General features: G+C 56.5%; 63 protein-coding genes, 1 tRNA gene and 1 pseudogene (2 of these 65 only partly in view). 32 read left to right on the plus strand and 33 right to left on the minus strand.

Annotated features, from left to right (window positions below; translation table 11 throughout):
- Positions 1–526: the 5' portion of an AraC family transcriptional regulator gene (locus tag GOW09_RS15640; RefSeq protein WP_171119527.1), read on the minus strand. It extends 515 nt beyond the left edge of the window; the window shows 526 of its 1041 coding nt (coding positions 1–526); the start codon lies at positions 524–526; its stop codon lies off the left edge, out of view.
- A 459-nt stretch (positions 527–985) separates the two neighbouring features.
- On the opposite strand from GOW09_RS15640, the gene GOW09_RS15645 reads away from it, so the two are divergent.
- The 4 genes from GOW09_RS15645 to ribD all read left to right on the plus strand — a co-directional run bounded on the left by GOW09_RS15645 (position 986) and on the right by ribD (position 3513).
- Positions 986–1390, plus strand: coding sequence for a hypothetical protein (locus GOW09_RS15645; RefSeq protein WP_152457548.1), 405 nt, complete (start codon positions 986–988; stop codon positions 1388–1390).
- A 21-nt stretch (positions 1391–1411) separates the two neighbouring features.
- Positions 1412–1825 carry a secondary thiamine-phosphate synthase enzyme YjbQ gene (locus GOW09_RS15650; protein WP_171119528.1) on the plus strand — a complete coding sequence of 138 codons (414 nt, stop codon included), beginning with the start codon at positions 1412–1414 and terminating at the stop codon, positions 1823–1825.
- A 120-nt stretch (positions 1826–1945) separates the two neighbouring features.
- A complete protein-coding gene (gene nrdR, locus GOW09_RS15655) occupies positions 1946–2416 on the plus strand; it encodes a transcriptional regulator NrdR (protein WP_117869416.1) in 471 nt (156 codons plus the stop codon).
- Positions 2413–3513, plus strand: coding sequence for a bifunctional diaminohydroxyphosphoribosylaminopyrimidine deaminase/5-amino-6-(5-phosphoribosylamino)uracil reductase RibD (ribD, locus tag GOW09_RS15660; RefSeq protein ID WP_171119529.1), 1101 nt, complete (start codon positions 2413–2415; stop codon positions 3511–3513). The genes nrdR and ribD overlap by 4 nt, the downstream gene beginning before the upstream one ends.
- Positions 3514–3515: 2 nt before the next feature.
- On the opposite strand, the gene GOW09_RS15665 is transcribed toward ribD, so the two are convergent.
- The 3 genes from GOW09_RS15665 to GOW09_RS15675 all read right to left on the minus strand — a co-directional run bounded on the left by GOW09_RS15665 (position 3516) and on the right by GOW09_RS15675 (position 8023).
- Positions 3516–5516 carry a capsular polysaccharide biosynthesis protein gene (locus GOW09_RS15665; protein WP_171119530.1) on the minus strand — a complete coding sequence of 667 codons (2001 nt, stop codon included), beginning with the start codon at positions 5514–5516 and terminating at the stop codon, positions 3516–3518.
- Positions 5517–5519: 3 nt separating this feature from the next.
- A complete protein-coding gene (locus tag GOW09_RS15670) occupies positions 5520–6629 on the minus strand; it encodes a polysaccharide biosynthesis/export family protein (protein ID WP_171119619.1) in 1110 nt (369 codons plus the stop codon).
- A gap of 104 nt (positions 6630–6733) precedes the next feature.
- On the minus strand, positions 6734–8023 hold the full coding sequence (locus GOW09_RS15675) for a capsule biosynthesis protein (RefSeq protein WP_371808056.1): 1290 nt from the start codon (positions 8021–8023) through the stop codon (positions 6734–6736).
- On the opposite strand from GOW09_RS15675, the gene GOW09_RS22370 reads away from it, so the two are divergent.
- From GOW09_RS22370 to GOW09_RS15700, 6 genes are all read left to right on the plus strand, one after another.
- Positions 8004–8141 carry a hypothetical protein gene (locus GOW09_RS22370; protein WP_217360287.1) on the plus strand — a complete coding sequence of 46 codons (138 nt, stop codon included), beginning with the start codon at positions 8004–8006 and terminating at the stop codon, positions 8139–8141. The genes GOW09_RS15675 and GOW09_RS22370 overlap by 20 nt on opposite strands.
- Before the next feature lie 32 nt (positions 8142–8173).
- Entirely contained in the window at positions 8174–8761 is a 588-nt protein-coding gene (locus tag GOW09_RS15680; protein ID WP_171119532.1) for a riboflavin synthase, read from the plus strand.
- A gap of 99 nt (positions 8762–8860) precedes the next feature.
- Positions 8861–9982 (plus strand): 3,4-dihydroxy-2-butanone-4-phosphate synthase, encoded by a 1122-nt coding sequence (ribB, locus tag GOW09_RS15685; RefSeq protein WP_171119533.1) that lies wholly within the window; start codon positions 8861–8863, stop codon positions 9980–9982.
- Between the two features lie 2 nt (positions 9983–9984).
- The gene (locus tag GOW09_RS15690; RefSeq protein ID WP_171119534.1) at positions 9985–10536 is read left to right on the plus strand and encodes a 6,7-dimethyl-8-ribityllumazine synthase; all 552 of its coding nucleotides are present in this window, start codon (positions 9985–9987) and stop codon (positions 10534–10536) included.
- A complete protein-coding gene (nusB, locus tag GOW09_RS15695) occupies positions 10533–11015 on the plus strand; it encodes a transcription antitermination factor NusB (RefSeq protein WP_171119535.1) in 483 nt (160 codons plus the stop codon). Before GOW09_RS15690 ends, nusB begins: the two co-directional genes overlap by 4 nt.
- A gap of 59 nt (positions 11016–11074) precedes the next feature.
- The gene (locus GOW09_RS15700) at positions 11075–11380 is read left to right on the plus strand and encodes a hypothetical protein (RefSeq protein ID WP_170346546.1); all 306 of its coding nucleotides are present in this window, start codon (positions 11075–11077) and stop codon (positions 11378–11380) included.
- A gap of 214 nt (positions 11381–11594) precedes the next feature.
- Here the strand turns inward: GOW09_RS15700 and GOW09_RS15705 are convergent, their stop codons facing one another.
- Complete coding sequence (locus GOW09_RS15705) at positions 11595–12020, minus strand: SRPBCC domain-containing protein (protein WP_171119536.1); 426 nt, start codon at positions 12018–12020, stop codon at positions 11595–11597.
- Positions 12013–12336, minus strand: coding sequence for a helix-turn-helix transcriptional regulator (locus tag GOW09_RS15710; RefSeq protein ID WP_170346548.1), 324 nt, complete (start codon positions 12334–12336; stop codon positions 12013–12015). The genes GOW09_RS15705 and GOW09_RS15710 overlap by 8 nt, the downstream gene beginning before the upstream one ends.
- Positions 12337–12450: 114 nt before the next feature.
- On the opposite strand from GOW09_RS15710, the gene GOW09_RS15715 reads away from it, so the two are divergent.
- On the plus strand, positions 12451–12882 hold the full coding sequence (locus GOW09_RS15715) for an MmcB family DNA repair protein (RefSeq protein WP_152457561.1): 432 nt from the start codon (positions 12451–12453) through the stop codon (positions 12880–12882).
- A gap of 2 nt (positions 12883–12884) precedes the next feature.
- Here the strand turns inward: GOW09_RS15715 and GOW09_RS15720 are convergent, their stop codons facing one another.
- On the minus strand, positions 12885–13073 hold the full coding sequence (locus GOW09_RS15720; RefSeq protein ID WP_152457562.1) for a DUF6324 family protein: 189 nt from the start codon (positions 13071–13073) through the stop codon (positions 12885–12887).
- Between the two features lie 77 nt (positions 13074–13150).
- On the opposite strand from GOW09_RS15720, the gene GOW09_RS15725 reads away from it, so the two are divergent.
- The 4 genes from GOW09_RS15725 to GOW09_RS15740 all read left to right on the plus strand — a co-directional run bounded on the left by GOW09_RS15725 (position 13151) and on the right by GOW09_RS15740 (position 16952).
- A complete protein-coding gene (locus GOW09_RS15725) occupies positions 13151–13633 on the plus strand; it encodes a GNAT family N-acetyltransferase (RefSeq protein ID WP_171119537.1) in 483 nt (160 codons plus the stop codon).
- 47 nt (positions 13634–13680) lie between these two features.
- A tRNA-His gene (locus GOW09_RS15730) sits at positions 13681–13757 on the plus strand.
- Between the two features lie 460 nt (positions 13758–14217).
- On the plus strand, positions 14218–15318 hold the full coding sequence (locus GOW09_RS15735) for a serine/threonine-protein kinase (RefSeq protein ID WP_171119538.1): 1101 nt from the start codon (positions 14218–14220) through the stop codon (positions 15316–15318).
- Positions 15319–15395: 77 nt separating this feature from the next.
- Positions 15396–16952: a lipopolysaccharide assembly protein LapB gene (locus tag GOW09_RS15740; protein ID WP_171119539.1), complete on the plus strand. Its 1557-nt coding sequence runs from the start codon at positions 15396–15398 to the stop codon at positions 16950–16952.
- 61 nt (positions 16953–17013) lie between these two features.
- Here GOW09_RS15740 and GOW09_RS15745 read toward each other — a convergent pair whose 3' ends face one another.
- Positions 17014–18228 (minus strand): site-specific integrase, encoded by a 1215-nt coding sequence (locus GOW09_RS15745; protein WP_171119540.1) that lies wholly within the window; start codon positions 18226–18228, stop codon positions 17014–17016.
- A gap of 24 nt (positions 18229–18252) precedes the next feature.
- Between GOW09_RS15745 and GOW09_RS22375 the strand changes: the two genes are divergently transcribed.
- Together GOW09_RS22375 and GOW09_RS15750 are read left to right on the plus strand one after the other, a co-directional pair.
- Positions 18253–18462, plus strand: coding sequence for a hypothetical protein (locus tag GOW09_RS22375; RefSeq protein WP_217360283.1), 210 nt, complete (start codon positions 18253–18255; stop codon positions 18460–18462).
- A 355-nt stretch (positions 18463–18817) separates the two neighbouring features.
- Entirely contained in the window at positions 18818–20062 is a 1245-nt protein-coding gene (locus GOW09_RS15750) for a hypothetical protein (RefSeq protein ID WP_217360284.1), read from the plus strand.
- A 108-nt stretch (positions 20063–20170) separates the two neighbouring features.
- Here the strand turns inward: GOW09_RS15750 and GOW09_RS22380 are convergent, their stop codons facing one another.
- A complete protein-coding gene (locus tag GOW09_RS22380) occupies positions 20171–20470 on the minus strand; it encodes a hypothetical protein (protein ID WP_217360285.1) in 300 nt (99 codons plus the stop codon).
- Positions 20471–20491: 21 nt separating this feature from the next.
- Here GOW09_RS22380 and GOW09_RS15755 point away from each other — a divergent pair, with 21 nt between their 5' ends.
- Complete coding sequence (locus GOW09_RS15755; RefSeq protein ID WP_171119542.1) at positions 20492–21820, plus strand: SIR2 family protein; 1329 nt, start codon at positions 20492–20494, stop codon at positions 21818–21820.
- A 2-nt stretch (positions 21821–21822) separates the two neighbouring features.
- Entirely contained in the window at positions 21823–23610 is a 1788-nt protein-coding gene (locus GOW09_RS15760) for an ATP-binding protein (protein WP_171119543.1), read from the plus strand.
- A gap of 425 nt (positions 23611–24035) precedes the next feature.
- Here GOW09_RS15760 and GOW09_RS15765 read toward each other — a convergent pair whose 3' ends face one another.
- From GOW09_RS15765 to secG, 12 genes are all read right to left on the minus strand, one after another.
- Positions 24036–24842 carry an ABC transporter permease gene (locus GOW09_RS15765; RefSeq protein ID WP_152457564.1) on the minus strand — a complete coding sequence of 269 codons (807 nt, stop codon included), beginning with the start codon at positions 24840–24842 and terminating at the stop codon, positions 24036–24038.
- Positions 24839–25726, minus strand: coding sequence for an ABC transporter permease (locus GOW09_RS15770; protein ID WP_171119544.1), 888 nt, complete (start codon positions 25724–25726; stop codon positions 24839–24841). The genes GOW09_RS15765 and GOW09_RS15770 overlap by 4 nt, the downstream gene beginning before the upstream one ends.
- Positions 25727–25808: 82 nt before the next feature.
- Positions 25809–26558 carry a transporter substrate-binding domain-containing protein gene (locus GOW09_RS15775; protein ID WP_152457566.1) on the minus strand — a complete coding sequence of 250 codons (750 nt, stop codon included), beginning with the start codon at positions 26556–26558 and terminating at the stop codon, positions 25809–25811.
- 33 nt (positions 26559–26591) lie between these two features.
- Positions 26592–27368 (minus strand): ABC transporter ATP-binding protein, encoded by a 777-nt coding sequence (locus tag GOW09_RS15780; RefSeq protein WP_152457567.1) that lies wholly within the window; start codon positions 27366–27368, stop codon positions 26592–26594.
- Positions 27369–27477: 109 nt separating this feature from the next.
- Positions 27478–28236, minus strand: coding sequence for a phosphate/phosphite/phosphonate ABC transporter substrate-binding protein (locus tag GOW09_RS15785; protein ID WP_174829443.1), 759 nt, complete (start codon positions 28234–28236; stop codon positions 27478–27480).
- 5 nt (positions 28237–28241) lie between these two features.
- Positions 28242–28679, minus strand: a complete 438-nt coding sequence (locus GOW09_RS15790; protein ID WP_171119546.1) for a TerB family tellurite resistance protein — start codon at positions 28677–28679, stop codon at positions 28242–28244.
- A gap of 20 nt (positions 28680–28699) precedes the next feature.
- Positions 28700–29149 carry a TerB family tellurite resistance protein gene (locus tag GOW09_RS15795; RefSeq protein ID WP_152457570.1) on the minus strand — a complete coding sequence of 150 codons (450 nt, stop codon included), beginning with the start codon at positions 29147–29149 and terminating at the stop codon, positions 28700–28702.
- Positions 29150–29191: 42 nt separating this feature from the next.
- A complete protein-coding gene (locus GOW09_RS15800; RefSeq protein WP_152457571.1) occupies positions 29192–29485 on the minus strand; it encodes a DUF1330 domain-containing protein in 294 nt (97 codons plus the stop codon).
- A gap of 75 nt (positions 29486–29560) precedes the next feature.
- Complete coding sequence (locus tag GOW09_RS15805; RefSeq protein ID WP_171119547.1) at positions 29561–30337, minus strand: isocitrate lyase/phosphoenolpyruvate mutase family protein; 777 nt, start codon at positions 30335–30337, stop codon at positions 29561–29563.
- Between the two features lie 167 nt (positions 30338–30504).
- On the minus strand, positions 30505–30987 hold the full coding sequence (locus tag GOW09_RS15810) for a bacterioferritin (RefSeq protein ID WP_171119548.1): 483 nt from the start codon (positions 30985–30987) through the stop codon (positions 30505–30507).
- A gap of 122 nt (positions 30988–31109) precedes the next feature.
- Positions 31110–32753, minus strand: a complete 1644-nt coding sequence (locus tag GOW09_RS15815) for a CTP synthase (RefSeq protein ID WP_152457574.1) — start codon at positions 32751–32753, stop codon at positions 31110–31112.
- A 160-nt stretch (positions 32754–32913) separates the two neighbouring features.
- A complete protein-coding gene (gene secG / locus GOW09_RS15820) occupies positions 32914–33279 on the minus strand; it encodes a preprotein translocase subunit SecG (RefSeq protein WP_171119549.1) in 366 nt (121 codons plus the stop codon).
- A gap of 151 nt (positions 33280–33430) precedes the next feature.
- Here secG and nthA point away from each other — a divergent pair, with 151 nt between their 5' ends.
- The 5 genes from nthA (at position 33431) to GOW09_RS15845 (ending at position 36801) form a co-directional block, all read left to right on the plus strand.
- Positions 33431–34045 carry a nitrile hydratase subunit alpha gene (gene nthA / locus GOW09_RS15825; protein WP_171119550.1) on the plus strand — a complete coding sequence of 205 codons (615 nt, stop codon included), beginning with the start codon at positions 33431–33433 and terminating at the stop codon, positions 34043–34045.
- Positions 34042–34719, plus strand: coding sequence for a nitrile hydratase subunit beta (gene nthB / locus GOW09_RS15830; protein WP_171119551.1), 678 nt, complete (start codon positions 34042–34044; stop codon positions 34717–34719). Before nthA ends, nthB begins: the two co-directional genes overlap by 4 nt.
- Positions 34716–35045, plus strand: a complete 330-nt coding sequence (locus tag GOW09_RS15835; RefSeq protein WP_171119552.1) for a nitrile hydratase accessory protein — start codon at positions 34716–34718, stop codon at positions 35043–35045. Before nthB ends, GOW09_RS15835 begins: the two co-directional genes overlap by 4 nt.
- A gap of 224 nt (positions 35046–35269) precedes the next feature.
- On the plus strand, positions 35270–36565 hold the full coding sequence (locus GOW09_RS15840; RefSeq protein ID WP_171119553.1) for an adenylosuccinate synthase: 1296 nt from the start codon (positions 35270–35272) through the stop codon (positions 36563–36565).
- Entirely contained in the window at positions 36565–36801 is a 237-nt protein-coding gene (locus GOW09_RS15845; RefSeq protein WP_152457580.1) for a DUF2842 domain-containing protein, read from the plus strand. The genes GOW09_RS15840 and GOW09_RS15845 overlap by 1 nt, the downstream gene beginning before the upstream one ends.
- Before the next feature lie 150 nt (positions 36802–36951).
- Here the strand turns inward: GOW09_RS15845 and GOW09_RS15850 are convergent, their stop codons facing one another.
- Positions 36952–38652, minus strand: coding sequence for a hypothetical protein (locus GOW09_RS15850; RefSeq protein ID WP_171119554.1), 1701 nt, complete (start codon positions 38650–38652; stop codon positions 36952–36954).
- Positions 38653–38775: 123 nt separating this feature from the next.
- On the opposite strand from GOW09_RS15850, the gene GOW09_RS15855 reads away from it, so the two are divergent.
- Positions 38776–39483: a thiamine diphosphokinase gene (locus tag GOW09_RS15855; RefSeq protein WP_171119555.1), complete on the plus strand. Its 708-nt coding sequence runs from the start codon at positions 38776–38778 to the stop codon at positions 39481–39483.
- Here the strand turns inward: GOW09_RS15855 and GOW09_RS15860 are convergent.
- Genes GOW09_RS15860 through GOW09_RS15875 form a run of 4 tightly spaced genes read right to left on the minus strand, consistent with a single transcriptional unit; the run spans position 39428 to position 42904 of the window.
- On the minus strand, positions 39428–40342 hold the full coding sequence (locus GOW09_RS15860; RefSeq protein WP_171119556.1) for a DMT family transporter: 915 nt from the start codon (positions 40340–40342) through the stop codon (positions 39428–39430). The two genes, GOW09_RS15855 and GOW09_RS15860, sit on opposite strands and share 56 nt — an antisense overlap.
- Before the next feature lie 45 nt (positions 40343–40387).
- Positions 40388–40804: a GFA family protein gene (locus GOW09_RS15865; RefSeq protein ID WP_171119557.1), complete on the minus strand. Its 417-nt coding sequence runs from the start codon at positions 40802–40804 to the stop codon at positions 40388–40390.
- Between the two features lie 23 nt (positions 40805–40827).
- On the minus strand, positions 40828–42201 hold the full coding sequence (locus GOW09_RS15870; protein ID WP_171119558.1) for an L-serine ammonia-lyase: 1374 nt from the start codon (positions 42199–42201) through the stop codon (positions 40828–40830).
- Position 42202: 1 nt separating this feature from the next.
- Positions 42203–42904 (minus strand): glutathione S-transferase family protein, encoded by a 702-nt coding sequence (locus tag GOW09_RS15875; protein WP_171119559.1) that lies wholly within the window; start codon positions 42902–42904, stop codon positions 42203–42205.
- Positions 42905–43071: 167 nt separating this feature from the next.
- Here GOW09_RS15875 and rpiA point away from each other — a divergent pair, with 167 nt between their 5' ends.
- From rpiA to GOW09_RS15905, 6 genes are all read left to right on the plus strand, one after another.
- Positions 43072–43860 carry a ribose-5-phosphate isomerase RpiA gene (gene rpiA, locus GOW09_RS15880; RefSeq protein ID WP_171119560.1) on the plus strand — a complete coding sequence of 263 codons (789 nt, stop codon included), beginning with the start codon at positions 43072–43074 and terminating at the stop codon, positions 43858–43860.
- A gap of 126 nt (positions 43861–43986) precedes the next feature.
- A complete protein-coding gene (gor, locus tag GOW09_RS15885; protein WP_171119561.1) occupies positions 43987–45345 on the plus strand; it encodes a glutathione-disulfide reductase in 1359 nt (452 codons plus the stop codon).
- 72 nt (positions 45346–45417) lie between these two features.
- Positions 45418–46560 (plus strand): FtsH protease activity modulator HflK, encoded by a 1143-nt coding sequence (gene hflK / locus GOW09_RS15890; protein WP_152457589.1) that lies wholly within the window; start codon positions 45418–45420, stop codon positions 46558–46560.
- On the plus strand, positions 46560–47456 hold the full coding sequence (gene hflC, locus GOW09_RS15895) for a protease modulator HflC (RefSeq protein ID WP_171119562.1): 897 nt from the start codon (positions 46560–46562) through the stop codon (positions 47454–47456). The genes hflK and hflC overlap by 1 nt, the downstream gene beginning before the upstream one ends.
- On the plus strand, positions 47456–47650 hold the full coding sequence (locus GOW09_RS15900; protein ID WP_152457591.1) for a DUF2065 domain-containing protein: 195 nt from the start codon (positions 47456–47458) through the stop codon (positions 47648–47650). The genes hflC and GOW09_RS15900 overlap by 1 nt, the downstream gene beginning before the upstream one ends.
- 110 nt (positions 47651–47760) lie before the next feature.
- The gene (locus GOW09_RS15905) at positions 47761–49275 is read left to right on the plus strand and encodes a Do family serine endopeptidase (protein ID WP_152457592.1); all 1515 of its coding nucleotides are present in this window, start codon (positions 47761–47763) and stop codon (positions 49273–49275) included.
- Positions 49276–49498: 223 nt separating this feature from the next.
- On the opposite strand, the gene GOW09_RS15910 is transcribed toward GOW09_RS15905, so the two are convergent.
- The 5 genes from GOW09_RS15910 to GOW09_RS15930 all read right to left on the minus strand — a co-directional run bounded on the left by GOW09_RS15910 (position 49499) and on the right by GOW09_RS15930 (position 53735).
- Entirely contained in the window at positions 49499–50167 is a 669-nt protein-coding gene (locus GOW09_RS15910; protein ID WP_152457593.1) for a Crp/Fnr family transcriptional regulator, read from the minus strand.
- A gap of 115 nt (positions 50168–50282) precedes the next feature.
- On the minus strand, positions 50283–50888 hold the full coding sequence (locus GOW09_RS15915) for an inner membrane-spanning protein YciB (RefSeq protein ID WP_171119563.1): 606 nt from the start codon (positions 50886–50888) through the stop codon (positions 50283–50285).
- A gap of 16 nt (positions 50889–50904) precedes the next feature.
- On the minus strand, positions 50905–51807 hold the full coding sequence (locus GOW09_RS15920; RefSeq protein ID WP_171119564.1) for an EamA family transporter: 903 nt from the start codon (positions 51805–51807) through the stop codon (positions 50905–50907).
- Between the two features lie 91 nt (positions 51808–51898).
- On the minus strand, positions 51899–53038 hold the full coding sequence (gene ftsY / locus GOW09_RS15925; RefSeq protein WP_171119565.1) for a signal recognition particle-docking protein FtsY: 1140 nt from the start codon (positions 53036–53038) through the stop codon (positions 51899–51901).
- A gap of 58 nt (positions 53039–53096) precedes the next feature.
- Positions 53097–53735 carry a lysoplasmalogenase gene (locus GOW09_RS15930; RefSeq protein ID WP_171119566.1) on the minus strand — a complete coding sequence of 213 codons (639 nt, stop codon included), beginning with the start codon at positions 53733–53735 and terminating at the stop codon, positions 53097–53099.
- A 155-nt stretch (positions 53736–53890) separates the two neighbouring features.
- Here GOW09_RS15930 and GOW09_RS15935 point away from each other — a divergent pair, with 155 nt between their 5' ends.
- Positions 53891–54271 (plus strand): hypothetical protein, encoded by a 381-nt coding sequence (locus GOW09_RS15935; RefSeq protein ID WP_171119567.1) that lies wholly within the window; start codon positions 53891–53893, stop codon positions 54269–54271.
- A 73-nt stretch (positions 54272–54344) separates the two neighbouring features.
- On the opposite strand, the pseudogene GOW09_RS22805 reads toward GOW09_RS15935, so the two are convergent.
- Both GOW09_RS22805 and xseA read right to left on the minus strand, forming a co-directional pair.
- Positions 54345–54491: pseudogene (locus tag GOW09_RS22805) on the minus strand (glutathione binding-like protein); the annotation flags it as partial.
- A gap of 22 nt (positions 54492–54513) precedes the next feature.
- On the minus strand, positions 54514–54731 hold the end of the coding sequence (gene xseA, locus GOW09_RS15940; RefSeq protein WP_171119568.1) for an exodeoxyribonuclease VII large subunit. The gene runs 1267 nt beyond the window's last position; the window shows 218 of its 1485 coding nt (coding positions 1268–1485); the start codon falls outside the window, past its right edge; the stop codon is at positions 54514–54516.

A 54731-nucleotide genomic window follows, 5' to 3' on the forward strand; every position in this document is an offset into this window, starting at 1 on the left:
AGGTTTTGGCGTAGCTTCCAACTTTGTGCTGAAAGCGCATCTCGATCGGGTGCAACTTCACCTGCGTGAGGTTTCTCATCCTGGCCAGCGCAGCGAACAACAGGAATTCCGTGCGCCGATGATAGCGGGCAAAGCTGGCGTCTTTCCAATCGGCCTCAAGGGCCGCGAAGTTACCGGCAACACGGAAGCTGAGCCCGATGGCCGGATCGATGATGCCGTGAAAACGGGACAGGTTTTCCATCACCTGCCTCAAATCGCGGGAGTATTTACTGATATACCCCGTCACGGTCGAGGCCGACGTGACCTCGAGCCCAGTGCGTGCCGCAAATGTGATGTCACCAACGGCGTCACAGGCGTGCCGGATGAACAGAGCCTCTTTATGTGCGCTGTAGACTGCGGCAGGGGGCGCGATATCCTGCTGACGCAGCCCGGCCTGTTTCAATACCCGCTGGGATACTTTGCTGTTGCCGGCGTGGCGATCCAGTGCCTGGATCAAAAAATGTAGTCGGTCGATATCTACATCCATCGTGGTACAACACCTTACATTCTCAAATACACTAACAGTTTATCAGGGAAATCCCTTTGTTGACTTTGGCTTTTGGCAGAAAGGATTTTGCACTTGAGTACTACTTGTTGGCAAGTTCTCGAAAGGTTTTGACCGGAACGCGCATGAAGTGTAGAGCGGGGCTGTCCAAATCAGCTTTGTTGCCGGGTCGGGACCTTTATGGGGATGAGGTCAGAGCCTCGGAGAAATCACCAATCTCTGCTCAGGGCTCCCCGGCACGCTCTTTTTCCCGCAAGTGGCGCGTTGTTCTACGACGCCGGGCTTGGGCCTGCTGATCCGCTGTCAAGGCTGGCTCACACCGGATAACGCTATGTACCTGGCGGGCTGAATTGATTGTGAGGTACCCTGTGCACGCGGTGAAGTTCGACTAACCTATTTAGGGGTCGCTATTTGGAACAAGCAATCAGGGAAGAAATTACCATGAAACAGTCATACACTTTCGCCGCGTTGGCAGCCTTGGCCTTCAGTGTTCCATTGACAGCAGATGCTGCACGGAACGGATTTCGAACGGAACCCATAAACGCCACTGATTTTGAGGTCATCCCCCGCGGCGACATGCGTACCGAAGGCTATTGGTGCGCGGCCGCAGATTATGCGCGCCGAACCTTGGGATTGGGTTGGACGGACCGGATTTACGTGCTGCGGGGGTACGGGCCCAGTGTCACAACCGGTCGCAGAACAGCGGTTCAGTTTTCGATCAAGCAACCTCAAACGGTTGATGTGCAACCAAGCAGCTTTGTCTCGTTCGGGTTTCAGCCTGGCAACAGTGAATCTGTACAAGGTGCGAATGCACGGTGTAATTATCGACCGTTCTTCAACGACTGACAAACGCGCAGGATAGACACGATGCAGACCGAGTTCGTTTTGCACACCCAAGGACCGGGGCTGTACGAATTCACGTCCGACGTTCTGCAATGGCTTGAACGGGTGGCGAAAGATGGGGTCTTGACCCTTTTCGTTCGCCACACTTCCTGCTCATTGCTGATTCAGGAAAACGCGGACCCCGAAGTTCAAAAAGATCTTCAGGCGTTCTTCGAACAGCTGGTTCCACCGTCAGACAACCCTGCCATGTCGTATCTGCGGCACACCTATGAAGGCCCGGACGATATGCCTGCGCATATCAAGGCCGCGCTCTTGCCGGTTTCGTTGACGATCCCGGTGTCGCAGGGACGGCCTGTTCTTGGAACTTGGCAAGGGATTTACCTGTTTGAACACCGCACCGCGCCGCATCAAAGGAAGGTCGCGGCGTATCTGGCCTGACCCACTATTTAGCGGTTTGAATTTCCGACTACCCAAATCCTAGCGGCTGCCCTATAGTTGTGGATAAGTAAGCCGCAGCGCTTACAAAAAGAGGCCGAACATGGGACGAGGAGACGGCGGATGCGCTGCCCGTTTTGCGGAAATATCGACACTCAGGTGAAAGATTCACGCCCGGCAGAGGACCACGTGGCAATCCGCCGACGCCGGTTCTGTCCGGCCTGTGGCGGACGGTTCACGACCTACGAACGTGTGCAACTGCGTGATCTGGTTGTCATAAAAACCAATGGTAAACGCGAAGATTTCGATCGCGACAAGCTGGAGCGTTCGATCCGTATCTCGATGCAGAAACGCCCCGTTGATCCCGAACGGATCGATCAGATGATTTCGGGCATCGTGCGCCGTCTGGAAAGCATGGGCGATACGGATATCCCGTCCAACAAGATCGGTGAGATCGTTATGGAAGCTCTGGCGCGGATCGACACTGTCGCCTATGTTCGCTTTGCGAGTGTGTACAAGAATTTCCAGGCGGCCGATGATTTCGAGGAGTTCGTCCACGAACTGCGCCCGCCGCAGCCTTCGACTGACGAGTGAACGAAACAGATAAGCGATTCATGGCGCTTGCCCTGTCTTTGGGGCGGCGCGGTCAGGGGACGTGCTGGCCGAACCCCGCCGTGGGGTGTGTCATTGTTCGTGATGACCGGATCATTGGGCGGGGCTGGACGCAACCGGGTGGCCGCCCTCATGCCGAGACCGAAGCGTTGGCTCAGGCCGGGCAGGGCGCACGTGGTGCGACCGCCTATGTAACGTTGGAACCCTGTGCCCATCACGGCAAGACGCCGCCCTGTGCCCAGGCCTTGATTGCGGCAGGGGTATCCCGCGTTGTAGCCGCTGTGGAAGATAGCGATCCGCGCGTGGCCGGGCAGGGTTTTGCCATGTTGCGCGAGGCGGGGATTGAAGTCATAACCGGCGTTCTTGCGGAACAGGCAGAACGGGATCTGGAAGGCTTCTTCCTCAAGACTGAACAAGGCCGACCTTTTGTGACGCTGAAGATGGCCAGCAGTTTCGACGGGCGCATCGCAACCTCGACAGGGCACAGCCAATGGATCACCGGACCGCAGGCACGTCGTGTGGTCCATGCCATGCGTGCACGTCACGATGCAGTGATGGTCGGGGCAGGGACGGCGCGCGCCGACGACCCCTCGCTGACCGTTCGGGATATTGGCGTTGAGCATCAGCCTGTCCGCGTCGTGGTGTCCCGCCATATGGACATATCCCTGATGGGTCAGCTGGCTCGCACGGCCTCAAGGATACCTGTCTGGCTCTGCCATGCGCATCACCCGGATGCCGAGCGTGCACAGACGTGGGAGGGATTGGGGGCAAAGCTGATCCCCTGTGCATTGAAAGACCATCATATCGATGCAGTGGATCTGCTTCAGCAACTGGGTCAGGCCGGTTTGACCAGTGTCTTCTGCGAAGGCGGGGCCGCGCTTGCGGCCTCGCTGCTGGCCGAGGATCTGGTGGACGAGCTGGTCGGGTTCACTGCCGGTTTAACCATCGGGGCCGAAGGACTGGCCGCGGTCGGGACACTTGGTCTGGAAACGCTGGAGGCCGCGCCGAGGTTCGAATTGATCGAAACGCAGGCGGTCGGCGGGGATGTATTGCACCGTTGGCGCAGAGCGTCGGAATAACGTCAACGCCAAAGATGAGCGTGCGTTGCGAACGCGCCCTGAAGCTTTGACAGAAATCGATTGAACGGACCGGACGGTGCCGAATACCCCAGCGCCAAGCGTTCAACAGCCACTTCGACAGGGCAGGGTTGTCTGGTGATCGGATCGAAATAGCGTGGATAGTCAATCAAGGTGGCGTGCACCAAACCCATCAGCGACGGCCGTGCACCTCGCCTGACGGGGACGGCATCCAGATCGGTGGTCAGGCCCCATCCCGCATAGAAGGGCGCGCCCAGGGTCGTGACCCTCACCCCGCGCAACAATGCCTCGAACCCCAATAGCGATGTCATCGTCCACACCTCGTCCACCTGCGTCAGCAGCGAGGCAGGGTCAGTTCGGGTCACGACAAGGTCCGCAAGTGACTCTGCGTCTATCTGGCCATCCCGCAAACCGGCTTCGACATCGGGGTGCGGTTTGTAGATCAGGATTGCATCGGGGTTGGCTTCGCGCGCCGATTTCAGCAAGTCCAGATTGCTGCGCACCGTGTTGGTGCCCAGCAGGATCGAGGCGTCATCTTCAACCTGTCCGGGCACCAGAATTCGGTGCCCATGGGGTAGAACCGGCGCGGATTGGCCCGTGTTGTATTTGCTCAAACCATCGGCCAGCAATCTCTCAACAAGCCGTTCAGCGCGCAATTCCTGATCCGGGCGCAATGTTGCACGCTCGCTGATCAGGTTTTCCAACTGGCTGGGCTTTGTGGGGTCATAGTAGATGCCGATTTCGTCGGTTACCAGGGATAGGGGCGGAACAAGCGCCGCCCCAAGTCCGCGGGAACGCAAAAAACCGTCTTCCACACGAACGGCCCCTTCGCTGTCGCGCGCCTGACTGGCCCAGACCATGTGCGGGCGATCCGAGGCATCAGGCTGTGTGGCCGTAAAGCGCAACTTGCCATGCCGCCCGAAAATCTGTTGCATGTGCCTGCGTTTCCACAGACGCATACCGGCGGCCGTCCAACCGTGCCTGTCCTGCTGCCATGCGCGGGTCTGCGCCTCCAAAATGTCCAGAACCGTTTCCAGTTCGCAGAGCTGATCGCGAAAGGGGTCGTACCAGGTCGGGTAAAGCAGCATCGCGGCCGCGAACAGTTGCGCGCGGGTCAGGTTGCGCTGTCGGCGTTGGACTGGGAATTCATCCTGAGTCAGGCCCCAGCCGGCATAGAACGGTTGGCCGAAAACGCGCGGTTTGTGACCGGCCAGGATTGCTTCAAAGCCCAGCTGCGAGGAAACGGTATAAACCGCAACGGCACCCTCAAGCAGGGGCCAGGGGCTGATGGGCTTGTCAAACCACGTGACCCGGTCTGACAGGTTCTGATCGGTGAAATATCCCTGACGATGACCTGCCATCGTTTCTGGATGTGTCTTGATCAGAATGCGCGCGCCTGGGTTTTCCTCCTGCGCGACCACAAGCATTTCAAGAAAACGGGCACGATCGGCACCGCTTGCCGAGACGGCGGCATCGCCAACCGTCTGGTCGATGATCAGTACATAACCGGGGTCAGGTGCGGCAAGATCGGGGTCAAACGCGGAATACTTGCTGAGGTGCAATTCCCTGACCCGCTCCATCGCCGCGCGTGCGCGGTTCAGCAGCGCGGTGTCGTCCAAGGGATCAGTGTTCAGCAGCTTCTCAAGGTCGGAAGGTTCTGCCGCATCGAAATGCGGGCCTGAACGGTCCAGCAAAAGACCCAAGGGCGGTTCACCGGCGCGCCCCGGGTGCAGAGACCTGAGAAAGGCATCCTCGACCCGCAGAACGGGTGCACGGTGTTTTTCGGCGATGCGCAGGCCCCGATACGCGGTCGGGCTGTTGCCCCATATGCCCACGCAATCGCCATCCTTGGGAAGACCCAGACGAATGTCATATCCGGCAAGCGTTAGAATCCGTCTCAGGCGTTTTTGCGTAAGAAACCCGCCGTTGTAGACGAACAGCCGGGTGCGCTCGGCCCCGGCTGCGCTGTCCGGATCGGGTACCATGCATCAGTTGCCGGTCAGCGTGGCGACGTTTGCGATGGGGGTCAGGCCACCAGCGATCAGCGAGATCGATTTGCTCCACTGTGCATAGGGCGCTTCGGTCACATAAATCGTATCATCGTCGCGGATCACGAAATCCCGCGCGATGAACAGGCCGTTGGGGGCCGTCAGGTTCAGCAGGTAGATCATGCGTTGATACCCCTTCAGGTCGGCGCGTCCCGTGATGCTGCGCGCGATGTCCTGACGCTCTTTTCGCAGAATGAAAATGCCGGTTGGATCAGAGGACAGTGTTAGCAGACCACCGACCTGAGCCAGTGCTTCCAAGGCGGTAAGGTCCTGACTGTCAAAGGCCACACGAGACTGACCCCCGGTCGCGCCGAGAGCTATGTATGATCTGCTGTCTTCTTCCACCAAAATGCGGTCGCCGCCACGCAAAGCGACGTCCAGTTTCGGGTTGCGGAACAGATCTTCGTACCAGACGGTGCCCTTTTGATCCCCTCGGATCAGCGTCACCAACGCGATATCCGACGCTACTGAGACCCCGCCCGCCTTGGACAGCATGCCAAGCAGGGAACGGGTTGGGCGTTCGATCGGATAGATGCCGGGGGTTGCGACTGTACCCGTCAGCGAGACGGTGGAACCGTCACCCGCAACACGCCGCACTTCGATCTGTGGGTCGGGTGTCTGTTCCCGCAGCTTGTTCGTGATCAAAACGCGAAGCTGTTCGGGGGTGTTGCCCGCGGCCCGAATCCGACCCGCATAGGGGACGAAAATGAAACCATCGCTGTCGACCTGAACTTCGTCCAGAATGGTCGCCGCACCGGTTTCGCCGGACAGCAACCCATCGTCCACGTTTTCCCATATGGTCAGGCCGAGCACGTCACCAGGGCGGACAGTGTCGGCGGTCAAGGCCTGGGCGCTGCTGAACGAGGACGAAAAGCCGAACTGAGGCACGGCGGATGTAAGGCGTGTCACGCGGTCATCGACTTCGACGACAAACGCGTTGCCGCCATTCTGGACTGCGCCCGCCAGAATTTCGGTCTTGTTAGGCCCGGATTTCGGAAGTTGGCAGGCCGCCATCAAGCCGATTGCGGCTACAAGGGAAACCCCCCGCATCCATCGCTTAGGAGAGAATTGCACTGCCGGATATCCTCAGTCTTTTGTTGTTGCGGGAAGATTAGCCGGTAAGCAGCACAACTTCCAGTCACAGAGCGCCCGAATTACTCGACGATTTTCAACTGTGGCGTCGGTGCCTCGTTCTTGTTCAGAAGGGCCTGATAAGGGTCACTGCTGCTGAGCATCATGTCCACGGCGCGGCGCAGCAACTGCCGCCTGCCGCGCCGGGAATAAAACCCGCCCGGAACCTGGCTGGTTTCCAGCAGGAATTGCCGGTAACAGCGATAGGCGTCGACATCCGGCGCGTCTGGTTCAGCAAAAAATGCGGCGATCGACTGCTGTGATACGAAGTCGGTCTTGTCATAAACCGAACGTCCGAAAATACGCAGCGGAATACCCCGCCACAAGACCTGCTGCCCCGCAGTGGAATTCACGGTGACGGCCGAGTTCGCCTCATCCAGCAAACCTGCCAGTTTTCCGCCGGGGACATAGTGAACACGGTTCTGCACCCCGTGTTTCCTGGCAATCTCCATGGCGCGAAGGTGCAATGGTTCACGGTGGTTTTCCAAAGGGTGCTCTTTTACAACCAGCCTGTGATGCGCCGGTGCGCCTTGCGCGAATCCTGCGATGACCAGTTCCAGAAAATCGGACATGCAAGAGAATTCGGAATGGGCCTGAACCGAACTGTCATGCCCGAGTTGCAGCAGCACGAGGTGATAGGGGAAGCCCCCCCATCTGACGCGCGCCGTGGCAACGCTGCGTTGCAGGCGATGAACAGGCATCAGCATCAGGCGTTTGAAATACAAACGGAATTCCTGTGAAACCGACAGATCACGATGAGGCTGGAAATTGCGGTATCTCTTGTTCAGGAACATGACGAACCAATGATAGAGGGCACCGTAGAATATGTGTTGCCGCATATCCCCCCAATGCGACGGTGGCGGGGGCGTTTTACTGTCCGAGCGGGCCAGAGCCTGCTGCATCTGGTCGACATCCAGTGACATCAGGCGCGAATGCCCGTTTGACCCGTCCCGCTCGTACGTGACCCACCAGGGCCGCAGGTAGCCTTCTTCGAAAACATGAATTGTCAGCCCTTGAGACTTCGCAATCTCAACCGCGCGGGCGTGGACCGGTCTCGTGTCGCCATAAAGAACGATATCCGTGACGCCCTTGTTGGCAATCAACCCGTTCAATGTCTCGGGCCAATCGTCGGGCTTGTTCCGGAATGCGATGAAACTTGCCTTGTCGAACCAGAACGCCTGATCCCCCGCATTGAACCCAACCCGCCAGACCTGTGCCCCCGTGGCACGCAACATCCGCCCGAGTGTTGAGAAAAACGGCCCGTGAGGTCCCTGAAGAAACAGGAAGACCCGTTTGTCTGAGCCTGAACGCATTTGCGGCATCTGGACTGCTCTTTTGGTATTTGTTGCGGAAACTATGCCCGTTTGGGCCTTGTACGGCAAGGCGGGGCTTGCCCGCGCGGCCCATTGGGCTTACCTCGACGGTGAATAGCAGGCACAGGTTAGGAACTGAGGGTTAACGGAATGTTCACAGGGATCGTCACCGACATCGGCACCGTCACCGAGCTGGAACAGCAGGGGGATCTGCGCGCCCGGATCAAGACGGCCTATGACACGGCCGGTATCGATATCGGAGCCTCGATTGCCAGTGATGGTGTGTGCCTGACGGTGATCGCGCTGGGCGATGATTGGTATGACGTTCAGATCAGCGCCGAGACGGTTTCGAAGACCAATCTTGATACCTGGGCCGTCGGCAAACGCGTCAATCTGGAGCGAGCGCTAAAAGTCGGTGATGAACTGGGCGGTCACATCGTTTCGGGTCATGTGGATGGTGTGGCCGAAGTGGTCGCGGTCGAGGATGAAGGCGACAGCACGCGTGTCACCTTGCGCGCACCGAAGGAACTGGCCCGGTTCATAGCGCCCAAAGGGTCGGTTGCGCTGAACGGGACATCGCTGACGGTCAATGACGTGAATGATTGCGAGTTTGGCATCAATTTCATCCCTCACACCAAGGAAGTCACGACCTGGGGCGATGTCAGTGTGGACGATCGCGTCAATCTTGAGATCGATACGCTGGCCCGGTACGTCGCGCGCCTGTCCGAGATGTCCTGATACGTCGCGTCGGAAAACCCCAGCGCCGTTTGTGGACTGGTCTTTGCGCCCTCAGTGGTCTATTCCGCCGAGCAAACCCGCCATGTGAAAGGCTGCCCCATGAGCTTTGAAACCCCCGGACCGGTCGAGGCCCAGTTGCGTGACGCGATCAGCCCGATCGAAGAAATCATCGAAGAGGCGCGCGCCGGCCGGATGTACATTCTGGTCGATCACGAAGATCGCGAGAACGAAGGCGATTTGGTGATCCCGGCCGAGTTTGCGGATGCCGAGGCGATCAACTTCATGGCCACCCACGGGCGCGGTCTGATCTGTTTGCCGATGACGGCGGAACGGATAGATGCGCTGGGGCTGCCGATGATGGCCGTGAACAACTCGTCCCGGCACGAGACGGCTTTCACCGTATCGATTGAGGCGCGCGAAGGTGTCAGCACCGGGATTTCAGCCGCCGACCGGGCGCTGACCGTGGCGACCGCGATCAACGAACAGAACACGATGGCGCATATCGCCACCCCGGGCCATGTCTTCCCGTTGCGGGCAAAGCGGGGCGGGGTGCTGGTGCGCGCAGGCCATACCGAGGCCGCCGTGGATATCTCGCGTCTTGCCGGGCTGAACCCGTCAGGCGTGATCTGCGAGATCATGAATGAAGACGGAACCATGGCGCGCCTGCCGGATCTGGTCGAGTTCGCCAAAAAGCACAACATGAAAATCGGCACGATCAGCGACCTGATCAGCTATCGGGCGCGCAATGACAATCTGGTTGTCGAGACTTCTCGTCAAACAGTCACCTCGGAATATGGCGGTGAGTGGGAAATGCGGATTTTCACCGATCAGACCCACGGCATTGAACATGTTGTCATGATCAAAGGTGACATCACCACGCCCGAGCCCGTTCTGACGCGCACGCACGCCCTGCACGAAGCGCCGGATATCCTGGGGCTTGGTCCGAAATCATCCCGCGAACTGCCGCGCGCAATGGAAAAGATCGCCGAAGAGGGCCGTGGAGTGGTCTGCCTGTTCCGCCAGCCGCGCAACTCGTTGTATGCGGTCGAGGATGAAGGCCCGCGCACCATCAAGCAAACCGGTCTGGGGGCGCAGATCCTGTCCAAGATGGGGATTCAGGAACTGGTGCTTCTGACCGACTCTCCTGAAACGGTGTATCTTGGGCTGGACGCGTTTGGCCTGTCCATCGTCGGCACCCGCTCGATTCTGAAGGAAGACTGAACATGGCTGAACAAGACAAACACGGAATTCTGCCGACACCCAGCTTCGACAAGCCGGTGAAACTGCTGATCGTGGCGGCTCCGTTCTACCGCTCGATCGCCGACAACCTGATTGCGGGTGCCACGGCCGAGATCGAAGCGGCTGGCGGCACCTGCGAAGTGGTCGAAGTGCCCGGCGCGCTGGAAATTCCCACGGCCATCGCCATGGCCGACCGACAGTGCAACTTCGACGGCTATGTCGCGCTTGGCTGCGTCATCCGCGGTGAGACCACGCATTACGAAACCGTCTGCAACGACTCCAGCCGCGCGATCCAGCTGCTGGGCCTACAGGGGCTGTGCATCGGCAACGGCATCCTGACGGTCGAGAATGACGAGCAGGCCGAAATCCGCGCCAACCCCGAAAAGATGAATAAAGGGGGTGGCGCGGCCGCTGCGGCCTTGCATCTGATCGCGCTCAGCCGTAAGTGGGGCGCTTCGAAAAAGGGCGTCGGATTCAAGCCGCCGTCCGAGTCCATCCTGGTGGCGGGCGACAGCAACGGATCAACGACAGCATGACCCAGACAGACACGCCGAAACCGGCAAACAGGAAACGCCTGATGAAATCCGCCGCGCGGCTTTATGCCGTGCAGGCGCTGTTCCAGATGGAGCAGTCGGGCCAGACGACCGAGCAGGTGGTCAACGAGTTTCTGGACCATCGGTTCGGCGCGGTCTACGAGGGTGACGAGATGCTTGAGGGCGACAGCACGCTGTTCCGCAAGCTGGTGGATGACGCGGTGAACTATCAGGCGCCGATTGACCAGATGACCGACCGCGCGCTGGTGGCGAAATGGCCGATCGCGCGCATCGACCCGACCCTGCGCGCGCTGTTTCGCGCGGCGGGTGCGGAACTGACCCAAAGCGGCACACCGCCCAAGGTGGTGATCACCGAGTTTGTCGATGTGGCACGTGCCTTTTTCCCTGAGGGTAAAGAACCAAAATTCGTCAATGCCGTGCTGGATCACATGGCGCGCGAGGCCCAGCCCGAGGCGTTCTGACACGTTTACCTGAACCAGACATGCGCTAGCATAGGCAACGAAGCGCAAGGAGGTTCGCCATGCCCAAACTGATCCGCCTGTATATCACGCAAGTCGCCTGGGGTTTTGTCATTTCGGCCGTGTTTGTCGGGGTGCTCTTGGCGCTGAATGTCGCGAATCTTCGGCACCTGATCACCGGGTCGGAAATCGGCCTGATCGCGTTGGTGATGATCTGGTTCATGAACGGTATCGTCTTTGCCGGCGTTCAGTTCGCGTACAAGATCATGAGCATGGCGGAAAAGCCGCAGGGGCCACGTCGGGGAACACCGGTCGCACACAGTTTCGAGCCGGCAGCCGTGAAACAGGAAGCCCACGCAGGGCGCTGATATTTCAGGGAAAGTGCGGCGGGACCACCAGTCAACCGTGCGGTTTGATTCCCGAGGACCTGTATGTACAGGTGGGCGCCGGGTAATCAGGCCAGGACCTGAACAGAGCCAGCCCCCTCGGAATTGCTTAAGGCCACCAGAATGCTACCTGTCACAAGAAGGGCAGAACCCGCCACGCGCTTAAGTAGGGTGTCTGACGGGTTCGCGCAAGAGGTCAGGCGTCAACAGTTTCGTGCAATGCCACACGCAACTTGCCGAAATGTTCGTCCCATCCTTTGTCCAGGGCCAGGATCAGATCAAACGCTGTGACGCCTTGCGGTAATCCTTCGTGCACAAGCTCAAGACGTGTGCCGCCCAAGACCGGCTCCAATGTCCATTTGACCACGCTTACAGCGTCTCCCATCGGTTTGACGGTAAAGGTGTGTTCAAGGTATTTCGGGGGGCGGGCGACAAGGACCTCTCCCCAGATCAACAAGTCGCCGCTTGTTGTGCCGAACATCTCAAGCTTCTGACCTTCTGCCAGTGTTCTTTCAGGTTTGTGGAACCATTCCGCCAGATGCTCAGGTTCCGTCAGATAGGCCCAAACGGTTTCCGGTTCCGCCCTGAGGAAAATCGATTTCTTCAATACGGCATCAGTCATTTTGTTTCCTTTCAATGGCTTCCTTGAGAGAGTTGAGGCGGTCGTCCCAGAACTGGTCAAAATAGCTGAGCCAATCGAGCACCGGGGCCATACCCTGTGGTTCAAGTCGATTGATGCGTTCCCGGCCGCGCGCTTCGACTGTGATCAATCCACCGTCGGACAGAACCGTCAGGTGCTTTTTGACCGCAGCCCGGGTCATGTCGAACCGGTCGGTCAACTGCCCGATCGTCATGTCCTGTGACGAGAGCAGTCGCACGATGTTCCGGCGTGTGGGATCGGCCAGCGCGCGAAATGCGTTTTGAGTTTGGTTCTCCATAAGCAACCTCAGAAATAGTACCTTTTGGTGTCATATTAATGCGATACCAAAAGGTACCGTGTCAAGGCGCAAAGGTGCTTTACTTTTGTTCGCTAATTGTTCACATTTTCAGCCATGACTTTGGATCTGCAACCTGGACAGAGACTGGCACGTGGCGTCGCGCGGCATCTTGCGGCCCATGGCTTTGTTTCCGTAGAGGAATTCGTGCCTGCGCGCGGGTTGCGCGTTGACGTGATGGGGCTGGGGCCAAAGGGTGAGTTGTGGGTGATTGAATGCAAATCCAGCCGTGCCGATTATCAGTCGGATTCGAAATGGCAGGGCTATTTGGAATGGTGTGACCGATTCTTTTGGGCCGTCGACACGGAATTCCCGACCGATCTGTTGCCTGATGAAACAGGCCTGATCATCGCCGATGCCTATGATGCGGAAATCGTGCGCATGGCGCCCGAGGACAAAATCGCACCGGCGCGGCGCAAGAAGATGATCCAGAAATTTGCAACGGATGCCGCGCGCCGTTTGCACGCGCTTCGGGATCCCAGGCTGTAAGGTCAACCTTTGACGGCAAGGGCGGCTTGTACCGCAGCACGAATTTCGTCGGCGATTTCTTCTGCTTCTTCCGGGTCAAAATCCATCGGTATTTCGATGCCGTCAGCTTCGATGAACAGGCGGACCATACCCTGATCGGTCGGACCGATTTGCAGGTTTGCCTGAATGTCGCGTTCGGTATTGATGCCCATCTGTGCCTCCGAGACTGAGCGTTCCTGCTAGCGCGCACGGGGTTGAGAATCAAGTCACCTTTGCGGTCAGATGAGATATGGAAGACGCCGTTCTCAGACCCTTTAACCCCGATGACGCCGCGTGGCTGGTTGAACAGCACGGTCTGCTTTATGCGCGCGACGAAGGGTTTGATGACAGCTTTGCGCCCCTAGTGGCCAGCATCCTTGACGACTTCATGGCCAACAGTGACCCCAAGCTTGAAAGAGGCTGGATCGCCGAGCAGGACGGGCAGCGTCTGGGCAGTATTTTCTGCGTTGCTGTTGACCGGAATACCGCCAAGTTGCGGCTGTTTCTGCTTGTCCCGAAAGCACGAGGGCAGGGGCTGGGAAAGCGCCTGCTGCAAGCATGTACTGCCTTCGCACGCGGGGCAGGATACAAAGAAATGGTTCTGTGGACGCACGAAAGCCATACCGCCGCCTGCGCACTTTACAAGGCGTCCGGCTGGGAATTAACAGACAGCAAAGCGGTGCATTCCTTCGGTGTCGATCTTGTCGAACAAAGCTGGAAAATTCGGCTTTAATGCTCTTGCATTCCGCGGGCGTGTTCGGTACATCGCCCCTCACGAGTGCCGCCTTAGCTCAGTTGGTTAGAGCGCTGGATTGTGGATCCAGAGGTCCCCTGTTCAAGCCAGGGAGGCGGTACCATCTTCCAATCTTAAATTTCAACATAATTGCAGCATCTTATGCGGCGTGATTGAGCCTGTATTTCGTTGCGCCGATTTTGAACAAAAAGGGGGTAAAATTCAAAGTTGCCCAAAATTTGCCCAAAAAAGTAAGTGAAACAGGCACAAGACACGTCTCTTCTCGCTAAAAAGTGTCACCAAGGCTAGCGCTGAGATTTAGCGGTGACTGTGCCGATTTCTGAAGCTTGTGGCCGCTTACTCAATGCAAATGCTACGTGGCAACGCTGTGATGTACTCAATCGAAGCAACTTCTCTGATACCAAACTAGCGGTTGGTTACGTTCGGCATTTGTTTGTCACAGAAACAAATACTCTGGGATGTTTTTTTGCGCCGATATGGACACTTACAGTGTGTGAAGCCATAGTTCGCTGTATTGAATGTAGGTTGATTTTCAACCGATAATTACCTCTCAAAGGTGTGAAATGGGGCTGGAAAATAAAGCAGGTGCTTGGCGGCTAATGGGCTGCGAATTGGATAACGGATGGAAAGTCGTTGAAGCGTTGGGTTGGGATGCCGAGACTGGCACGCCAACGGACATTTATCCCGGTACAGGAGGGAATTTCTCGGTCTCGTATGCTGTAGAGCGAGATGGAAAGCGGGCGTTCTTGAAGGCGATTGACTTCACACGCGCAATGAACTCAGGAAATACCGTCAAAGCATTGCGCCAGCTTACGGATGCATATTCATTCGAAGCACAGATTTTAGATATCTGTGCTGGGGCCAGAATGGATAGGGTGGTGATCGCCATCGATTCCGGTGAAGTTAGTGTTGGACCAAACATTCAAGACACCGCGCCCTATTTGATTTTTGAGCTAGCGGATGGCGATGTCCGAAAAAAGCTTCGCGCCGTCCAAACGCAGCTAAAGCAATCCTTTTGGCTCAGAGCAATGCATCATGCGACCGTTGGGTTGACCCAATTGCACGGGCACCACATATCTCATCAAGATGTGAAGCCCTCAAATCTGTTGAGCTTTGAAGGAGACGATGGATTCAAAATTGCGGACTTGGGGCGGTGCATCAACGAGAAGGCCCGGGGTCCGTATGATCATATGACTTTTTCGGGTGATCCAAATTACGCGCCTCCGGAAATCCTATATGGGCACATTTTATCCGATGGACATCACAGACGCTTATCTAACGACCTATATCTTTTGGGGAGTATGATATTTTTCTTTGTTAAAGGCCAAGGAGCCACGGCCTTGCTTTTCGAGAAGATGGAGCCGGAACTACGCCCAACGTCGCTTTGGGGGCCTTGGAGCGGATTGTACAAGGACGTTTTGCCTACCATTCAGAACAAGTTTACGGAAATGCTGTCTGAATTGCGCGAGGATATGGAAGATGAAACAGGTGACGAACTGACAAAAGCAGCGAGTGAATTGTGCAATCCAAACCCGAAACTAAGGGGACACCCATTGGAAAGAACCACCGACGGTACGCAATACTCCTTGCACAGATACGTTTCGCTCTTTGACCGGCTGGCTCGCGTTGCAGCGGTTAAGGCAAAATCGACGGGTAAGACATGATACACGCGGACGATAGTTCGAAACGCCATACGATCCCTCGTTGGCGGTCCATTTCGGGCGCAATCGCTGCAGGTGAGATGAGCTCTCTGCCTCGGCGGAAAACTAGCGACGTTCAGGATCTTCTGGTTAGCGAAACTCAAGCGCGACTTACCAGAACTTTCGATGACTTGGCGACGAAGTGGCTCCAATCCAAGAGCCCTGAACTCGCCGAAGAATTGGTATCAACGGCGGTTATTAGTGATCGCCTTGGCGAGGCTGTTGTAATAGAGGCGGCTACCTCAATTACAGAAGACGAACATCAGCCAAAGTCCCTGAAGCGTTACGCCCAAAAAATCGTGGAAGGTATAAGCTCCAGAGGAAATAAACCCTTACCCGAGGATGAAGCCGGTATTCGTGCATCAATCGCACGACGCAAGCGTTTGCTTCGTTTCAACCCGCGTGATGCACTAAGAGCAGCAGAAACCGCTTTGTTGTATGCCAATATCGGTCAACTCGCTTCAAGCGAGAACCTTCTGATGCGCGCACTAAAACTTGCACCACATGACCGCTACGTTTTAAGGGCCGCCGCTAGGTTGTACACGCATCTAGGTGAACCCGATCGCGCGCTCCATTTTTTGAAGAAATCTGGCAGAACCAATTTTGATCCTTGGCTTAAAGCAGCAGAGTTAGCCGTGGCGGGAGAACTCGGCGAGAGCCCGCAAGGGTGGAAACTCGCAAAAAGGATTGCGGATAACTCACAGTTTTCATTTGTCGACCGTTCAGAACTTGCTTCTGAATTAGGAACTCTTGAATTGCTCGACGGCTCTCGAAAAAAAGCAATGAAGCTTTTTCAGACAGCCACGGAAAGCATGAATGAAAACTCCTTTGCGCAAATCGAATGGGCAGGGCGATACACAAAGGCGTTTGAACCAGAAGGTTTGCTAAAGAACATATCGATTTCGCACGAAGCTGTTGCAAACGCTGCATCGTGGCACTCCGACTGGGATGTTTCGCTGAAAGCATGTGAGGAATGGTCAAAAATTGAACCCTTCAGTGCGAAACCGGCAATTCTAGCTTCGTTTGTTGCCAGCATTAGTGCGGATGGGGGAGAAAGTGAGAGAAAAAACAGGTTGTTTCGGGGTATTGCTGCAGCTGAAAAGGGTCTGTTGGCAAACCCAGACAGCTTCACCATCCACAACAATATGTCGGTGTTGATGAGCTATTCCGGAGAAACTGAGGCCGCTTTGCGATCAATTGCCGAGATGCAAAGACTCTCTTCCTCACCTGAGGACAAAGTACTTATTGATGCCGCTTGTGGGTTGGCAGAATTTAGATCAAACCAAGTCGACCAAGGTATTGAGAGTTACGCCCGTGCAATTGAGCGCGCAATAGATGCAAAGCAGCCAGTAAACGCCCTCAGAGCCTTCAGCTTTTTGGGGCGTGAGGTTTCGCGCGTTTCCGGAGCCTCCGCCGAATTCTTTGTTGCAGAGATAGATCAAATAACTGAAGAGTTTAAGCGCCGATCTGTATCTGTACCGCGAGACGTGACTCTTCTCAGAAACGAGATTCAGAAATGTGTTGAGTCTGACAATGGCGAGGCATCGTTGGACTTAAGTAGGCTGAACATGATTCAAAAGCTGAACGACGATGAGTGATTGAGCTGAAAAAGTCGTGAGCTGGTTCGTTCCTGCTTTTGGGCCAGCTCAGGACTCCCATTCACACGATTAAGTCCCGCGAGACTATTCGTGTCACTTCCTCCATGGTTCGCGTGTCATTCGGGATTAGGTGGCCGTACTGATCCAATGTGAATGCAACTGAGCTATGGCCAGCAAACGCGGACGCTTCCTTAATACGCCCTTCTCTGACCAGAAGTGATACGAAAAAGTGTCTTAAGCCATGCAGACCGTGGTCTACTAATTGCTGCCTAAATTGCTCATCCCGCCTAGTATTGACCCGTCTCAAAAGTGGCTTCCAAAACTTGTTCTTGACGTTGTTGTAATCCAGTGGGCGGCCTGCCTTCGTCGGAAACACCCAGCCTTCCTTCGTCGCTGGGCAAGCGAGACGCCATTCTGCAATAATTGGCCGAACTGGCTGTGGAACGGGTATCGTGCGTCTCGAGTTTTTTGTTTTGGTCTTCCCTACACGCTGCTTCAGTGACTGGTTGCCGCGTGCGCGATCAACTTTCCGGCTAATTGTGACTGATGAGTACCCAGTTTCGAAGTCGCCCCACTGAAGTCCAAGGCATTCGGAGATTCGTACCCCAGTCATCCTAAGAATAAGAAACATGGGATAGTATCTACGGTACGTTTGCGCGATACGGGGATCATCCGAATAGTAAAGGTCGCGCGCCATTTCGTCTATTTCGGCCATGTCTTGTTCGGATGGAATACGGTCTGATTTCAAGTCCTCGTGCGCACTCCAATCCAACTTGATTTTTACGCCTTCAGCAGGATTGGCGAAAACGGCATCGAGCAAGGCAGCATACGTGAAAATGGCTTTTGCAAGATTCAGGGCGTGTTTGGCTGTGTTTCGGCTGGGACAACGCGCAATCAAGTGATCGCGAAACTCTCGCATTTTTGCAGTGTTGATATCGCCAAGTGGAAGCGCTCCCAATTTTGGGTTGATCCAGTTGCGGAGATATGACTCGTATCCGGCGATTGTCGCCGGTTGAAGCGGCTGTTCTCCATCGCGGCCATTTCGGCTATCCCTTATGAACTTCTCCGCGAATTTCTCAAAAGTGGTGTAACCCTGAGCAATTGCTTCATCTTGCAATTCCGAGGCCAAACGTTCTTTGGCCAACTGTTTAGCTTCTCTTCCGGACTGGGCTGTGACCCGTTTCCTTTGACCGGAGGGCGTGTAGTAGGCCTGAACCCAATAACTACTTCCGTTTACGGTTTCGATACGCGGGCGACCGGAAAGGCGTGCTTTCATTTTGGACAACTCATCACCTCAAACTTGGAGAATGAGTTAAGCCAACTACCAAATTATTATCGAGTCAATGGTGGTAAATATTTGGCTTTAAACGGAAAAATCCAGTTTTTTGTCATTTTTTCTGACCAAACTTTTGAGGGGCGGTCATTTAAAATGACAATGACAAAAGCACTCACAAAAGTTATTGCCCAAATTGTTGCCCAAAAAATTTTCTCGAATCATTTAGTGACTTGATAATCCTAAGAATACCTCTTGATTCCTCGCCCCTTGTGGATCCAGAGGTCTCTGGTTCGAACCCAGAAGGCGGTACCACCTCCCAAGTCTTAAAAATCAAATAAAAACAAAGCATTACTTTGTTAATGAGTGGGCAAGTTTTCCTCACATTTGTCATTTTGACTGAGGAAACACCTGTGAACGTGACAGGAACACTAGCAGAACTGAGGAAAAACTGAGGAATTCCTCCGGTTTTCATTACGCGTTTAGCCGTCAAACGTAAGTAACTCTTTCCTTGAATGTGGCCCTAATTCAAATTGTAGTAAGCCATTGTAGCATTGAGGTTTTTGGCCAGCAGCAAAGTGTTTGCGAACGTTTGACCCAATCTGTTCTTGCAAACGCAACAACCAACTCAGATTTGAGAAAGCTGTTATCCGAAACCACTTTGAAAATTGAGCCGCTTGCAAATGGAATGGATGTGGAAGAACAGCGAATTCTAAGTGTCTACGAACTCTATGAACTAGTTTGGCGGCACCCTATGTATAAACTAGCAAGACAGTTTGGAGTGTCTGACAGGGGGCTGGCAAATTGCTGTAAGAGGTACAGAATCCCCACACCTCCTCGTGGCCATTGGACTAAGGTCGATACCGGAAAGCTGGTGGAAAGACCGGAATTGCAGCTTACCCAGAGTCAGATGGTTGAAGTCGTGGTTTTCCCAGTCGCAAACCCATTTGACAATCAAAAAAAGCAGACAAAGCGAGAGCGCGCTGAGGCTTTCCGGAAAATCGACCAGCCGAGTGTAGATAGCTGTTTAAGTGATGCCCATCCTATCGTTGCCAGTTGGATTTGCGATATGAACTCAAGCAAATCCGCGTGTGCCGATTGCTTGAGCGGCTTGAGTTTGAGCGATTTTGACTACTATAGGCTGAGGGTCACTAGTGCATTCTTTAAATCAATCGACAAGATAGGAGCGCAAGTTGTCCAAGCACGTGTCGACGGCCGATTCAGAATCCAAATCGGAAGTGCTGAACTAAAGGTCAGTATACGTCAGAAAATGTCGGAAGAACGTCGCTACGGAATCGATCTGGAAAACTGGACGGCTTGGCCGGAACATCACGGTTACTGGCTCTACCCGACTAAGAACATGAAGCTCTCAGTTTCAGGAAACTGTGTGCGCTCTTTGGAATTTGTGTGCAGTCGTAAAGAAGTGGAACAATACGGTCTAAAAAGGCTGGTAGCTTGCGTAGCCGCTGCAAGGAAAGCTGCCGCACGGCGTGAAATTGAAAGAGCTGAAATCCGTGCTATACGCCGTGCAGAAGGACAAGCCAAAAAAGAAATGGAGCTGAAAGAAACAGCGATGCTGGCTCGTTTGGAAGGCTTTGAAAGACTGGCAGACCAGTGGAACAGGTCCCAAAAGTTACTAGCGTTTCTGACCGAATTAAGGGTTTGGGTAGACCATAATGCGTTGAGCGATGAAGCGGATACTTCTGTCAATAGTTGGCTGGATAGGGTGGAAGAATTGATAAGGTGCGAAGACCCCTTGGGAGATTTGCAAAAAATCCTTCACGATGACGAAACTAGCCGCATTTCTCGGTCCCTAACAAATCCAAAACCAACGTGAACATTGATCCAGTTATCAAGTCTACAGAGCTTCGACATACGGCTGAACTTAAGGTGTGCACGTCTGATTGGAGTTTAGAAGGGCGTGTACGAAATATTCAGTTCAAGTCTACGGTGCTTCATGCCATTCTCTAACCTTTCGGGTGATTTCGGACAATGCAAGCCCACGTCTCAGCCCGGAATCAATAACCCCGATATCTTCCGCAAACTTGACTTCTGATTGTCCGTCCAAGACAAATTCGTACCTTCCGCCAGGGTTGTCTTCCTCAAGGTTATAATCCACGGCCCGCCACTTCCCCAGAAATTCTCCGTCACGTGTAATAACGTCGCCACCGGCAAGCTCATGCGTGTATCCACTCGCAACCCACTCGTCGTAACCCACAAAATTTATTGGATATCTCAGGTCCATGACAATCATGTAGGAGGTGGCATGGTCTACTGCAAGGCCGATGCACGCGGCCCAAAGCTACCATTCGTCATCGCGTTTTATACTGCGGTGAGCCTCCCTGTGGTTGACATTGGCCGATTGCGCAGCCGCGATTGTCCGTCTTGCACAAGCCGCTTTTTGCCTTCATTTCAAAGCACGTGCAATTCCAAAAAAAAGATGTACAGCTTTCCGTACACAACCGAAGGACGACTCATTTTGTCAAAAATCAATAAATCCGATATTTATGAGAAAAACTTGAATTTCCTACTAGGCTCCGGTGCCTCTTACGGCTTGCTGCCTACTCTTGCCCTGAAACTCAAACATGTCGGCTCAGACGAGGCGCATACCGTTGAGACATTGGCCACCAAGTACGAAGGTAGGCCAGATTTCCAAGCACATCTATTCTCTTGGTATGTTCGCGAGGTCATCCTACCAGCCGCAGAATACAACCCCAACTCCACACTGTTCAACACAGATGCCCAAAACAAGGTGATTGAAAATTATCGTCAGTTTGTCGAAACGGTTTTGAAGATCCTAAGCAAAAAAAGCCACAAAAAGCGGGTCAATATCTTCACTACGAACTATGATGGAATGGTAGCTCATACTGCCGAGACGCTGCTCAGGCTTGGCTCTTACGATTTTCATCTAAGCGATGGTACTGACGGTTTTGTAAAGCGCACATTAAATGCGCGGAACTTCGGAAGGTACTTTCAAGACCACGGAGTTTTCGACCGCCACGCCAAGAGCGTTCCCCAGATAAATCTTATCCAGCTTCACGGTAGTGTTTACTGGTATAAAGATGGCGAAAAGATTGAAGTATCTTATGACTTAGAGCGGGCCAAGAAGCGTATTAAGGACGTTCCGCTTCGAGAGGACGAAGACTTCTTTGATGCCTTGGTAGACGAGACCAAGACAGAAGCGGACCTGAATCCTCCTGCCGACGTTACTGCTACAGCGAACACGGCATTTCAAACTGCCTACGATACTCTTCCAATCGTGAACCCAACAAAATGGAAGTTCCATGAAACAGTTTTCGAGGAACACTACTATCAAATGTTGCGGTTGCTAAGTTATGAGCTTGAAAAACCGGACACTATATTCATCGCGTTTGGGTTTTCTTTTGCGGACGAGCATATCCTGAACCTTGTTAAGCGTTCACTATCCAACCCCTCCCTTCATATGTACGTCTGCTGTTTTGACGAAGCTGAAAGAGACGAGATGGAGAAGAAGTTTCTAGGCTTTGGAAACATTGAGCTGGTTACAGTTGAGGGTTTTCTCGACTTTACCGCGTTCAACGACCAAGTTTTCACAACTAAACCGACGAGTGAATAACGATGAGTATTCAAATTGGTGAGGTTGTCGCGGTTATGGGTGTTGAGGTATCTGTCAGGGCATTTGAAAACTCAAACCACGAGACGCACTTTTTCCAGGGTAAGAAGTTCAAAGGTATTTCAATTAGGGAGTTCGTATCCATCTCTCATGGCTTTCGTGAGATCGTTTGTACTGTTGAAGGTGAATACCTAGACGAAAGAAGTTTCGAAATTGAAGCTAGCGAAAAGCTATTCACGCGAAAATTGAAGCTTCGCCCAATTGGATATTTTGAAGATGATGAGTTTAAGGACGGCATAAAATTCCTACCAAAAATAGGTGACATTGCCCGACTTCTTTCCGAGCAACAGGTAAGCAGTGTTTTTGAACGCGAGACTTCGGATGGTTTTGTTATTGGTCGACTTTTGAAGGAAGACTTGCCGGTATCACTTCCATGGCAAAAGCTTTTCAACTCCCACCTTGGCATTTTCGGGAACACCGGGAGCGGAAAATCCAACACTCTAACAAAGCTCTACACTGTTCTTTTTGATAATAAAATCAATAATATAGGCGAAAAAAGCAGATTTGTGTTTTTGGACTTCAATGGTGAGTACACTGGCACCCAACTGGCAGACGCGAACCACAAGCGCGTAATTCGCTTAACAACACGAAATGCGGAAGGCGATAGATTTGTCTTACGAGAAAGCGAGTTTTGGGACGCAGAAACACTCGGCATACTCTTTCAAGCAACTGCAAATACTCAACGACCTTTTCTCAGACGTGTAATTTCCGGGCGAAGACGATTCCAAGAACTTCCTGACAGCTTAAAGAATTATATCCGAGGCACATTTAGGCGAGTTCTCACATCAGAGGATCCAAGCGGGGAAGCACTCGAACTCTTGCGAACACTTGCTCGGAGCATTGCGGACGACGACAATCTATCAGACTCTTTAGCTAAGGTGGGTTTGCGAAATGGACAGGGCATAACCTCGTTTCACGTGATACTCCCTAATGGCGTTTGGAAGTATCTATCCAATGATGAAGATTTTTATGTCAGCGAATTTGAGGATAAAATAGAACAGCTCGACCTCGTCAATGTTATCGGACTAGATGAGCTGCAAATTCGTGCAAATCTTCAAATCCTAAGGGACGTGCTATCGGGTTCTGCGCAATATGAACATATCCAGCCATTGCTTCGGAGAATTGAGGCTTTGAAGGAAGACTTCTCCCGAGTAATTTTGGTCGGAGAAGTTCAAAACGCTGGTCCTGCTGTCACAGTGTTATCGCTCAGGGAATGCAAACAGGATGTAAAGAAAATTCTTCCCATTTTAATAGCAAAGCAATTCTACGAACAGCACAAGTCGACAGTTGCCTCACCACCAGAAACAACGCTTCACCTCGTGATTGATGAAGCCCATAATATACTTTCGCAGCAGTCAAATCGCGAAGCAGAGAGCTGGAAAGACTACCGGTTGGAGCTTTTTGAAGAGATAATTAAGGAAGGACGGAAGTTTGGGATATTCATCACTCTTGCAAGTCAAAGACCTGCGGACATATCTCCGACCATCGTTTCTCAACTTCACAACTACTTCATCCACCGTCTGGTAAATGACAGAGACCTCGCTCTCCTAGAAAATACCATATCCACCTTGGATGGCATTTCCCGAGGACAGATACCGACTCTGCCACAAGGTGCTTGTGTGGTCACCGGGACTACGTTTGACATCCCAATGCTCATGCAGATTGATAAGCTTCCCAAAGAACGCGAGCCTGACAGTAGCGACGTGGACCTTGATAAAATATGGGGAGACTAGAATAGGGTCGAGGAAGACTGATTAATGGGCGGTAACTTTGTTGGGATTCACGCGTCAATCCGCTAGGAATGCGCGACGCTCAACTCAAGGTATTGGTCAAACAATCAATGTGTAGGTTGGTAGCAACATTTTTTGATTGTTTCAGCGAGGCCTACACTTGGACAAATAATCCAGAGTTAATAGGAGTAGGCCCACCTAGTGCAATTTGAGGAATTCCTCAGGAGAGGCGAGCGAAAAACTCATTAAGTGATTGATTGTTGTTTATTTTTATGAGGCGGCCCAGCCGTTGTGGATCCAGAGGTCCCCTGTTCAAGCCAGGGAGGCGGTACCACTTCTCCCCTTTTGAATGTGCTGTAAAGCGCGCGGGCGCGCGGTGATTGGCGTTGATTTGATTTGGTGTCCAGACGTGACTGGCGCGCCGAAACTCAGCGCGCCAGGTTCAGTTTGAACCGCATCTTGGCCCGTTTTGCGACCGGCAGGTGCCGGTTCAGGCGTTTATTGATCAGGCCAAAGCCCCCGACAATCACCAGCGTCAGCAGGATGAAATAGAACGCCAGTATCGGGTATGGGATGAACGGGTTGAACGTCTTGTCCGCAAAGTAACTGGCGTAATACAGGGCGTCTCCGCGTTGCTGCCATGCCGGAAAGGCTGAAAAGAAGACCAGCGTTGTTGCGTGGAAAAGAAAGATTGCTTCGTTTGTGTAGGCAGGCCAGGCAAGACGCAACATGGTGGGCCAGACGATCCGGCGAAAACGGGCCCAGCCTGACATGCCATAGGCATCTGCGGCTTCGATATCGCCCTTGGGAATGGACCTTAGCGCTCCGTAAAAGATCTCGCCCGAATAGGCTGCGGTGTTGAGGAACAGCACGATCAGCGCCCCCAGCCAGGCTGAGGTGAAGGCGTCGAACATCGGGTTGGATTTCTTCAGCGACAGGAACAGGAAATAGGCGAAGAAAAACTGGATAAACAAGGGCGAGCCGCGAAACAGGAAAATGAACCATTCTGAAGGCTTGCGAAGCCATTTGTTTGCTGACGCCTTGCCGACGGCCAGGGCCGTGGCCAGAAAGAAGCCGGTCGCCAGCGCCATGATCCCGAAATAGACATTCCAGATCATCCCCGACCCGATCAGCGTGAACTGTTCGCACAGGGTGAAGTCACTTTTGGGCAGTAGCCGCTCGCCGATACCCAGGGACCGCAGGCCGTAATCTTGAATCGTCTGCAAGCAGCTCATGCCGTGGTCTCCTTGCGCAGAAGCTCGCCGCCGGACGTGGCCTGCCCGTGGGACAGTTTCCGCATCAGCTTTTCAAGCCCAAGTTCAGATACGCGCGTCATGCCGAGGTAGAACACAAGCAGGAACAGGAAGTACCACATGCGCCAGTCGCCATGCGGATACTGAGTGAACTTGGACGTCTTGGTGCCGCCAAGTTCGCGGGCCCAATAAACGATGTCTTCGATCCCCAGCAGGAACAGCAGCGGAGTGGCCTTGATGAGAACCATCCAAAGATTCGACAGGCCGGGCAGGGCATAGACCCACATCTGCGGCACAAGGATGCGCCAGAAGGTCTGGCGACGGGACATGCCATATGCTTCGGCAGTTTCAATCTGCGCGTGAGGCACGGCGCGCATTCCACCAAACAAAACGTTTGCCGCAAACGCCCCGAAAACAATTGAGAAGGTAACGACGGCCAGGAAAAAGCCGTAGGTTTCATGCACCCATTCCGGTGCGGTCCCCAATGGCAGCTTGGCCGCCTGACAGACGATAAAGTCATTTCCCTGCCGGATCGGGTCGGTCCATTCGGGGCACAATATCTTGTGCCGCGTCCATTCGAATGCCTGATCCAAGGCTATCACGAAAAACAGGAAGAAAGCGATGTCCGGAACACCACGCACGATGGCAATATACCCTTTGCCCAGCCAGCTCAGCGGCGGGAAATGTGATCGGGCGGCCATTGCGCCAACAAAACCAAACGCCAATGCGACCGGCGCGGTCACCGCCAGCAATCCCAACACCTTGAGGAACGACAGGTAGAAGGACCAGTGCACGCCGTTGGTCAGGTAGCAGGAGAACCAGCGGAACGTTCCAAGCGTGTCAGGGTCAGCGCAATAGGAAAACATGAAGCGTCTTTCGAGCGTCGTACCCGGTTATTCCACCGGGCAGGGTTCGGCGCGATGGACGCGCCGAACCGCTTGATACGGATTAGTTTGTAACGACCGAACCGTCAGCGTTGTAGGTCGGAACGCCTTCGCCGAACCACTTGATGATCAGTTCGTTCAACGAACCGTCCGCTTTCATTGAGGTGATCGCCTCGTCGAACTTTCCGCGCAGTTCGCCATCCGATTCACGGATGCCCAGCCCGATGCCACCGCCCAGCGGAACGTCATCACCCACGAAGACCAGCTCTCCGGCGGATTCTTCAACGATCGGCACCAGGAAGTCCTTGTCGGCAAACACGGCATCGGCTTCACCGTTGCGGACGGCTGCGATGGTTTCTTCCGGAGTTGCAAACTCGACCAGAGTCGCGCCCGACTCGGCTACGTGGCCTGCCTGAATGGTGGCGGTCTGTGCGGCAACGACACCGGTGGTGACATCAACATCCTCAGACGCACCGACATAGGCCGAGGCCGCAGGCGGGAAGTAGTTCTGGGTGAAGTCGATGACTTCGTCACGTTCGTCGGTGATCGACATACCCGCGATGATGGTGTCGTAGTTGCCCGAGACCAGGTTCGGAATGATCGAGTCCCAGTCGTTCTTGACCCATTCACATTCCAGGTTCGCGCGCTTGCACAGTTCGTCGCCGACTTCACGCTCGAAGCCGTCGATTTCGCCCGCATCATTGATGAAGTTGTACGGAGGGTAGGCGCCCTCGGTTCCCATGCGGACGGTGTCGGCCATGGCGATACCGGCGGTCAGCGCCAGTGCGGCAGTGGACAGAATCAGATTTTTCATTGGTTGCTCCCCAGTTTGGTTCTGTTTTTGAAGTTAAGCCGCCTGAGTGGCGGAGAGAAAACCCCGAAGCCGTTCGGATTCAGGAGATGTGAAGATATCTTCGGGCGTGCCTTCTTCCTCGATCAGGCCCTGGTGCAGGAACACCACGTGGCTTGAAATGTCGGCGGCCATTTTCATGTCATGCGTCACGATGATCATGGTACGCCCTTCGGCGGCCAAGTCCTTGATCACCTTGATCACTTCCTGTTCCAGTTCAGGGTCCAAAGCCGAAGTCGGTTCATCAAACAGCAGGGCTTCGGGTTCCATGCACAGGCCGCGGGCGATGGCGGCGCGCTGTTGCTGCCCGCCGGACAATTGCGCCGGATAGGCGTCGCATTTGTCGCCGATGCCAACCTTATCCAGATACTTGCGCGCGCTCTCTTCCACCTCGGCCCTGTCGCGCCCCAGAACGGTCACGGGGGCTTCCATCACATTTTGCAGGATGGTCATATGCGCCCAAAGATTGAACTGTTGAAACACCATCGACAGGTTGGTGCGTATGCGCAGAACCTGTTTGGAGTCGGCGGGGCGGCGCCCGTGGCTTTCCCCGGACCATTTCACAGGCTCACCCTTGAAAAGGATTTCTCCTTGCTGGCTGTCTTCCAGAAGATTGCAGCATCGCAGAAGCGTCGACTTGCCGGACCCGGACGACCCAATCAGTGATACCACGTCACCGCGATGTGCCGTGATATCGACCCCCTTCAACACTTCAAGATTTCCGAAGCTTTTGTGAAGGTCTTTGATTTCGATAACGGGTGCAGTTTCTGTCACGGGCAGTCCAGTGGTTGGTGGTGTTGGTCCGGTACTAGGACCGAAAAAAAAGGTCAATGCAATGTGCAAATGACAGAATCAAGCGGAGAAACACCCAAATTGGCCAAAATCAGTCGACAAATTGGGCAGTCGTTGATTCGCCGTCTTTGGGGGGCGCCGGAGTGGGGATAGCCAAGTAGTGCGCCGCGGGAATATCGATCAACCCGCGTATATGCAGCAATCGTTGATCGTCGTCGCAAAGCTGGTCAATCGCGGCCCGAACAGCGCCTGCAACGACCTGCGGATTCTGACCCATCGATGTGATGTAGGGCAGGGTCGGAGTCGGAGTCGTTCTTGCCAGTTCGCGCAGTTTGGTCCCCAAATTGCTATGTTGTTGCAGCATCAGCCACGTCAGCATGTCCAGTGCGGCAAAGTCCGCTTTGCCATCTGCGACGGCTTGGGCAGACAGCGCATGCCCGCCGGTTTCCAACAGTCCGGCGGGGTGCAGGTTTGCTTGGGTCATATGTGTGATCGGGGCTGCCCAGCCGGATTGGGACAGGCTCTCATTATACGCGAACACGCCTGTGCTCAGCCCCGCCAGATCCCGATCGTCGTCAAGCCGTGCCACAAAGACCGAGCAATAATACCCGGGTGGACATCCGGGCAGGCCGTAGTCCGGGGTGCCAACCAGTTGCACGTGACTATGCAATCGGGTTCGAAACGGCATGCCACAGGTTTGTGCCAGAATCAGGTTTGGGTCCCGCCAGACCGTCCACACGTCTTTGTCGCGGGTAAGGTGTTCCGGGCCTGATCCAAGTTGGGCGCGAATCAGGTTCCAGAACCTGTCATTGGCGGCTTGCAGGGCAGGCATGTCATACATGCCCAGCATGGCAATCACGATTTTGCAGCCTTTTGCCGTGCCAAAGCGGAATCCACGTCACTTACGCCTAGAAGACTGACCACCAGACGCAGAAGCGAATCTTCCTCGCTTGTGCGGTGCCCATCGGCCAACGCCACGGACCACAGTGCCTGAACGACCGCAAGCCGATCTTCATAGGCAACCGCCTCTTTGATGGCTCGGGTAAAGCGGACGGTGTCCGGGGCCTCGGCCTCAAGATCTTCAGCGCGGGCGCGCAGGGCGGCGCTTTCGAACGGCGACAGGCCATAGCGTTGCGCCGAAATTCGGTCGATACGGGCCATTTCGGTATCGGAATAGTCATTGTCGGACCGTGCCAGACGCACCAGCAGGGCCGTCAGGGCCAGGCGGGCGTCATCGTCGACAAGAGGATCGGGCTGAGGCTGCGTGAGCCTGGAAAGAAATTCACTGAACATGCGTTAGATATAGCGAGCGACTAACTCACATCCAAGCGGCTTTGAACGCGTTCACGCGCAGCCTTGCTGTCGTTAAAGCTCAACCCCATGGCAACGCGGGCTTCCTCGACGATTTTCACCTCGCCTTCGTCGGTGTTTCCATCTGCCAGGACAACTTCCCATAGCGCATCCAGAGCGGCCAGGCGTTCCTTCAGATCCGTGGTCTCACGGATCAGCTTGCCGAAGGTATCGGTATCCGGTGCTGCCGCGTGAAGCTTTTCGCATGTGGCGCGCACCTTGGCTGCTTCGATCGCGTTGTGCTGGTAAAGACGGGCCAGGATTTTGTCGATCAGGCGGATCTCTTCCAGCTTGTAGTCCCGATCAGCCTGCGCCACGCGCACCATGAGCGCCCCCAGAGCAAGTTCGGCATCCGGGTCCGGAAGATGTTCATGCTGGGGCGGTCTGAGCGCCTGAAGGAACTTTTTCAACATGGCAAAAGATTATTCCATATTTTGTGGTGCGCCAAGCTTAGTCTACCCGTCATAGCCCTGAATGATCACAAGATCGCCCATCGATACCGGGGCGCGCAGTGCTTTGGCTTTCTGGTATGCTTCGCTTTCGTAACAGGCAAGCGCATCCTCATAGCTGGGAAATTCGATCACGACGGTCCGGGCGCGCGCTGCGCCTTCCTTAACTTCGCGCTTTCCTCCGCGCGTCAGAAAGCGCGCACCATAAGCTGCAAAGGGTTCCGCATTTGCAGCAATGTAGGTCTTGTACGTGTCCATGTCGTCCACATCGACATGTGCAACCCAATAGCCTTTCATCAGGCTTGCCTCCTGTTCAGTTTCAAAAGCAGGGTGGTGAGAAGTGGCGGCAATTGCAATCCCACAACTTCAGGGTGATCAGTTGCGGTAGTGAATAGCGGCGTGCGCCTGATCTGTTAACCACTTGATCATCTGACGATAAGGAACCGGACCATAGCTGACGCGCGCAACCCCCAGTTCAGCCAGACGCGGTGTGCCGGGGGTGCCGGGCAGGGCGATGATGTTGACCGGAAGGTTCGTGCGCTCGCACAGATGGCCGATCATCGCCTCGTCTTTCAGCCCCGGAGCAAAAAAACCGCTGGCGCCCGCAGCCTCATAGGCCGAAGCACGGGCAATGGCGTCGTTCAGCATGGCCTCATCATGTGTTTCTGCCGGGGCTTTCAGGAAAATGTCGGTTCTTGCGTTGACATAGGCAGGTATGCCCGCGTCTTCGCAGGCCGCGCGCATGGCTTCGACGCGTTTGGCCTGAACCGTTGTATCGTACAGCCCGTCGTCGCCGATGATCTGATCTTCGAAGTTGAAACCAACCACGCCGCAATCCAGCGCACGCTTGACGTTTTGCGCAATGCCCTGTGGATCTTCGGCATATGCCCCTTCGAAATCCAGTGTCACCGGAAGATCAACCGCTGCAACGATGCGGCGCGCATTTTCCAATGCGGTCTCAAGCGGGATGTTTTGACCGTCGCCAAAACCCTGTGCCATGGCGACAGGTGCACTGCCGGTTGCAATGGCTTGCGCGCCTGCATCCCGCACCGCGCCGGCACTGCCAGCATCCCAGATGTTGAACAGAATGACGGGGTCGCCCTTTTTGTGAAGGCTGGTAAAGGTCTTCGCGCGTTGGGATTGATCGCTCATCGGGGCTCTCCTGTCGTGGTGTGATCAACAGTTAACCCCATGAGGGCAGACCGAGTAGAGGTTTTTTGCTCGGCAGCGTCACATTGAAGTGACGGAAACCGCACGGCCCGGTCCATGGCAAGATGGTCCGGGCCATGCTGGTGCAGGGGCAAGCGGCGGCGCGTGCCTCAGGCTTCTTCTGCGGCGCCGGATACGAATTTTGCGCTGAAGTTGGCCTCACCCAAACGCTTCAACAGGTTCAGTTGAGTGTCCAGCCAGTCCTTGTGGCCTTCTTCTTCCAGCAAGATGCGTTCGAACAGGGTCCTTGACCCAACGTCGCCGACCTCGGCGGCCTGCAACGCGGCCTTGGTGTAGAAGTCGACCGCCTCGGTTTCATCCTTCAGGTCCGCGGCAAACATGTCTTCCAGAGACCCCGCGGCGACTGGGCTTTTCTGAAACGCAAGCTCGGGCACGCCGCCAAGGAACAGGATACGCTCGATGAACGCGTCGGAGTGACCCAATTCTTCCTGCATTTCAGCGCGCATTTTTTCGGCAAGGATGTCCAGCCCCCAGTCCTCCAGCACATAGGCATGCAGCTGGTACTGGTGCGCCGCCGTCAGCTCCATATGAAGCGCTTGCTGGAGGTTGGTAATCGTTGTTGCGTTGCTCATCGGAAATCTCCTGAAACTCTGAACGGCATTGAGCCTGCGAAGCAGAAATTCTGCCTGCACATACAGTTAAGAGATCAGCCCGCACAAAACAACGCGGGGTGACAGTCCGACACAGCCCAGGGTCAGACCAGGCGAGAAGTGTCTTTCGCAGCGCGTACGAAATCGCGGAACAGGGGATGCGGGTCGAACGGTTTGGACTTAAGTTCCGGGTGGTACTGCACGCCGATGAACCATGGGTGATCCGACCATTCCACGATCTCGGGCAGGCGTCCGTCCGGCGACATGCCCGAGAAGTTGAGCCCGGCCTTTTCAAGCTGCTCACGGTACTTGATGTCCACTTCATAGCGGTGACGGTGGCGCTCTTCGATCTGTGTGCCGCCATAAACTTCAGCGACTTTCGATCCCTCTGCCAGCACCGCATTGTAAGCGCCCAGGCGCATGGTGCCGCCCTTGTCGTCACCGACCTTGCGTTCGACCTTGTGATTGCCCTGCACCCATTCCTTCAGATGGTACACGACAGGTTCAAAACGTTTCTTCCCGGCTTCGTGGTCGAATTCTTCCGAACCAGCTTCCTTGATGCCAGCCGCATTTCGGGCGGCCTCGATCACGGCCATCTGCATCCCAAGGCAGATGCCCAGATAGGGGACTTTGTGCTCGCGCGCATATTGCGCGGCCTTGATTTTGCCCTCTGTGCCACGTTCGCCAAAGCCTCCGGGGACGAGGATGGCGTGGAAACCTTCAAGATAGGGTGCGACGTCTTCGTTGTCGAACACCTCGGCGTCAACCCATTCGACCTTGACCTTGACCCGGTTGGCCATGCCGCCATGGGTCAGCGCCTCGGCAATCGATTTATAGGCGTCTTCAAGCTGCGTATACTTGCCTACGATGGCGACCTTCACTTCACCCTCGGCATTGTGGATGCGGTCGCTGACGTCTTCCCATTTTGCCAGATCAGGTTTGGGCGCAGGGCTGATCTGGAACGCGTCCAGAACGGCCTGATCCAGACCTTCGCGGTGATAGGCCAGCGGCGCGTCATAGATGGTGCTCAGGTCCTGCGCTGCGATCACACTGTCGGGGCGCACGTTGCAGAACAGGGCCAGTTTCTCGCGCTCTTTGGTCGGGATCGGCCCTTCCGAGCGGCAAACCAGAATATCGGGCGCCAGACCGATCGAGCGCAGTTCCTTCACCGAGTGCTGAGTCGGTTTGGTTTTCAGCTCGCCCGAGGCCTTGATGTAAGGCAGCAGCGTCAGGTGCATGAAAATGCACTGCCCGCGCGGCTTGTCCTGGCTGAACTGGCGGATCGCCTCGAAAAACGGCAGACCCTCAATATCGCCCACGGTGCCACCGATTTCGCACAGCATGAAATCAACCTCATCCTCGCCGATGGCGATGAAATCCTTGATCTCGTTGGTGACGTGCGGGATCACCTGAATGGTCTTGCCCAGATAGTCGCCGCGGCGTTCCTTTTCCAGAACGTTCGAATAGATCCGCCCCGAACTGACCGAGTCGGTCTTGCGCGCGGCCACTCCGGTGAACCGTTCGTAATGGCCCAGATCCAGATCGGTTTCGGCCCCATCATCGGTGACGAACACTTCGCCATGCTCAAACGGCGACATCGTCCCCGGATCCACGTTCAGATAGGGGTCCAGCTTGCGCAGCCGTACCGAGTATCCCCGGGCCTGCAACAAGGCGCCCAACGCCGCCGAAGCCAGTCCTTTGCCCAAGGACGAAACCACACCACCAGTGATGAAAATAAAACGCGCCATAGTTTTTCGGCTGCTCCCGTGAGACGTCATAATCAGCTGCCCGACGGTTTCGAAAAACCGCTGCATCACGGGACTTCACGTATAAAGGATTCGCGCCAAAAGCGCAAGAGAACCGCAAGATGCTGTTGCAGTCCTCTTCCATGTTTCTAGGTTTTGTAGGTCAGTCGGCCTGCGGGATCAGCGGCGCGTTGTCGCCCTGTGCAGGCGGCAGAAGTTCATCCGCCGACGGAATTGCCGGAGTACTTTCTTCGCTTGAAGCCGGAGCCGGCACGCCCAAACGGTCGATCACCGAGCTGCCCGAAGATTTCTGCGCCGCCAGAATGGTCAGCGTGATCGAGGTCACGATGAAGCAAGCGGCGAGGATCCAGGTCAGTTTGCCCAAAGCCGTCGCCGCTGCACGGCCTGTCATGGCTCCGCCACCACCGCCACCCATGCCAAGGCCACCGCCTTCGGACCGCTGCATCAGAACAACGGCAATCAAGCCTAGGGCCAAGAGGAGGTGGATGATGAGAACGACGTTTTCCATGGTGGTCCTGTACAGCGTGGCGTGTATCGCGTGGTATCTATGCAAGTTTGCCAGCGGGGGCAAGTGAGGAGTTCGCATCACCGCACGTGATATGACATATCACGTCAAAGGGACTGGACAGAACGCCGATGCGTGACGCAGGCTGCGGCCCATGCCTCATGACGACCACGACCACCCGCACGCCCTTTTGCCGACCGAACCCGCGCTGCGCGTCAAAGCGCTGGAAACGATTCTGACCCGCAAGGGCCTGATCGACCCGGCGGCTCTGGACGAAATCATAGACACCTATCAGAACAAGATTGGCCCGCAGAACGGCGCGCGGGTGGTTGCCAAAGCCTGGAGCGACCCAACTTTCAAGGCCGCTCTGCTGGAAGATGCCACCTCGATGGTCGCGGATCTTGGTTATTTTGGCCGCCAGGGTGAACACATGGTTGTTGTCGAGAACACGCCAACCCGGCACAACATGGTCGTCTGCACCTTGTGCAGCTGCTATCCTTGGCCGTTGCTGGGTATCCCGCCGGGCTGGTACAAATCTGATGCCTACCGTGCCCGAGCGGTGCGTGAACCCCGCAAGGTACTGGCCGAATTCGGCCTCACCCTGCCTGAAGACACTTCGGTGCGGGTGTGGGATTCGACGGCCGAGGTTCGCTATCTCGTTCTGCCGATGCGTCCCGATGGAACTGATGGGATGGATGAGGAGGCGCTAGCCGCACTTGTGACACGTGACAGCATGATCGGCACGGGCCTGCCGAAGGCCCCTTCATGACCCGCGTTCACGATATGGGCGGCCGCTTTGGAGATGGTCCGATAAATCCCGAGGCCGAGGACGCGCCGGTTTTTGCCGAAGACTGGCACGCACGGGCGCTGGCGGTGACACTTGCATCCGGCTTTCTGGGGCAGTGGAATATCGACGTATCCCGCCACGCAAGGGAACGGTTGTCGCCAAAGGACTATGCCCGGTTTTCATATTACGAGAAATGGATTTCGGGCCTGGCTGACCTGTTGGTCGAACACGGCGTTCTTTCTCTGGATGACCTGCGCAGCGGCGGAGAGGATGGGCCGCATCCGTTGGCAGAACGGATACTCAAGGCGGACGCCGTGTCAGCCGCCCTGGCCAAAGGTGGACCAGCGGACAGACCTTCGAACGTGGCGGTGCAGTTTTCTGTCGGTCAACAAGTGGTCACGACCCGTCCGGCGGGAAATCGCATCGTGGATGGCGGGCACACACGCCTGCCGAATTATGCGTCTGGTGCCAGGGGTCGAATACTGCGCCTGCACGGAACCCATGTCCTGCCCGATTCCAATGCTCATGGGCTGGGCGAAGCGCCCGAACCGATCTATGCCGTGGTCTTCCCCGCTTCGGAACTTTGGACCAGCCCGGAGCATCCGGATGACGAAGTAGTACTGGACCTCTGGCAAAGCTATCTGGAACCGGCATGAGCGGCTGCAACGAGCATTCAGCCCCAGAACCGGTGTTTGCCGAACCCTGGCACGCTCAGGTCTTTGCCGTCACCGTTGCCCTGAACGAGGCGGGGCGGTTCAGTTGGTCCGATTGGGCGGCACGGTTCTCGGGCACATTGAAACGCCACGGGCTCGCGCGAGAGCTGGATGGCGGCGACGACTATTTCCATGCATGGCTGGAAACGCTCGAGGGGTTGCTGGCCGAGCAGGGCGTCGCGCCGCCTCAGGAGGTAAAAGGGCTACATGAGTCCTGGGAAGAGGCTTATCTGACGACGCCTCATGGGCAACCGGTGCATCTGCGTTGATGTCGGGCAGGGGGCTCTGCCCCCGCCGCCCGTTCCGTGCGGCTCCCCCGGGATATTTTCAGCCAGATGAAGCAGGGGATCCGCTTTTCATCTGGCCATAAATATCCCCGCCGGAGGCATCGCGCGTTCGCGTGATTTTCATCTGCGGCGAAATATCGGTTTCCCTGCCGTTTGCGCCCCGCTATATGAGCCGGGTTTGATAACTCAGCGCAAAAGGACCGGATATGGCCAACGTGGTTGTTGTCGGCGCCCAGTGGGGTGACGAAGGAAAAGGCAAGATCGTCGACTGGCTCAGCGAACGGGCGGACGTGATCGCGCGTTTTCAGGGCGGGCATAATGCCGGACATACGCTGGTGATTGATGGCGAAGTTTACAAGCTGCACGCTCTGCCGTCCGGTGTCGTGCGCGGCGGTAAGCTGAGTGTCATCGGCAACGGCGTGGTGTTGGACCCCTGGCATCTGGTCAAGGAAATCGCGACCATCCAGGCACAAGGTGTGGAAATCACCCCCGATACGCTGATGATTGCCGAGAACACCCCGTTGATCCTGCCGATCCACGGCGAGTTGGATCGTGCGCGCGAACAGGCGGCCAGCAAGGGAACCAAGATCGGCACCACAGGTCGTGGGATTGGACCCGCTTATGAAGACAAGGTCGGGCGCCGTTCTGTTCGCGTCGCGGATCTGGCGGATGAGGCCACGCTCGAGGCTCGGGTGGACCGTGCTTTGCAGCACCACGACCCGCTGCGCAAGGGTCTGGGAATCGAGCCGGTCGACCGCGACGCGCTGATCGCCCAATTGAAAGAGATCGCGCAAGAGATTCTGCCGTTTGCCGCGCCTGTGTGGAAAGTGCTGAACGAAAAACGCAAAGCAGGTAAACGCATCCTGTTCGAAGGGGCGCAAGGCGCTCTGCTGGACATCGATTTCGGCACCTATCCATTTGTGACCTCGTCCAACGTGATCGCAGGTCAGGCCGCGACCGGAGTGGGGATTGGACCGGGATCGATCGACTTTGTACTGGGGATTGTCAAAGCCTACACCACCCGTGTCGGCGAAGGCCCATTCCCGACAGAACTTGAGGATGCGGATGGTCAGCGCCTTGGGGAACGCGGGCATGAGTTCGGAACAACGACAGGTCGAAAGCGCCGCTGTGGCTGGTTTGATGCGTGCCTGGTTCGTCAGACCTGCGCGACCAGTGGCGTGAACGGTATTTCTCTGACAAAACTGGACGTTCTGGATGGGTTCGAAACCCTGAAGATCTGCACAGGCTATGAACTGGACGGCGAGCGCCTCGACTATCTGCCGACTGCCGCAGAACAACAGGCGCGCTGCACCCCGATCTACGAAGAAATGCCGGGCTGGAGCGAATCCACTGAAGGCGCGCGCAGCTGGGCCGAATTGCCCGCGAACGCAATCAAGTATGTGCGCCGGGTGGAAGAGCTGATCGAATGCCCTGTGGCCCTTTTGTCCACCAGCCCGGAGCGGGACGACACCATTCTGGTGACCGACCCGTTTGCAGATTGATGAACAAAGAGCAGAAAACAGGTCTGAGCTATAAGGCGCGCCGGCGCTGGTCGTTGGTTATTCTTGTGATCGGCCTGCCACTTTACATTGTGGCGGTGGTGACGGTTCTGAACTGGCTGGAGCGCCCCCCGATATGGATGGAACTTCTGGTCTATATCGTTCTGGGCATTCTTTGGGCCCTGCCGTTCAAGTTCGTTTTTCGCGGCGTTGGCAAAGAGGACCCGGATCAATCCTGAGCCGGGCCATTGCTCGGACCAAGGCGGCTGGTCGGGCCCGGTACAATGGGCAACGCTGTGTCTTGTTTAACAACGTGCGTTTGTCTCTGGGCGCGCCATAGCAAAAGGGCCGGGGTTCACCCGGCCCTTTTTTGTCAATTGGCGCGGCAGTCAGCCTACTGCGCGCTCATCATCAGGTCGGAAGCCGATCAGGTCAGAGGCCGCAAAACGTCCGCCGCCGGCTTTTTCGATTTTTCCATCGCGCAGCAGCTGTCCGAAGGAGCGCAGGCTTTCTTCGCGATTGAACTCATCCTGCTTCAAAGAACGGACTTTGTTCATAAGTTGCGGGCGCGAGAATTGTTGCTGTCCTTCGATGAAAGACAGGTAGGCTGCGGCCGCTTCAAGCAGGTCCTGGAGCGACTGTGCACCCTGATCCTGTGCGAATTGCGCAAAACCGCCTTCTTCCGACCCGGTTTCTTCCACCTGAGTGGTCACGCGACGCGGCATCACGGGGCCATTGGATTCGCTTTGATCGTCCACGCGCTGCTCAGCAACCAGCTTCAACGGAGCCGGAGCGTCTGCTTCCGGGCGTATGCTGGTCACGTTAACTTCGGGGCGGCGCGGGCTGACCGCTGACGCAAGATCAACGCGATACTCATCAACAGGCGAGGTTTTCGGGGCCGGTTGGTCATCACGGTCGGCCTCGGTCGCGGCAACGGCGGTGCGAAGGTGCGAATAGGTTTCTCGCGCGTCGCTGCTGGAGGGATCCTCCATATGTTCACCGGTTTTGGCCATCAGTCGCGAGATATCTTGATCAGGATCGGCGTCATCCGTCAGTTTTTGGCTTGAACGACCTGCCATGTCTTTTTCGATTTCGGAAATCTCGGACAGCAGCTGAATCTCGTCCTCTTCCGACAATACTCCTTGCGCCTGATCGTCTTGCGGCTCGTCATCTGCTTCATCTTCGGATTCGATCGCCACGTCTTCGACGTTGAGGATGTTTGGAACATCTTCTTCGTCGATTTCCTCGTCGGTATCCTCTTCAAGATCCGAAAACAGGGGCTCAGCAGGAAGCTGCGCGTCGTCCGTTGCGACCTCGATTTCTTCATCCCGCAGGTGGTCGGGGGTCAGCTGCACCTGCTGTTCGGAATTGTTCTCGATATTCGGCGCGGCGGATTCGAAGGCCTGGTGTTCAGATACTGCCGGCGCGTCGTCTTGTACCTCTTCGGCGTCAAGCGCTTGCAGATCCTCGATTTCTGCGGCCTCGGGCTGAGCAGGTTCAGCAAAGTCATCCGCATTGAGAGCACCTGCTTCGAACGCAGCGGCCACGGCGTCCACCGGGGGGGCGGTGTTGGCCAGCAGCGAAGATTCCTCGTCTTCGGAATAGGCAGTGGGGGGGACGTCCGAATGGGAAACAACGGCCCGGATGCGTTGCAGTTTTGCGGCAATGCTGTCGGCCGGCGGAGATGTGGTGGCGTCGACGGTCTCCGCGTTCGTGAACGCGGTCTGCCCCGGGCTTGCTTGCGCATATTCGGGAGGGGGGGTGGTCATGGCATCTGCATTTTGCGCACGCGGGCCCTCTGCGTCAGAAGCGACTGGTGCCGGGGCTTCGGTGTTTGGAGCGGCACGCAGCAGAAGCCCGGATTCGTTTTGGCTGGCTTCGACGCGTTGCGATGCGTCGCGGCGTGCGATACGGGTCAGCATTTCGGCGTCTGGTTGTGGAGGCTCTGAGCCGAAGTAACGATCATCTGCAGCAAGATCGCGGAAATATTCGGCAATGGCTTTCATCGTTTCAAAGGAATCGTCGAATCCTTCCAAAGTGCAGGAGAAGGTTCCATATGAAACGGTTAATACCTTGTTATTCTGTACCATCAGACGCACGTCCTTTACAAACTACGAGAGCCCACTTACCCGGAATCGGGAGCACACGAGGGCTCTGAACTTTATGCATGAACCTATCATTTTGTGGTCTTAATGTGTCCAAATCCGGGAAAAATGGCCAATCTTTGGAAAAATGAACCAATTGTACGCTCTGCCGATCCAATCGGGTTGTTTGGGGGTGGTTTTGTCGGTTCCGAGGACCTGAATTTGGTGCTGAACCGCGTCACCTCCGTCGTTGCAGCTGATGGTGGAGCGGCAGTTCTGACAGAATCAGGCCGGATTCCGGATGCGGTCATCGGGGACTTCGATTCGCTGGACAAAGCAACGAAAGCCAATATCCCGTCTGACCGGCTTTTTGCCATTCGTGAACAGGACAGCACCGATTTCGACAAGGCCTTGCGTAATGTGCAGGCTCCACTGGTTTTGGGGGCCGGTTTTCTGGGCGGACGGCTTGATCATCAGCTTGCCGTTCTGAACGTGCTGGTCAGACGTCGGGAACAGGCCTGCATTCTGCTGGGTGCGCATGAGGTGGTGTTTCACGCGCCTCGCCAAATCCGGCTGCCGGTCTTGCCGGGGGATGTGGTGTCGCTGTTTCCAATGCGCCCTGTGACGGGGCGCAGCACCGGGCTGGAATGGCCCATCGACGGCCTGCGGTTGCAACCGGACGACCAGGTGGGCACCTCCAATCGCGCACTGTCGGATGTTGAATTGCAGATGGATGGGCCCGGCCTGTTGGTGATGGTTCCCCGCGCCGCACTCGATCCGCTTATGCAGGTGTTTCTGTCGGGGCAGAGCGAGCGGTGGCCCGTTCACGAAGAATAACGTACAAACCGGCGGCGACGGTAATCATGATCCCAACCGCCGCCAGCCCGTCGGGCAGGTCGCTGAAGATTGCCCAGCCAATCAGGGTCGCTACAGGGATTTCCAGATATTGCATCGGGGCCAGCGTGGCCGAAGGTGCATAGCGCAGCGACCATGTCATCAGCAGATGTGCGACAGTTCCCAAAACTCCTATCGCGATCAGCAGCCAAAACATGTCGGGGGCGGGCAAGGCGGCTGACAGGTTCCAGATACCAAGCGGTGTTCCGATCACAAGGACAGGAACCAGCCCCACAGTTGCCATGACACCAGACACCGCCTGCAAGGAAATCGGATCAGTTTCCTTGGCGATTTGCCGCGTGACCAGCATGAACAGGGCAAATACCACGGCAACGATCAACGGCAGCAGGGCAGGTAAACCTACCTCGGCAAAGCTGGGCTGGATGACCAGAAGTGTGCCGATGAAACCGACGATGCAGGCCACGAGGCGCCGCGCGCCGACCTCTTCGCCCAGAACGTATCTGCCCAGCAGCAACATGATGAACGGCATTACAAAGGCAATGGCGACGGCATCAGCCAGGGGCAGGAACTGCAACGCACTGAACATCGCGGTTATGCCGATGATGTGCAGCAGCGTGCGGATGACTGTCAGGCGCAGGATACGCCCGTGCATCCGCCAGGGCCGGCCTGTCATCATCACCAGCGGGATGAGAATCAGCGCTTGTACCGCGAACCGGGCTGCAACCAGCAAACCCAACGGTGTCGTTTCGCCCAACAGCTTTGCCATCGCATCCCCCAAGGGTGCAAGCACGCAAAAACCGAGCATCAAGAAGATGCCAAAGACGGGACGATCCTGAGTCATGCGCGCGACGCTATCTGCTTCGCGGCGCAGTGGAAAGGTCGAATGTCAGGCGTCGGGCAGGGGTTGAATCTTTGTGTAATCCGGCCCGGTGCAGGTGGGCAGGTTGTCATCCAGATGCAGCCAGCTCAGCCTTTCTTCATGAGACACGTGCAATGTGGGCTGCATTGCCTCGGGGTTCTCCAAAGTGGCGACGTAAAGATGCAGCACATCCGACATTTTGGCCGAGCGGAACGAGATTGGCGTGCCGCAATCCGGGCAAAAGCTGCGCTCGACTCCGGGCGAAGAGTTGAAGCGTTTCGGCTCTTCTCCGATCCAGCGCCACTGCCCGTCACGAACCGCGAAATAGGTTGTCATCGGCGCGGCGCATTGGCGTCGGCAGCTGTCGCAATGACAGGTGACGCAGGACAGGGCAGGAGGGTCGATTTCGTACTTGATGCTGCCGCACAGGCAATGTCCACGCATATCGACCCCCATTTGTTGCGATCTCAGCAGTTTGGCACGTTCACGGCCAATCCACCAAGCGAGGTTTCCTTGTATTTTTCGTGCATGTCATGACCGGTCTGACGCATCGTTTCGATCACCGCATCCAGCGGCACGAAATGCTCGCCATCCCCGCGAAGGGACAAAGACGCAGCGGACACAGCCTTGATGGCCCCCAGCCCGTTGCGTTCGATACAGGGCACCTGAACCAACCCGGCGACGGGATCGCAGGTCATGCCCAAATGATGCTCCAACGCGATCTCGGCGGCGTTTTCAACCTGTTCGGGCGTACCGCCCATCACGGCGCAGAGCCCCGCCGCGGCCATGGCTGATGCGCTGCCGACCTCGGCCTGACACCCCGCTTCGGCCCCCGAGATGGACGCATTGTATTTGACCAGCCCGCCAATCGCGGCCGCGGTCAGAAGGAAATCTTCGATATGGCTCTCCGAGGCACCGGGAACGTGGTCCAGGTAATAGCGCAGCACCGCAGGAAGAACGCCCGCCGCCCCGTTGGTCGGTGCCGTTACGACTTGCCCACCGGCGGCGTTTTCTTCGTTGACCGCCATGGCGTAGACGCTCATCCAGTCGTTGATCGTGTGCGGCGCGGTCAGGTTCATGCCGCGTTCGGCCATCAGCGCGTCATAGATACCCTTTGCCCTGCGTCGCACTTTCAGCCCGCCGGGCAGAATGCCGTCGGTCGTCAAACCGCGTTCGATACAGGCATTCATGACGTCCCACAGACGGGCGCATCCTTTGGCGAAACTGTCGGCGCAGCCGCGCGCAATCTCATTGGCGCGCTTCATCTCGGCGATGGTTTTGCCGCTGGATTTGGCCATCTCCAGCATTTCAGCCGCGGACTTGAACGGGAACGGCACCGGTGCGCCCTCCTCCGTTGCCTTGCCTTCGGCCAGTTCTTCTTCGGTCAGGACAAAACCACCACCGATGGAATAGAACACCTGGCGCAGGATCACGTCCCCCTGCGCGTCCGTGGCCATCAGGATCATCCCGTTGGCGTGTCCCGGCAGGTTGGTGTCATAGTCGAAAATCAGGTCTGTATTGGGATCGAACTGAAGCGTCGGCAGGCCGTCGGGGGTAACCGTGTGCGTCTTGGCGATATCCGCCAATGCGGCCTCGGCCTTGTCGTTGTCATAGGTGTCCGGAACAAAGCCGGCCAGGCCCAGTATGGTCGCCCGGTCGGTCGCATGGCCGACGCCGGTAAAGGCGAGCGAGCCATGCAGCGAGCCCTTCAGACCCGCAAATTCAAAGGGTGAAGCACGCATCATATCCAGAAAGCGCGCCGCCGCCACCATGGGGCCCATGGTGTGCGAGGATGACGGGCCGATGCCCACTTTGAACATATCGAAGACAGAGAGGAACATGTCAGGTAGCTGAGCCTTCTAAGGGGTTGGCGTAAATAGGAGAGGTGTAGGGTGCGGGGCCCAGACCCTCGGCCGCGATGGCCGTGTGGGTGGCGGGGCGTGTCTCGAGCTGTGCCAGGATGGTTTGCAGGGCCGGGGTGTCAGACAGCGCATACCAACTGCGATCTGCATCGGCCGGATACAAGGCCATCCAACGCATTATGCAGGCGACATAATAGGTCACAACCGACGGGCATTCCGCGCAAAACCAGGCTGGCGCGCGTTTTGCCAGCGCGTCCAGCAGTTGCAGGTGCTGCTTCAAACGGGGTCTGATGCCTGCGCGCAGGGTATCAGCCTGTGGTGGGGTGATGTATTTCTCGGCATAGAACATAATGCGCAGATCGGCGTGCAGCGTGTTGGACGCAAAGAACAGCCATTTCAAAAACTCTGCGCGTTCGGGGGCGCCTGCCGCCGGGGCCAGTTGCCCGTGGCGCTCGGACAGCCACAGCAGGATTGCCGCCGTTTCAAAGATCGGCCCTTGCGGAGTTTCAAGCACCGGGATCAGCCCGTTGGGGTTCAATGCCCTGTACGCCGCGCTGTCCTGTTCGTTGCGACGCCGATCGACCAGCACAGTTTCATAAGGTGCCCCCATTTCTTCCAGCACCAGCCGGATCACCAGCGAGGCGTTGTCAGGGGCGTAGTGCAGGCGGTATCGGGTCAACATGCGGGCAATCTATATGACAAAGATGAGGGCGTAAGACATGATTGCGACGTTTCCGATAGGAAACGCGCAGTCTTCAGGCATCTTTACGCTTGCCGAACCGCAAAATGTGGTCGCAGTCACGCGGCGCATTCCCTATAACTCCGGCAGGCCAAACTGGGAAAGCTGCCATGACCGGAGAACTGTCGCCCATCGACACCGCAAAATACGTGGCCGCATGTCGTGCCGCCGAGATGGTCGAGGACGGCATGCGCGTGGGTCTTGGAACGGGATCCACTGCGGCCTGGCTGGTCCGTCGTTTGGGCGAACGGGTGCAGGACGAAGGTCTGCGGATCAAGGGCGTTCCCACCTCCACCCGCACCGCGCAGCTGGCACGCGAAGTCGGGATCGAAGTCATTTCTCTGGATCAGGCCGGGTGGCTGGACATGACCATCGACGGCGCGGATGAATTCGACGCCGACCTGAACCTGATCAAGGGCGGCGGCGGCGCGCATTTGCAGGAAAAGATCGTTGCCACGGCCAGCGATCAGATGGTTGTCATCGCAGATGCCGGGAAAGAGGTGGAAACGCTGGGTGCTTTCCCCTTGCCGGTCGAGGTTGTTCCATTTGGCTGGCAAACCACGCGAACACTGATCGAAGAAGCGCTGGACGCGATGGATGTGCTTGGAACTTCGTCGGCGCTGCGTATGAATGGCGCGGCCCCGTTCGTGACGGATGAAGGCAATCACATTCTGGACCTGCACCTGCAACGCATCGGCAATCCGCGTCAGATGGCCCTGATCCTCAACCAGGTTCCCGGCGTGGTGGAAAATGGCCTGTTTATCGATATTTGTGACAAGGTCATCATCGGCCACGGCGACGGGCGGGTCGAACTGCGGGATATCAACGCGGGCACCCTGGAACTGGATCAGCTGCTGAGCGGATCCCGGGAAAACCTGTTTTCCGACCAAACGGACTGAGTTTTATGCAAGCCAATCGGACAAGCGTCGGCAAAAGATCGAAAATTCCACGCCCGGGGGTTGGCACCGGGGTTTTTGCGCCCAGATATCCAGAGGATTTTTGCAAGTTGAACGAAGGAACCCGGCATGAGCTTTGACTATGATCTTTTTGTGATCGGCGGAGGCTCGGGCGGGGTCCGGGCGGCACGCGTGGCGGCGGGTGAAGCCGGTGCAAAGGTCGCGCTGGCTGAAGAAGATCGCTATGGCGGCACCTGTGTGATCCGGGGCTGCGTGCCAAAGAAACTGATGGTCTTTGCCAGTGAATACTCGGGCATGATCGAAGATGCGCAAGCCTATGGTTGGGATGTTCAGCCCGGCGCGTTTGATTGGGGCATGTTTCACGGCAAACTGGTTGCAGAACTGGACCGGTTGGAAGGGATTTATCGCAGCATCCTGAAAAACAACGGCGTTGAAAGCTTTGATCAGCGCGCGCGCCTGGTGGATGCGCACACGGTCGAGCTGGCCGATGGCACCCGGAAAACCGCCAAACACATCTTGATTGCAACAGGCGGTCGACCGGTGGTGCCGGATTTCCCGGGATCGGATCTTGCGATCACGTCGAATGAGGTTTTCCATCTGGACAAGCTGCCCGAAAGCATTCTGATCGTCGGCGGTGGCTATATCGCCAGCGAGTTCGCCGGGATCATGAACGGTCTGGGTGTCAAGACCACGCAATTCTATCGCGGTGCGCAGATCCTGCGTGGCTTTGATGAAGAAGCGCGTGGGCTGATCTGCGAAGAGATGCGCCAGAACGGCATCGACGTACGGCTGGGCACCAATGTGCTGGAAATGGTCAAAGATGGCGACCAGATCCGTGTCAAGGCGACAGACGGCACCGAGGATCGTTTCGATGTCGTCATGTACGCCACCGGCCGGGCACCGAATGCCGATAACCTCGGGCTGGAAGAGCTGGGCGTTGAACATGGGCGCAAGGGCGAGATCGTCGTGGATGAATACAGCCAGACCGCCGTTCCGTCGATCTATGCCATTGGCGATGTCACCGACCGGGTCAACCTGACACCCGTGGCCATCCGCGAGGGTATGGCCTTTGTGGAAACCGTCTTCAAAGGCAACCCCACGCCTGTGGATCACGCGCTGATCCCAACCGCCATTTTCACGCAACCGGAATTCGGCACAGTCGGCCTGAGCGAGGAAGAGGCCTCGGCCCAGGAACCGATCGATGTGTATGCCACTTCGTTCAAACCGATGCAGAAGGCGTTTGCCGGTGGCACGCAACGGGTTCTGATGAAACTGATCGTCAGCCAGGCCACCCGCAAGGTACTGGGTTGCCATATTGTCGCCCCCGGAGCAGGAGAGATGATCCAGCTGGCCGGAATTGCCGTAAAGATGGGCGCGACAAAGGAAGATTTCGATCGCACGGTTGCAGTACATCCCGTTATGGCGGAAGAACTGGTGACAATGCGGCAACCTGTACGCTCCGCTTGATTTGCAAGCGCGCGCACACAAGTTACAAGTGTGCCCGTGATCACACGGGCCTAAACGAAGGAAATGATACATATGGCGGGCAACAGCGGTGGCCCCTGGGGGGGCGGAGGCTCTTCAGGAGGTGGAGGAAATCGGGGTAACAACGGGGACGGGCGACGCCCACCCGAAGGCGAAGGCCCGCAGATTCCCGAGATCGACGAGCTGATGAAAAAAGGCCAGGAGCAGCTGCGCGTCCTGATGGGCGGTCGCGGCGGCGGTGGCCGTGGTGGCAGCGGTGGTCAGGGCGGTGGAGGCCCGGCCTTTACCAAAGGTACAGTTGCGATTGGTCTGGTGGCGGCTGCCGTTTTGTGGGGGCTGGCCAGCTTTTATACTGTAAAACCGGAAGAACAGTCAGTTGAGCTGTTTCTGGGTGAGTTTTCTGCGGTTGGCAATCCGGGTCTGAACTTTGCGCCATGGCCGTTTGTCACTGCCGAGGTGATTCCGGTCACCCGCGAACAGACCGAAGATATGGGCGGAGCCCGGGGCAGCGACGATGGCCTCATGCTGACCGGCGACGAAAACGTGGTCGATATCGATTACCAGGTCGTCTGGAACATCAACGACCCGGCCAAGTTCCTGTTCAATCTGCGTGATCCGCGTCAGACGATCCGCGCCGTGTCGGAATCGGCGATGCGTGAGATTATCGCGCAGAGCGAGCTGGCACCAATCCTGAACCGGGATCGCGGCATCATTGCTGAGCGCCTTCAGGAACTGATCCAGACGACGATGGACAGCTACGATTCGGGTGTGAACATCATCCGAGTGAACTTCGACAAGGCCGACCCGCCGCAGGACGTGATCGCCGCCTTCCGCGATGTTCAGGCCGCCGCGCAGGAGCGTGACCGCTTGCAGAACGTGGCGGACGCCTACGCCAACCGGGTTTTGGCTGAGGCGCGCGGTGAAGCTGCCCAGGTTCTGGAAGAAGCCGAAGCCTACCGCGCACAACAGATCAACAGCGCCATGGGTGAGGCCAGCCGTTTCAGCGCGGTTCTGGAAGAATATTCCAAAGCGCCTGATGTGACTCGCAAACGTCTGTACCTGGAGCGGATGGAGCAGGTTCTGGGTGACGTGGACAAGATCATTCTGGACGAAAACTCGACCGGATCGGGGCAGGGCGTCGTACCTTACCTGCCGCTGAACGAACTGCGCCGCAATTCCGGACAGGAGAGCAACTGATGCGTAAAGCGACCTTTATTCTGCCGATCGTTTTCATCGCGATTGTTGGTGTACTGTCCTCGATCTTCATCGTGGATGAACGTGAGCGCGCGTTGGTTCTGCAATTTGGCCGCGTTGTTGCGGTCAAGGAAGAGCCGGGTCTGGCGTTCAAGATCCCGCTGATTCAGGAAGTTGTCCGCTATGACGACCGGATCCTGTCCATCGACGTTCAGCCGTTGGAGGTTACGCCTCTGGATGATCGCCGACTGGTGGTTGATGCCTTCGCCCGCTATCGGATTTCTGATCTGGAACAGTTCCGTCAGGCCGTTGGTGTGGGTGGTATTCCGGTCGCCGAAGACCGTCTGGATCGTATCCTGCGCGCTGAAACCCGCGAAGTACTGGGTTCGGTGTCCTCGCGTGACATCCTCAGTTCAGACCGTGCCGCGCTGATGCTGCGCATCCGCAACAGTGCGATTGCCGAGGCACGTGCGCTGGGCGTCAACGTTATCGACGTGCGCCTGAAAGCGACCGACCTGCCGCAGGCGAACCTCGAGGCAACCTTCGACCGGATGAAGGCAGAACGCGAACGTGAGGCGACCGACGAGCGCGCCCGCGGTAACGAAGCTGCACAACGTGTTCGCGCTCAGGCAGACCGTACCGTGGTCGAACTGGTCTCGGATGCCCGTCGTGAGGCGGAAATCATTCGCGGTGAAGCTGACGCCGAACGCAACGCGATCTTTGCCGAAGCGTATGGTGCAGACCCGGAGTTCTTCGAGTTCTACCGTTCGCTGACCGCGTATGAAAATGCGCTGCAAGGTGGTAATAGCTCATTGATCCTGAGCCCGGATTCCGAGTTTTTCAACTACCTCGCTTCGCCAAACGGACGGCGAGCACCGGCGGCTGCGGCGTCTGAATAATGGGTATGATCCTTCTGGCTTTCGGGCTGGTACTGATTGTCGAGGGGCTGGCCTATGCGCTGGCCCCTTCGCTTATCGAGCGGATGCTTGAAGCCCTGCGGGACATGCCAGAGCAAGCCCGGCGCCTGGTCGGATTGCTATGCGTGATCAGCGGTTTGGTCCTGCTTTGGGGCGCGCAACAATTGGGATTTTGACGCTGTGGTTTCACTTGCTGGTGATTTCACTGCGATCCCGAGTTGCTCGTGGGGGCAAACTGACTACATTGGTTTGTAAGAAAGGCCGAGAACAAGCGGTCTTGGCGTGAATGTCGACAAGGAGAGCTCAAGTGCAGGCGAAAGCGCGCAGTGTATCCGTCCGGTGGGACGAAGTGAGTGTTTGGATGCGGCTGATGTGGCTGGCTTTTGCAGGTTCACTGCTGTTGCTGGCGCAATCGGTTGCAGCGCAGGCCAAAAGTGAAAGTCTGGCACCGCTGGCCGAGGAAATCAGCCCGGCAGTAGTGAACATTACCACCAGCACTTTGATCGAAGGCCAGACTGGACCGCAAGGTATTGTTCCTGAAGGCTCTCCGTTCGAGGATTTCTTTCGCGAGTTTCAGGATCGCAACGGTGACAACGGTGACAACGCGCCGCGCAGAAGCAACGCGCTGGGATCTGGGTTCGTTATCTCGGAAGATGGCTTTATCGTCACAAACAACCATGTGATCGCCGAAGCTGATGAGATACTTGTGGAATTCTTCCCCGGCGATGGCCAGCCCAAGAAAGAACTGGTAGCCAAGGTTATCGGAACGGATGAGAAAACCGATATCGCGCTGCTCAAGGTCGAGGCTTCGGGCCCACTAAAATATGTGAAATTCGGCGACAGCGACGTAGCACGTGTGGGTGACTGGGTTATCGCCATGGGCAACCCGCTTGGGCAAGGCTTTTCGGTATCGGCAGGGATCGTTTCTGCACGCAACCGAGCACTGAGCGGAACCTATGACGATTACATTCAAACGGACGCGGCGATCAACCGGGGCAACTCGGGCGGGCCGCTGTTCAACATGGACGGCGAAGTGATCGGTGTGAACACCGCAATCCTGTCGCCCAACGGCGGTTCGATCGGCATCGGTTTCTCGATGGCGTCGAATGTTGTCGTGAAGGTCGTGGATCAATTGCGCAAGTATGGCGAGACCCGCCGCGGGTGGTTGGGCGTCCGTATTCAGGACGTAACCGAGGACATGGCCGAGGCCATGGGCCTGGAAAAGCCGGGCGGGGCGCTGATCAGCGATGTACCGGACGGCCCCGCCAAGGAAGCTGGGTTGAAGGCGGGTGACGTGATCCTCAGCTTTGATGGCGTCGAGGTGGAAGACACGCGAGGTCTGGTGCGTCAGGTCGGTGAAGCAGAAGTTGGCAAGTCGGTCAGAGTGGTCGTGCACCGCGACGGCGGAACCCAGACCGTACTTGTGACACTGGGGCGTCGGGAAGATGCGGAACGCGCTGACACTGGCGAGGAGGAACCGCAGGAAGCTCCGATTGAAGAGAACGCGGATATTCTGGGCCTGACGATTTCCCCCCTGACCGATACGCTGCGTGCAGATTTGGGTCTGGATGGTGATGCAGACGGCCTTGTGATTACGGATGTCGATGAAGCATCTGAGGCGTATGCCAAGGGAATGCGGGCAGGTGATCTGATCACCGAAGCAGGCCAGCAAAAGGTGGAAACCATCGGAGATCTCGAAGCCCGTATGGAAGAATCGCGCGAAGCTGGTCGCAAATCTCTGCTGCTGTTGGTGCGCAGGGGCGGCGATCCGCGTTTTGTGGCGCTGAGCCTTGAGAACTGATTGAACAGGCCGGGAGAACTTCCCGGCCTTTTTTCTGATTGCGGGCCAGACCAGGTATCACTGATGCGCCAAAAAAATGAGCCATACGCAGTGATTGCGTATGGCTCAGATACAGGGAGAGGTCAGTGGACAGATATCGGGGATGATTCTCTGACCTCCTACGGTAACAATCTCACGTTAGGTCAAAGCGTAATCGATGGTCTGTGAACCAGATCACACCGGATCAAATAAGATCTGAATCAGCCAATTCTCGCAGGGCTTCAAAGTCCTGGATCAGCAAACCACCTCGAGAGGCTTCGACCATGTTGTCGCGTTTCCAGATCGAGATGGTTTTGGATACTGCCTCGCGTGTGGCACCGACAAATTCGGCCAGTTCGCTCTGCGACAGGGTGATGCGCGCGGTCGGGTCGTCCTGTAAACTGGACAGGTGCAGCAGCTTGCGGGCCAGCCGAATAGGCATGGGCAGAAAGACCTGCTCGTTCAATTGCAATCCCATCCATCGCATCCGCAATCCGGCCAGACGGATCATATCCACGGCCAGATCAGGCTGTTGCCTGATCTGGTTCATAACGTCGTTGCGGCGCACACGCAGTACACGCGACTTTTCGGCCGCCGCAATGGTGGCCGTACGCGGACCATTGTCGAACAACGCGATTTCACCGAAGACTTCGCCGGGGCGCATCAAGGTAAGTGTCAGTTTGCGGCCGCTCATTGCCAGAAAGGAAACCTCTAACGTGCCTTCCAAAATGGCATAGAGAGAGTCGCCCTCGTCACCTTGTTCAAAAAGTATTTCACCTTGGGACAGAGATATTTCGGTCGCCTGCGCCGAAAGCATTTCTCTGAGCCCGTCGGAAGCTTCGGCAAGGAAGCCGCTGGTGGGAAAGGCCGTCATGTATGCACCGATCTTGGGCAGGGTATGAGAGTGGGTGGTGGCACAACTTCCCATAGCTGGGCGCTCAAGCCAAGAATTTTGTTTGTTTTGGCAGGTCTGGCGGGTGTAAAGGCCGCTATTTCTGCTCGGGATCGTCCATATAGCGTTGCAGAATGCTGAACTGAAGCATCAGGAAGGCCATCAGCGCGATGGGAAAGCCGAAGGTCTCGATCTTGACCCACAGATCCGTCGACATGGTGCGCCAGACGAATTCGTTTGCGGCGGCCAGAACGGCGAAACAAGCACACAGACGGCGCGTGAGTATCATCCAGCCTTCGTGTTTCATCGGCAGCATTTCGTCCAGAACATAGGCCAGGTAGGATTTCTTTTGCATCAGACCGATGCCGAGGATCAGGGCAAACAGACCATAGACAAGTGTGGTTTTCATCTTGAAGAACCGCTCGTCGTTGAACCAGGCTGTGAGACCGCCGAAGAAAATCACCATGATGGCCGTGAAGATCTGCATCCGGCTGAGTTTGCCGGTCAGATACCACAGGATACCCATTGCCCCCAGCATCAGGGGGACAAAGATAATCGTGGCGATAATGAAGCCGGAATACTCGATGCCGCCGATCAGAAAACTGTCGTCGCGCAGGCGCAGGTAGATGAAGAAGAAGGCCAGCGGGGGGCCAAGTTCCAGAACCTGTTTCAGAAACGGGTTGATGTCTTTTTTGACTGTCATCTGTACTTCCTGCTGCTTATCCGCCCATTTCAACTATTACGGCGCCAAGTGCAATCAATGCCATCAAGGCAATGCGTCTGGGGCCAACCGTTTCCTTTAGCACAAGCCAGCCAATCAGCGCAGCGAAGACTGTTGAGGTTTCGCGCAGAACGGCAGCTTCACCGACCTTGTCCAGCCGGGTGGCCATCATGATGGCCCCGAAGGACAAAGGGGCGATGATACCGCCAGCGAGGCCGCGCAGCATCAGCGGGCCAGGCGCAGGTCTGTGCGCCATCGCGCGCCACCTGAGAAATGCGTAGATCGGCATGGCCGCGCCGTCGATCATGAAGAACCAGGCCAAAAAGGTGAACGGATCGGCGGTGGCGCGAATGCCATAGGCATCATAGGTGGTGTACAGGGCCACAAACAGGCCAGTGATGATCGCCAGTGTCAGCGCGATGCCCAGCGTATCCCTGTTGGTTTCCAGGAACCTGAAGTTGTAGGCAGCCAACCCAAATATCCCCGCCAGCAAGGTGGCCACGCCCAGCCATTGAACGGCCGAGAATGTTTCGCCGAACAGAAGATAGGCACCGATGACGGTGAACAGCGGACCCGTCCCGCGCACCACCGGATAGACGACGGTGTAAGAGCCTTTGGTATATGCCATGGCTTGCAATGTCTTGTAGGCGATGTGGATCAGCCAGACGAGCGCGAAGATCGGCCACATATGAGGTTCGGGCCAGGGCACCACGAAAAAGGCGAAGGGGGCGGCCATGAGGCAATAGCAGGCGTCGATCGCGCCGCGGGACAGCCATGGGTCATGCCTGCCTTTTTGCAATGCACCGAAGACCGCGTGCAGGAACGCCGCCATCAAAGCAAGCACCAATGCCAGCTGGTGTCCGGCTTCGGTGCCTTCGAGAGAGATCAGCCAGTCGCTCAAATACGCGGACCTTTTGCGGAGCGGAGAGGGTGGGGGGCTGTCTGCCCCCCACACCCCCCCGAGGATATTTGGGGCCAGATGAAGCCTGGGATCAGCCTTTGTCGAGACCGGTGAGGGCGGCAGCGAATTCTTCGGGGTCGAAAGGGGCAAGGTCATCGATCTGTTCGCCGACGCCGATCGCGTGGATGGGCAACCCGAATTTATCTGCCAGGGCAACAAGAACACCGCCCTTGGCCGTGCCGTCCAGCTTGGTCATGACCAGACCGGAAACGTCCGCCAGTTTGCGGAACGTTTCCACCTGGCTCAGCGCGTTCTGTCCGGTGGTGGCGTCGAGTACGAGCAAGGTGTTGTGCGGAGCAGTGTCATCAACCTTGCGAATGACGCGGACGATTTTGGCCAGTTCCTCCATCAGGTCGGTGCGGTTTTGCAGGCGGCCCGCCGTATCTATCATCAGCAGATCGGCGCCCTCTGCCTGTGCACGGGTCAGCGCGTCAAAGGCGAGGCTGGCGGGGTCCGAGCCTTCGGGGGCGGTCAGCACCGGAACTCCGGCGCGATCGCCCCAGACCTGCAACTGTTCCACGGCCGCAGCGCGGAAGGTATCGCCGGCGGCGATGACGACCTTTTTGCCGGCCTCTTTGAACTGGCTGGCCAGTTTTCCAATTGTCGTGGTCTTGCCCGAGCCGTTGACGCCGACGACCAGCACCACTTGTGGCCGTTTGGGATAGATCGGCAGAGGCTTGGCCACAGGCTCCATCACGCGGGCGATTTCTTGTGCCAGGAGTTGCTTGATCTCTGTGGTCGACAGTTTGCGGCCAAAGCGGCCCTCGGCCATGTTCGACGTGACACGCAAGGCCGTGTCGACGCCCATGTCCGAGGCGATCAGCAGCTCTTCGAGCTGCTCCAGCATGTCATCGTCCAGGGTGCGGCGCATTTCCGTGACGGCGCCTCGATTGAACAGGCGGTTCAGGATACCCTTGGATTCCGGTATTTCCGGCGGTGGAGCGACAGGCGTCGGGTCAGCCGGGATCGGTGCTGGCGGTTCAACCGGTTGCGGGGCCGGGGCAGGTTCTGGCACTTCCGGAACGGGTTGCGGATCGGGCTGCGGCTGAGGGATCACCGGATCCGGAGCCGCCGTTTCCTCGCCGCCATCCTCGACGATGGCTTCCAGCCCTTCTTCAAGACGAGATGAAGATTTGAACAGCTTGTCCTTTAGCTTTGAGAAAAACGCCATACTTGGTCTCCACAGGTGTTCCCTTCACCTAATGCGGATTTGCGGCAGTTGCAAAGGGTCACGCAAACGCAAGGACAAAGCCAAGCTGAGCACCCCAGTAAAGGGGCCATACAAGATAGGGCGTCACCTTGAGGGCCGGATGGTGCGGCGGCAGCAGGAACTTCTCGGTTGCGAGGATCAGATCTGACGCGATGAAGGCCATTGCAGCGGGAAAGGCCCACCGAAGGGGACCGGCATCCGGCAGTGCCAGCACCGTGATCCCCATGCCAAGAATGATGGGGATATAGGCCAGAACGGGCCCCTTCAGGTCTCCGGCGCGGGGCGCAAGCAATGTGGCCATGATGATGCCCAGAATGATCAAGGACCATACAATCGCAGGCGCGCTGAGGATCAGCCCGGCAGAACTGATCGGCAATGTCAGGAACAGAGCGATATAGGCCAGATGCCCGGCGGCAAATGCGGCGATGCCCGTCATGAAGGTGGCATCTGTTTCGCGCGACAGCAGCGCGTCGCCTGTCGCACAAAGAGCGAGCGCAAGAACCAACAGCCAAGGCCCACCGTTCATGATGGCCGTGACCGCCAATAGGGCGACCGATGCGGTTTTCAGTACAGTGCGCAAAGAACCGGCGGGCCGGGAGGTCAGCGGCAGGTACCCAAGGGCACAGCCAAAGGCGATCCAGAACAGTAGGGTTGGCATGTCATCTCCTCGCCGGTTCAGAATAATCTGATCTGGGACGTGGCGTGAAATCAACCGCTTACGTTGAGTTAAGCGCCTTGTGATGACCCCGATCCAACAGGCGAATGGCATGACCGAAGCGCTTCTGACAAAATGGAAGCATGTTCAGGTTCCTGATGATTCTCGCGACTTTTGCCGCGCATTCCGTGGCGGCACAAACGCCTTTGTCTGGCTCGGAGTTCGACAAGTATACGCAGGGCAAAACTCTGTTTTACGGGTTCGAAGGTCAGATTTACGGGGTGGAGCGGTATCTTCCGAACCGTCGTGTGATCTGGTCTTTTCTCGACGGGAATTGCAAGGAAGGTGTCTGGTATCAGCAGGGTGAGCAGATCTGCTTTGTCTACGAAGACAGGCTGGATCCGCAATGCTGGGTTTTCACTCAATCCGGTGGCGGTTTGATTGCGCAGTTCGAAGGTAATCCGCAAGCGACCGAGCTGTATGAGGCAGAGGATCTTGGGGAAGAAATGGTTTGTTACGGGCCGGACGTTGGCGTTTGATCAGTTTGCGCAGCTCATCATGATTGATCATGACATGGGTTTGGCAAGCTGTCCTGTCCGTCAACCCTTCATAATGGCGGCGCAAACTGGGCAGTGATGCGCGCGAAATATCGATGTCATAGTAGCGATCGAGTATGTGTCCCAACTGGATATCGGCCAAAGTCAGGCAGGAACCGCACAGGAAAGCGTTTTCAGAAAGTTGCGCATCGGCGATTGTCACGGCCCCAAATGGTCAACTTGGCTTAGAACAGTGATCCCTGATCCGGGGTGTCCGGCCTGGGTTTCTTTGAGGGTGATTTCGCGCCCGGGCCGGTGCTGAGAACACCATCGGCGAATTCGATCTCGAGCGCCGTTTGTTTGGCGGCCTGAGCCTTGGTGGTGATCACATTCCCTTCGGCCCGGACGACCGCGTATCCGCGGTCCAAAGTGGCTTTGTAGCTCAGCGTCTCGCGCAGGCGAT

Source organism: Ruegeria sp. HKCCA5463 (assembly GCF_013034175.1).
Lineage (GTDB): Bacteria > Pseudomonadota > Alphaproteobacteria > Rhodobacterales > Rhodobacteraceae > Ruegeria.

What these genes read in the sequence shown, in the direction of transcription:
- GOW09_RS15645 (WP_152457548.1), top strand. Translation starts at nt 986, where the DNA reads ATGAAACAGTCATACACTTTCGCCGCGTTGGCAGCCTTGGCCTTCAGT.
- GOW09_RS15650 (WP_171119528.1), top strand. Translation starts at nt 1,412, where the DNA reads ATGCAGACCGAGTTCGTTTTGCACACCCAAGGACCGGGGCTGTACGAA.
- nrdR (WP_117869416.1), top strand. Translation starts at nt 1,946, where the DNA reads ATGCGCTGCCCGTTTTGCGGAAATATCGACACTCAGGTGAAAGATTCA.
- GOW09_RS15665 (WP_171119530.1), bottom strand. Translation starts at nt 5,516, where the DNA reads ATGGTACCCGATCCGGACAGCGCAGCCGGGGCCGAGCGCACCCGGCTG.
- GOW09_RS15670 (WP_171119619.1), bottom strand. Translation starts at nt 6,629, where the DNA reads ATGCGGGGGGTTTCCCTTGTAGCCGCAATCGGCTTGATGGCGGCCTGC.
- GOW09_RS15675 (WP_371808056.1), bottom strand. Translation starts at nt 8,023, where the DNA reads ATGCGTTCAGGCTCAGACAAACGGGTCTTCCTGTTTCTTCAGGGACCT.
- GOW09_RS15680 (WP_171119532.1), top strand. Translation starts at nt 8,174, where the DNA reads ATGTTCACAGGGATCGTCACCGACATCGGCACCGTCACCGAGCTGGAA.
- ribB (WP_171119533.1), top strand. Translation starts at nt 8,861, where the DNA reads ATGAGCTTTGAAACCCCCGGACCGGTCGAGGCCCAGTTGCGTGACGCG.
- GOW09_RS15690 (WP_171119534.1), top strand. Translation starts at nt 9,985, where the DNA reads ATGGCTGAACAAGACAAACACGGAATTCTGCCGACACCCAGCTTCGAC.
- nusB (WP_171119535.1), top strand. Translation starts at nt 10,533, where the DNA reads ATGACCCAGACAGACACGCCGAAACCGGCAAACAGGAAACGCCTGATG.
- GOW09_RS15700 (WP_170346546.1), top strand. Translation starts at nt 11,075, where the DNA reads ATGCCCAAACTGATCCGCCTGTATATCACGCAAGTCGCCTGGGGTTTT.
- GOW09_RS15705 (WP_171119536.1), bottom strand. Translation starts at nt 12,020, where the DNA reads ATGACTGATGCCGTATTGAAGAAATCGATTTTCCTCAGGGCGGAACCG.
- GOW09_RS15710 (WP_170346548.1), bottom strand. Translation starts at nt 12,336, where the DNA reads ATGGAGAACCAAACTCAAAACGCATTTCGCGCGCTGGCCGATCCCACA.
- GOW09_RS15715 (WP_152457561.1), top strand. Translation starts at nt 12,451, where the DNA reads ATGACTTTGGATCTGCAACCTGGACAGAGACTGGCACGTGGCGTCGCG.
- GOW09_RS15720 (WP_152457562.1), bottom strand. Translation starts at nt 13,073, where the DNA reads ATGGGCATCAATACCGAACGCGACATTCAGGCAAACCTGCAAATCGGT.
- GOW09_RS15725 (WP_171119537.1), top strand. Translation starts at nt 13,151, where the DNA reads ATGGAAGACGCCGTTCTCAGACCCTTTAACCCCGATGACGCCGCGTGG.
- GOW09_RS15735 (WP_171119538.1), top strand. Translation starts at nt 14,218, where the DNA reads ATGGGGCTGGAAAATAAAGCAGGTGCTTGGCGGCTAATGGGCTGCGAA.
- GOW09_RS15740 (WP_171119539.1), top strand. Translation starts at nt 15,396, where the DNA reads ATGAGCTCTCTGCCTCGGCGGAAAACTAGCGACGTTCAGGATCTTCTG.
- GOW09_RS15745 (WP_171119540.1), bottom strand. Translation starts at nt 18,228, where the DNA reads ATGAAAGCACGCCTTTCCGGTCGCCCGCGTATCGAAACCGTAAACGGA.
- GOW09_RS22380 (WP_217360285.1), bottom strand. Translation starts at nt 20,470, where the DNA reads ATGGACCTGAGATATCCAATAAATTTTGTGGGTTACGACGAGTGGGTT.
- GOW09_RS15755 (WP_171119542.1), top strand. Translation starts at nt 20,492, where the DNA reads ATGGTCTACTGCAAGGCCGATGCACGCGGCCCAAAGCTACCATTCGTC.
- GOW09_RS15760 (WP_171119543.1), top strand. Translation starts at nt 21,823, where the DNA reads ATGAGTATTCAAATTGGTGAGGTTGTCGCGGTTATGGGTGTTGAGGTA.
- GOW09_RS15765 (WP_152457564.1), bottom strand. Translation starts at nt 24,842, where the DNA reads ATGAGCTGCTTGCAGACGATTCAAGATTACGGCCTGCGGTCCCTGGGT.
- GOW09_RS15770 (WP_171119544.1), bottom strand. Translation starts at nt 25,726, where the DNA reads ATGTTTTCCTATTGCGCTGACCCTGACACGCTTGGAACGTTCCGCTGG.
- GOW09_RS15775 (WP_152457566.1), bottom strand. Translation starts at nt 26,558, where the DNA reads ATGAAAAATCTGATTCTGTCCACTGCCGCACTGGCGCTGACCGCCGGT.
- GOW09_RS15785 (WP_174829443.1), bottom strand. Translation starts at nt 28,236, where the DNA reads ATGCTGGGCATGTATGACATGCCTGCCCTGCAAGCCGCCAATGACAGG.
- GOW09_RS15790 (WP_171119546.1), bottom strand. Translation starts at nt 28,679, where the DNA reads ATGTTCAGTGAATTTCTTTCCAGGCTCACGCAGCCTCAGCCCGATCCT.
- GOW09_RS15795 (WP_152457570.1), bottom strand. Translation starts at nt 29,149, where the DNA reads ATGTTGAAAAAGTTCCTTCAGGCGCTCAGACCGCCCCAGCATGAACAT.
- GOW09_RS15805 (WP_171119547.1), bottom strand. Translation starts at nt 30,337, where the DNA reads ATGAGCGATCAATCCCAACGCGCGAAGACCTTTACCAGCCTTCACAAA.
- GOW09_RS15810 (WP_171119548.1), bottom strand. Translation starts at nt 30,987, where the DNA reads ATGAGCAACGCAACAACGATTACCAACCTCCAGCAAGCGCTTCATATG.
- GOW09_RS15815 (WP_152457574.1), bottom strand. Translation starts at nt 32,753, where the DNA reads ATGGCGCGTTTTATTTTCATCACTGGTGGTGTGGTTTCGTCCTTGGGC.
- secG (WP_171119549.1), bottom strand. Translation starts at nt 33,279, where the DNA reads ATGGAAAACGTCGTTCTCATCATCCACCTCCTCTTGGCCCTAGGCTTG.
- nthA (WP_171119550.1), top strand. Translation starts at nt 33,431, where the DNA reads ATGCCTCATGACGACCACGACCACCCGCACGCCCTTTTGCCGACCGAA.
- nthB (WP_171119551.1), top strand. Translation starts at nt 34,042, where the DNA reads ATGACCCGCGTTCACGATATGGGCGGCCGCTTTGGAGATGGTCCGATA.
- GOW09_RS15835 (WP_171119552.1), top strand. Translation starts at nt 34,716, where the DNA reads ATGAGCGGCTGCAACGAGCATTCAGCCCCAGAACCGGTGTTTGCCGAA.
- GOW09_RS15840 (WP_171119553.1), top strand. Translation starts at nt 35,270, where the DNA reads ATGGCCAACGTGGTTGTTGTCGGCGCCCAGTGGGGTGACGAAGGAAAA.
- GOW09_RS15845 (WP_152457580.1), top strand. Translation starts at nt 36,565, where the DNA reads ATGAACAAAGAGCAGAAAACAGGTCTGAGCTATAAGGCGCGCCGGCGC.
- GOW09_RS15850 (WP_171119554.1), bottom strand. Translation starts at nt 38,652, where the DNA reads ATGGTACAGAATAACAAGGTATTAACCGTTTCATATGGAACCTTCTCC.
- GOW09_RS15855 (WP_171119555.1), top strand. Translation starts at nt 38,776, where the DNA reads ATGGCCAATCTTTGGAAAAATGAACCAATTGTACGCTCTGCCGATCCA.
- GOW09_RS15860 (WP_171119556.1), bottom strand. Translation starts at nt 40,342, where the DNA reads ATGACTCAGGATCGTCCCGTCTTTGGCATCTTCTTGATGCTCGGTTTT.
- GOW09_RS15865 (WP_171119557.1), bottom strand. Translation starts at nt 40,804, where the DNA reads ATGCGTGGACATTGCCTGTGCGGCAGCATCAAGTACGAAATCGACCCT.
- GOW09_RS15870 (WP_171119558.1), bottom strand. Translation starts at nt 42,201, where the DNA reads ATGTTCCTCTCTGTCTTCGATATGTTCAAAGTGGGCATCGGCCCGTCA.
- GOW09_RS15875 (WP_171119559.1), bottom strand. Translation starts at nt 42,904, where the DNA reads ATGTTGACCCGATACCGCCTGCACTACGCCCCTGACAACGCCTCGCTG.
- rpiA (WP_171119560.1), top strand. Translation starts at nt 43,072, where the DNA reads ATGACCGGAGAACTGTCGCCCATCGACACCGCAAAATACGTGGCCGCA.
- gor (WP_171119561.1), top strand. Translation starts at nt 43,987, where the DNA reads ATGAGCTTTGACTATGATCTTTTTGTGATCGGCGGAGGCTCGGGCGGG.
- hflK (WP_152457589.1), top strand. Translation starts at nt 45,418, where the DNA reads ATGGCGGGCAACAGCGGTGGCCCCTGGGGGGGCGGAGGCTCTTCAGGA.
- hflC (WP_171119562.1), top strand. Translation starts at nt 46,560, where the DNA reads ATGCGTAAAGCGACCTTTATTCTGCCGATCGTTTTCATCGCGATTGTT.
- GOW09_RS15900 (WP_152457591.1), top strand. Translation starts at nt 47,456, where the DNA reads ATGGGTATGATCCTTCTGGCTTTCGGGCTGGTACTGATTGTCGAGGGG.
- GOW09_RS15905 (WP_152457592.1), top strand. Translation starts at nt 47,761, where the DNA reads ATGTCGACAAGGAGAGCTCAAGTGCAGGCGAAAGCGCGCAGTGTATCC.
- GOW09_RS15910 (WP_152457593.1), bottom strand. Translation starts at nt 50,167, where the DNA reads ATGACGGCCTTTCCCACCAGCGGCTTCCTTGCCGAAGCTTCCGACGGG.
- GOW09_RS15915 (WP_171119563.1), bottom strand. Translation starts at nt 50,888, where the DNA reads ATGACAGTCAAAAAAGACATCAACCCGTTTCTGAAACAGGTTCTGGAA.
- ftsY (WP_171119565.1), bottom strand. Translation starts at nt 53,038, where the DNA reads ATGGCGTTTTTCTCAAAGCTAAAGGACAAGCTGTTCAAATCTTCATCT.
- GOW09_RS15930 (WP_171119566.1), bottom strand. Translation starts at nt 53,735, where the DNA reads ATGCCAACCCTACTGTTCTGGATCGCCTTTGGCTGTGCCCTTGGGTAC.
- GOW09_RS15935 (WP_171119567.1), top strand. Translation starts at nt 53,891, where the DNA reads ATGATTCTCGCGACTTTTGCCGCGCATTCCGTGGCGGCACAAACGCCT.